General features: G+C 64.0%; 54 protein-coding genes (1 of these 54 cut by a window edge). 30 read left to right on the top strand and 24 right to left on the bottom strand.

The window, feature by feature from the left end; genetic code table 11:
- A protein-coding gene (locus ELS24_RS15475) for a LysR family transcriptional regulator (protein WP_050444707.1) crosses the window boundary here: on the top strand, window positions 1-492 show its 3' portion. Its footprint begins 420 nt before the window's first position; 492 of the gene's 912 nt are visible here — the last part of the coding sequence; its start codon lies off the left edge, out of view; it ends in the stop codon at window positions 490-492.
- Window positions 493-658: 166 nt separating this feature from the next.
- Window positions 659-2,281 (top strand): mucoidy inhibitor MuiA family protein, encoded by a 1,623-nt coding sequence (locus tag ELS24_RS15480; RefSeq protein WP_205736995.1) that lies wholly within the window; start codon window positions 659-661, stop codon window positions 2,279-2,281.
- Window positions 2,282-2,348: 67 nt separating this feature from the next.
- Here ELS24_RS15480 and ELS24_RS15485 read toward each other — a convergent pair whose 3' ends face one another.
- Entirely contained in the window at window positions 2,349-3,566 is a 1,218-nt protein-coding gene (locus ELS24_RS15485; protein WP_050444706.1) for an EAL domain-containing response regulator, read from the bottom strand.
- Between the two features lie 328 nt (window positions 3,567-3,894).
- On the opposite strand from ELS24_RS15485, the gene ELS24_RS15490 reads away from it, so the two are divergent.
- Window positions 3,895-5,028, top strand: a complete 1,134-nt coding sequence (locus ELS24_RS15490) for a 3-deoxy-7-phosphoheptulonate synthase (protein ID WP_127184648.1) — start codon at window positions 3,895-3,897, stop codon at window positions 5,026-5,028.
- A gap of 56 nt (window positions 5,029-5,084) precedes the next feature.
- Here the strand turns inward: ELS24_RS15490 and ELS24_RS15495 are convergent, their stop codons facing one another.
- Entirely contained in the window at window positions 5,085-6,323 is a 1,239-nt protein-coding gene (locus ELS24_RS15495) for an NAD(P)/FAD-dependent oxidoreductase (RefSeq protein WP_127184649.1), read from the bottom strand.
- Between the two features lie 107 nt (window positions 6,324-6,430).
- Here ELS24_RS15495 and ELS24_RS15500 point away from each other — a divergent pair, with 107 nt between their 5' ends.
- The 8 genes from ELS24_RS15500 to ELS24_RS15535 all read left to right on the top strand — a co-directional run bounded on the left by ELS24_RS15500 (window position 6,431) and on the right by ELS24_RS15535 (window position 15,051).
- On the top strand, window positions 6,431-7,030 hold the full coding sequence (locus tag ELS24_RS15500; protein WP_127184650.1) for a GNAT family N-acetyltransferase: 600 nt from the start codon (window positions 6,431-6,433) through the stop codon (window positions 7,028-7,030).
- A gap of 66 nt (window positions 7,031-7,096) precedes the next feature.
- Window positions 7,097-7,582, top strand: a complete 486-nt coding sequence (locus tag ELS24_RS15505; protein ID WP_050444703.1) for a hypothetical protein — start codon at window positions 7,097-7,099, stop codon at window positions 7,580-7,582.
- A 353-nt stretch (window positions 7,583-7,935) separates the two neighbouring features.
- Window positions 7,936-8,652, top strand: a complete 717-nt coding sequence (locus ELS24_RS15510; protein ID WP_050444702.1) for a response regulator transcription factor — start codon at window positions 7,936-7,938, stop codon at window positions 8,650-8,652.
- 36 nt (window positions 8,653-8,688) lie between these two features.
- Window positions 8,689-9,570, top strand: a complete 882-nt coding sequence (locus tag ELS24_RS15515; RefSeq protein ID WP_127184651.1) for an HpcH/HpaI aldolase/citrate lyase family protein — start codon at window positions 8,689-8,691, stop codon at window positions 9,568-9,570.
- 238 nt (window positions 9,571-9,808) lie between these two features.
- Window positions 9,809-11,440 carry an ATP-binding cassette domain-containing protein gene (locus ELS24_RS15520; protein ID WP_083447187.1) on the top strand — a complete coding sequence of 544 codons (1,632 nt, stop codon included), beginning with the start codon at window positions 9,809-9,811 and terminating at the stop codon, window positions 11,438-11,440.
- Window positions 11,441-11,550: 110 nt separating this feature from the next.
- The gene (asd, locus tag ELS24_RS15525; protein WP_127184652.1) at window positions 11,551-12,423 is read left to right on the top strand and encodes an archaetidylserine decarboxylase; all 873 of its coding nucleotides are present in this window, start codon (window positions 11,551-11,553) and stop codon (window positions 12,421-12,423) included.
- A 191-nt stretch (window positions 12,424-12,614) separates the two neighbouring features.
- Window positions 12,615-13,784 (top strand): alpha-hydroxy acid oxidase, encoded by a 1,170-nt coding sequence (locus ELS24_RS15530; RefSeq protein ID WP_127184653.1) that lies wholly within the window; start codon window positions 12,615-12,617, stop codon window positions 13,782-13,784.
- A 91-nt stretch (window positions 13,785-13,875) separates the two neighbouring features.
- Entirely contained in the window at window positions 13,876-15,051 is a 1,176-nt protein-coding gene (locus ELS24_RS15535; protein WP_050444697.1) for a metallophosphoesterase, read from the top strand.
- Window positions 15,052-15,070: 19 nt separating this feature from the next.
- On the opposite strand, the gene ELS24_RS15540 is transcribed toward ELS24_RS15535, so the two are convergent.
- Entirely contained in the window at window positions 15,071-15,538 is a 468-nt protein-coding gene (locus ELS24_RS15540) for an Lrp/AsnC family transcriptional regulator (protein WP_050444696.1), read from the bottom strand.
- A gap of 92 nt (window positions 15,539-15,630) precedes the next feature.
- Between ELS24_RS15540 and ELS24_RS15545 the strand changes: the two genes are divergently transcribed.
- Window positions 15,631-16,827, top strand: a complete 1,197-nt coding sequence (locus ELS24_RS15545; protein ID WP_050444695.1) for an MFS transporter — start codon at window positions 15,631-15,633, stop codon at window positions 16,825-16,827.
- A gap of 11 nt (window positions 16,828-16,838) precedes the next feature.
- Here the strand turns inward: ELS24_RS15545 and ELS24_RS15550 are convergent, their stop codons facing one another.
- Window positions 16,839-17,660, bottom strand: coding sequence for a MetQ/NlpA family ABC transporter substrate-binding protein (locus ELS24_RS15550; RefSeq protein ID WP_050444980.1), 822 nt, complete (start codon window positions 17,658-17,660; stop codon window positions 16,839-16,841).
- A gap of 186 nt (window positions 17,661-17,846) precedes the next feature.
- Here ELS24_RS15550 and rocF point away from each other — a divergent pair, with 186 nt between their 5' ends.
- Complete coding sequence (gene rocF, locus ELS24_RS15555) at window positions 17,847-18,812, top strand: arginase (protein WP_127184654.1); 966 nt, start codon at window positions 17,847-17,849, stop codon at window positions 18,810-18,812.
- A 46-nt stretch (window positions 18,813-18,858) separates the two neighbouring features.
- On the opposite strand, the gene ELS24_RS15560 is transcribed toward rocF, so the two are convergent.
- Entirely contained in the window at window positions 18,859-19,599 is a 741-nt protein-coding gene (locus ELS24_RS15560; protein ID WP_050444693.1) for an IclR family transcriptional regulator, read from the bottom strand.
- Window positions 19,600-19,827: 228 nt separating this feature from the next.
- Here ELS24_RS15560 and ELS24_RS15565 point away from each other — a divergent pair, with 228 nt between their 5' ends.
- The gene (locus ELS24_RS15565) at window positions 19,828-21,036 is read left to right on the top strand and encodes an ABC transporter substrate-binding protein (RefSeq protein ID WP_050444692.1); all 1,209 of its coding nucleotides are present in this window, start codon (window positions 19,828-19,830) and stop codon (window positions 21,034-21,036) included.
- A gap of 63 nt (window positions 21,037-21,099) precedes the next feature.
- Entirely contained in the window at window positions 21,100-22,161 is a 1,062-nt protein-coding gene (locus ELS24_RS15570) for an alcohol dehydrogenase (RefSeq protein ID WP_050444691.1), read from the top strand.
- Window positions 22,162-22,212: 51 nt separating this feature from the next.
- Here ELS24_RS15570 and ELS24_RS15575 read toward each other — a convergent pair whose 3' ends face one another.
- Complete coding sequence (locus tag ELS24_RS15575) at window positions 22,213-22,725, bottom strand: RES family NAD+ phosphorylase (RefSeq protein ID WP_050444690.1); 513 nt, start codon at window positions 22,723-22,725, stop codon at window positions 22,213-22,215.
- Entirely contained in the window at window positions 22,722-23,207 is a 486-nt protein-coding gene (gene parS / locus ELS24_RS15580) for a type II RES/Xre toxin-antitoxin system antitoxin (protein ID WP_127186357.1), read from the bottom strand. Before parS ends, ELS24_RS15575 begins: the two co-directional genes overlap by 4 nt.
- A gap of 155 nt (window positions 23,208-23,362) precedes the next feature.
- On the opposite strand from parS, the gene ELS24_RS15585 reads away from it, so the two are divergent.
- Window positions 23,363-23,740 (top strand): DUF423 domain-containing protein, encoded by a 378-nt coding sequence (locus ELS24_RS15585; RefSeq protein WP_050444688.1) that lies wholly within the window; start codon window positions 23,363-23,365, stop codon window positions 23,738-23,740.
- Between the two features lie 65 nt (window positions 23,741-23,805).
- A complete protein-coding gene (locus ELS24_RS15590; protein ID WP_050444687.1) occupies window positions 23,806-24,714 on the top strand; it encodes a DMT family transporter in 909 nt (302 codons plus the stop codon).
- 37 nt (window positions 24,715-24,751) lie between these two features.
- Here ELS24_RS15590 and ELS24_RS15595 read toward each other — a convergent pair whose 3' ends face one another.
- Both ELS24_RS15595 and ELS24_RS15600 read right to left on the bottom strand, forming a co-directional pair.
- Window positions 24,752-25,390 (bottom strand): glutathione S-transferase family protein, encoded by a 639-nt coding sequence (locus tag ELS24_RS15595; RefSeq protein ID WP_127184655.1) that lies wholly within the window; start codon window positions 25,388-25,390, stop codon window positions 24,752-24,754.
- Window positions 25,391-25,393: 3 nt separating this feature from the next.
- Window positions 25,394-26,566 (bottom strand): PQQ-dependent sugar dehydrogenase, encoded by a 1,173-nt coding sequence (locus ELS24_RS15600; RefSeq protein ID WP_127184656.1) that lies wholly within the window; start codon window positions 26,564-26,566, stop codon window positions 25,394-25,396.
- A 136-nt stretch (window positions 26,567-26,702) separates the two neighbouring features.
- Between ELS24_RS15600 and ELS24_RS15605 the strand changes: the two genes are divergently transcribed.
- A complete protein-coding gene (locus ELS24_RS15605) occupies window positions 26,703-27,314 on the top strand; it encodes a glutathione S-transferase family protein (protein WP_050444685.1) in 612 nt (203 codons plus the stop codon).
- Window positions 27,315-27,363: 49 nt separating this feature from the next.
- On the opposite strand, the gene ELS24_RS15610 is transcribed toward ELS24_RS15605, so the two are convergent.
- Window positions 27,364-28,308 carry a LysR family transcriptional regulator gene (locus tag ELS24_RS15610; RefSeq protein WP_127184657.1) on the bottom strand — a complete coding sequence of 315 codons (945 nt, stop codon included), beginning with the start codon at window positions 28,306-28,308 and terminating at the stop codon, window positions 27,364-27,366.
- Window positions 28,309-28,428: 120 nt separating this feature from the next.
- Here ELS24_RS15610 and ELS24_RS15615 point away from each other — a divergent pair, with 120 nt between their 5' ends.
- The 3 genes from ELS24_RS15615 to ELS24_RS15625 are packed head-to-tail and all read left to right on the top strand — an operon-like array spanning window position 28,429 to window position 31,642.
- Entirely contained in the window at window positions 28,429-29,409 is a 981-nt protein-coding gene (locus tag ELS24_RS15615) for a Bug family tripartite tricarboxylate transporter substrate binding protein (protein WP_127184658.1), read from the top strand.
- A 6-nt stretch (window positions 29,410-29,415) separates the two neighbouring features.
- On the top strand, window positions 29,416-30,897 hold the full coding sequence (locus tag ELS24_RS15620; protein ID WP_127184659.1) for an N-acyl-D-amino-acid deacylase family protein: 1,482 nt from the start codon (window positions 29,416-29,418) through the stop codon (window positions 30,895-30,897).
- 55 nt (window positions 30,898-30,952) lie between these two features.
- Window positions 30,953-31,642, top strand: a complete 690-nt coding sequence (locus ELS24_RS15625; protein WP_428839702.1) for an aspartate/glutamate racemase family protein — start codon at window positions 30,953-30,955, stop codon at window positions 31,640-31,642.
- 94 nt (window positions 31,643-31,736) lie between these two features.
- On the opposite strand, the gene ELS24_RS15630 is transcribed toward ELS24_RS15625, so the two are convergent.
- The 7 genes from ELS24_RS15630 to proC form a co-directional block, all read right to left on the bottom strand.
- Window positions 31,737-32,438 (bottom strand): ABC transporter ATP-binding protein, encoded by a 702-nt coding sequence (locus ELS24_RS15630; RefSeq protein ID WP_127186358.1) that lies wholly within the window; start codon window positions 32,436-32,438, stop codon window positions 31,737-31,739.
- Window positions 32,438-33,205, bottom strand: coding sequence for a high-affinity branched-chain amino acid ABC transporter ATP-binding protein LivG (gene livG / locus ELS24_RS15635; RefSeq protein ID WP_050444680.1), 768 nt, complete (start codon window positions 33,203-33,205; stop codon window positions 32,438-32,440). The genes ELS24_RS15630 and livG overlap by 1 nt, the downstream gene beginning before the upstream one ends.
- Entirely contained in the window at window positions 33,202-34,437 is a 1,236-nt protein-coding gene (locus ELS24_RS15640) for a high-affinity branched-chain amino acid ABC transporter permease LivM (protein WP_050444679.1), read from the bottom strand. Before ELS24_RS15640 ends, livG begins: the two co-directional genes overlap by 4 nt.
- Window positions 34,437-35,363, bottom strand: coding sequence for a high-affinity branched-chain amino acid ABC transporter permease LivH (livH, locus tag ELS24_RS15645; RefSeq protein ID WP_050444678.1), 927 nt, complete (start codon window positions 35,361-35,363; stop codon window positions 34,437-34,439). The genes ELS24_RS15640 and livH overlap by 1 nt, the downstream gene beginning before the upstream one ends.
- A gap of 189 nt (window positions 35,364-35,552) precedes the next feature.
- Window positions 35,553-36,668 (bottom strand): high-affinity branched-chain amino acid ABC transporter substrate-binding protein, encoded by a 1,116-nt coding sequence (locus tag ELS24_RS15650; protein ID WP_050444677.1) that lies wholly within the window; start codon window positions 36,666-36,668, stop codon window positions 35,553-35,555.
- 457 nt (window positions 36,669-37,125) lie between these two features.
- Entirely contained in the window at window positions 37,126-37,680 is a 555-nt protein-coding gene (locus ELS24_RS15655; RefSeq protein ID WP_127184661.1) for a queuosine precursor transporter, read from the bottom strand.
- Complete coding sequence (proC, locus tag ELS24_RS15660; RefSeq protein ID WP_050444675.1) at window positions 37,677-38,510, bottom strand: pyrroline-5-carboxylate reductase; 834 nt, start codon at window positions 38,508-38,510, stop codon at window positions 37,677-37,679. The genes ELS24_RS15655 and proC overlap by 4 nt, the downstream gene beginning before the upstream one ends.
- Window positions 38,511-38,703: 193 nt before the next feature.
- Between proC and ugpB the strand changes: the two genes are divergently transcribed.
- From ugpB to ELS24_RS15680, 4 genes are all read left to right on the top strand, one after another.
- Entirely contained in the window at window positions 38,704-40,017 is a 1,314-nt protein-coding gene (gene ugpB / locus ELS24_RS15665; RefSeq protein ID WP_050444674.1) for a sn-glycerol-3-phosphate ABC transporter substrate-binding protein UgpB, read from the top strand.
- Window positions 40,018-40,215: 198 nt separating this feature from the next.
- The gene (gene ugpA / locus ELS24_RS15670) at window positions 40,216-41,097 is read left to right on the top strand and encodes a sn-glycerol-3-phosphate ABC transporter permease UgpA (protein ID WP_050444673.1); all 882 of its coding nucleotides are present in this window, start codon (window positions 40,216-40,218) and stop codon (window positions 41,095-41,097) included.
- Between the two features lie 21 nt (window positions 41,098-41,118).
- Complete coding sequence (gene ugpE / locus ELS24_RS15675) at window positions 41,119-41,970, top strand: sn-glycerol-3-phosphate ABC transporter permease UgpE (protein ID WP_050444672.1); 852 nt, start codon at window positions 41,119-41,121, stop codon at window positions 41,968-41,970.
- Window positions 41,971-42,019: 49 nt separating this feature from the next.
- Window positions 42,020-43,108, top strand: a complete 1,089-nt coding sequence (locus ELS24_RS15680; RefSeq protein WP_050444671.1) for a sn-glycerol-3-phosphate import ATP-binding protein UgpC — start codon at window positions 42,020-42,022, stop codon at window positions 43,106-43,108.
- A 156-nt stretch (window positions 43,109-43,264) separates the two neighbouring features.
- On the opposite strand, the gene ELS24_RS15685 is transcribed toward ELS24_RS15680, so the two are convergent.
- Complete coding sequence (locus tag ELS24_RS15685; protein ID WP_050444670.1) at window positions 43,265-44,392, bottom strand: branched-chain amino acid ABC transporter substrate-binding protein; 1,128 nt, start codon at window positions 44,390-44,392, stop codon at window positions 43,265-43,267.
- Window positions 44,393-44,661: 269 nt separating this feature from the next.
- Between ELS24_RS15685 and ELS24_RS15690 the strand changes: the two genes are divergently transcribed.
- Window positions 44,662-45,258, top strand: coding sequence for an RBBP9/YdeN family alpha/beta hydrolase (locus tag ELS24_RS15690; protein WP_127186359.1), 597 nt, complete (start codon window positions 44,662-44,664; stop codon window positions 45,256-45,258).
- A gap of 157 nt (window positions 45,259-45,415) precedes the next feature.
- Here the strand turns inward: ELS24_RS15690 and ELS24_RS15695 are convergent, their stop codons facing one another.
- The 5 genes from ELS24_RS15695 to ELS24_RS15715 form a co-directional block, all read right to left on the bottom strand.
- Window positions 45,416-45,919, bottom strand: a complete 504-nt coding sequence (locus ELS24_RS15695; protein WP_050444669.1) for a Dps family protein — start codon at window positions 45,917-45,919, stop codon at window positions 45,416-45,418.
- A gap of 135 nt (window positions 45,920-46,054) precedes the next feature.
- Window positions 46,055-47,005 (bottom strand): LysR substrate-binding domain-containing protein, encoded by a 951-nt coding sequence (locus ELS24_RS15700; protein WP_127184662.1) that lies wholly within the window; start codon window positions 47,003-47,005, stop codon window positions 46,055-46,057.
- An 83-nt stretch (window positions 47,006-47,088) separates the two neighbouring features.
- Window positions 47,089-49,179: an ATP-dependent DNA helicase RecG gene (gene recG / locus ELS24_RS15705; RefSeq protein ID WP_050444667.1), complete on the bottom strand. Its 2,091-nt coding sequence runs from the start codon at window positions 49,177-49,179 to the stop codon at window positions 47,089-47,091.
- A 39-nt stretch (window positions 49,180-49,218) separates the two neighbouring features.
- On the bottom strand, window positions 49,219-49,605 hold the full coding sequence (locus ELS24_RS15710) for a Rid family detoxifying hydrolase (protein WP_050444666.1): 387 nt from the start codon (window positions 49,603-49,605) through the stop codon (window positions 49,219-49,221).
- Between the two features lie 108 nt (window positions 49,606-49,713).
- Window positions 49,714-50,628: a LysR family transcriptional regulator gene (locus ELS24_RS15715; RefSeq protein WP_050444665.1), complete on the bottom strand. Its 915-nt coding sequence runs from the start codon at window positions 50,626-50,628 to the stop codon at window positions 49,714-49,716.
- Between the two features lie 95 nt (window positions 50,629-50,723).
- Here ELS24_RS15715 and ELS24_RS15720 point away from each other — a divergent pair, with 95 nt between their 5' ends.
- The 4 genes from ELS24_RS15720 (at window position 50,724) to ELS24_RS15735 (ending at window position 54,938) form a co-directional block, all read left to right on the top strand.
- Window positions 50,724-52,082, top strand: coding sequence for an acyclic terpene utilization AtuA family protein (locus ELS24_RS15720; protein WP_127184663.1), 1,359 nt, complete (start codon window positions 50,724-50,726; stop codon window positions 52,080-52,082).
- Window positions 52,079-52,468: an AtuA-related protein gene (locus ELS24_RS15725; protein WP_050444663.1), complete on the top strand. Its 390-nt coding sequence runs from the start codon at window positions 52,079-52,081 to the stop codon at window positions 52,466-52,468. Before ELS24_RS15720 ends, ELS24_RS15725 begins: the two co-directional genes overlap by 4 nt.
- 42 nt (window positions 52,469-52,510) lie before the next feature.
- The gene (locus tag ELS24_RS15730) at window positions 52,511-53,476 is read left to right on the top strand and encodes a Bug family tripartite tricarboxylate transporter substrate binding protein (protein WP_050444662.1); all 966 of its coding nucleotides are present in this window, start codon (window positions 52,511-52,513) and stop codon (window positions 53,474-53,476) included.
- A gap of 113 nt (window positions 53,477-53,589) precedes the next feature.
- Window positions 53,590-54,938, top strand: a protein-coding gene (locus tag ELS24_RS15735) for an IS3 family transposase (protein WP_428839643.1) whose coding sequence is annotated in 2 segments (ribosomal slippage) — window positions 53,590-54,037 and window positions 54,037-54,938 — 1,350 coding nt in all. Because the reading frame shifts where the segments join, the coding sequence is not laid out codon by codon here.
- A gap of 77 nt (window positions 54,939-55,015) precedes the next feature.
- On the opposite strand, the gene ELS24_RS15740 is transcribed toward ELS24_RS15735, so the two are convergent.
- The gene (locus tag ELS24_RS15740) at window positions 55,016-55,792 is read right to left on the bottom strand and encodes a ferredoxin--NADP reductase (protein ID WP_050446870.1); all 777 of its coding nucleotides are present in this window, start codon (window positions 55,790-55,792) and stop codon (window positions 55,016-55,018) included.
- Window positions 55,793-55,912: the final 120 nt, after the last annotated feature.

Genomic DNA, 55,912 nt, shown 5'->3' on the forward strand with positions numbered 1-55,912 from the left:
GAGGTGGACGTCGCCTTTGTGCGGCCCCCTTATCTACTGGACCCGGAGTTCGAGTCCGAGCGCGTGCTGGACGAACCCATGTTGGTCGCCCTGCCCCCGGATCACGCGCTGAGCCGCCGCCGCAGCGTGCCGATTACCGCGTTGGCCGACGAAGATTTCGTGCTGTACCCACGGCCCATCGGCGCGGGTTTGTATGACGCCATCCAGTCGGCCTGCCAGCGTGCGGGCTTTGCGCCGCGAGTGATCCAGGAGGCGCCACAGATGGCATCCATCGTCAGCCTGGTTGCGGCGGGCGTCGGCATCTCGGTGGTCCCGGCCGCCATGCGGCACATGGGGGCCGAGGGCATCGAATACCGCCCCATCAAAGGTGACGCGCCGCACGCGTTGCTGGACATGGCCTACCGCCGTCACGACCGGTCCATCGCCGCCGGGAATGCTGTTGCGATGCTGCGCCAACTTGCCCATCCGGACCAACCCGCCGCCAAGGGATAGTGGCGTATTGCCCTGTCGCGTTTGTCATGTTCAGTAAAACCCGATCCGGCAGCGGAAGAGTACATTGCGCTACCGATGATCCGTCCCTGAGAGACGGATGATTGCTTCGGCCCTTCCCCCTTTCTTCTTGTTGATAGGTGACTCCGTGCGACGTACCCTTTTGGCCTTGGCCCTTGCAACCCTGCCCGGCTTGAGCGCCGCCGCCGCGCTAAGCTCGGCCATCGGCGCGGTAACGGTGTATCAGGACCGCGCGGTGGTGACCCGTTCCGCCAGCAGCGAGCTTGCGGCCGGCGAACATGAACTGGTTCTTGAAAACCTGCCGGCGTCACTGCAGGAGAATTCCCTTCAGGTGTCGGCCAAGAGTACGGGCCAGGCCGCCTTGCTGGACGTCAAGGTGAGTGACGCCTTCAGAGCCGACGCCAGCAATGAGCGCGTCCGCGCCCTGCAGGAACAGATACGCAAACTGGAAGGCCAATTGGCTGGCCTGGACGACGAGGCCGCCGTGCTGGAGAACCAGCGCGAGCTGGTGCTGATGATGCAGCGCGGCGCCACCGAGCCGTCCAAGGACAGCGCCCGTCTGACGCTGGACGAACTGAAGGCCATCCAGACGCTTAGCGCCGACAGTTTGGGCAAGACTTTGGCGGGGTTGCGCCAGGTTGCCGAACGCAAAGAGGCGTTGGAACGTGAACTGTCCGCGTTGCAAAGCCAGTTGAACGTCGTGCGAACCCAGTTAAGCCGCCGCAGCAAGACCGTCACGTTACGGGTTAATCTGGCGCGCGCCGGCAAGGTGGATCTGGCGGTGTCGTATGCGGTGGGCGGCGCGCGTTGGACGCCGGCCTACGATGCGCGCCTGCGTCCCGCCGACCGCAGCGTCGAGCTGGGTTATTTCGGCGTGGTGCGGCAGAACACAGGCGAAGACTGGAACAACGTGAAGCTGACCTTGTCCACCGCGCGCCCCGCCCTGGGTGGCGGCGCGCCCGCCTTGACGCCGTGGATCATTGACGTGGCCGCGCCCCCGCCGCCGCCACGCCCCGCCGCGGCGCCGGCCCCCATCGCCAGCGAAATGGCAAGAAAGCGCGCGCCGCTGCTGGGCAACCAGGCCTACGCGGACGCCGCCATGGCCGAAGCGATGCCGGAACCCGTCGACGTGCAGACCGCGCAAGTGCAAAACGAAGCCACCAGCGCGTCGTTCCAGATCAAGACCCCCACCACGTTGGCGTCCGACAACACCTCGCAGCGCGTGGCCATCACCACGACCAAGCTGCCCGCCACCTTGCAGTACCAGTCCACGCCCGCGCTGCGCGAAGCGGTGTTCTTGACCGCCCAGGCCAACAACAACACCGAGTTTCCGTTCCTGGCCGGCGCGCTCAATACGTTCCTGGACGACGCCTTCGTGGCAAGCAGTTCACTCAAGGCCGTAATGCCGGGCGAAAAGCTCGAGCTGGCGATGGGCGCCGACGACGGCATCTCGATCAAGCGCCAGTTGGTCAACCGCTTTACCGAAAGCACGGGGTTTTCCGGCAGCGGCAAGCGCGTGACCTACGAATACAAGATCACGGTGAAGAACAACAAAGCCACCAAGGAACAGGTGGTGTTCGAGGACAGGCTGCCGGTGTCTCGCAACGAGAAGATCGTGGTCAAGCTGCTGTCGCCCGCCGACCGCGACATCAAGCGCGAAGAAGACGGCAAGCTCGCCTGGGAATGGGAGCTGGAACCGGGCAAGTCCCGCGAAACCGTGCTGAAGTTCTCGGTGGACTATCCGGGCGATATTGAGGTGTCGGGTATTTAAGGGCCTATTGGCAGGCAGCGCGGCTATTGCCAGGCGATGTCCGCCTTGCCAAGCCGCCGCCGCCAGATCAGTGGCGGCGGCGGAAGTCGATAAATGCGTCGGGCTCCAAGGGAATGGATAGGCCATAGCCTTGCGCCACGTCGCAACCCAATTCGCGCAGCAGTTGCAGGTCGCGCTCTTGCTCGACCCCTTCGGCCACCACGCGACGGCCCAGCACGCGGCCCATTTCAATGGCAGCGGCCACCACCGCGCGCGACGCGGCTTCGCGATGCATGTGCACGATGAAATCGCGGTCGATCTTCAATTCGGTAAACGGCATGGCAGAGAACAGCCGCATCGACGCGATACCGGCCCCGAAATCATCCATCGCCAATTCAAAGCCGCGCACCCGCAACAGGTTTAGTACCGAGGACAGCGCCAGCCAATCGTTGACCGGCTCGTCCTCGGTCAGTTCCACCTTCACCAGCCGGGCCGGCAACCCCGCCCGCGCAACCCGCTTCTCCAATACGGCGGGCAGGTCGCGCGAGCAGAGCGTCGAAGACGAGGCGTTGATGGCGATGGGCACGGCGATATCCTCGGCGTGCAGCGTTTGCAGCACTTCCAGCACACGATCCGTCACCCGCAGGAACAACATCCGATCCATGCCCAAACGATGCGCGGCGGGCACGAAATCAGCGGCGGAAATGGATCCCAGTTCGGGATGATCCCAACGGGACAAGGCCTCGGCGGCCACCACCTGCCCGGTGGACAGGCTCATCTGCGGTTGCAGCACAACGCTCATGCCCACGCCCGTGATCAGGGCGCGGCCCAGTTCGGCTTCGATCACTTCGCGGCGGATCGATTGCAGTTGGGGCGTCGCCACGTCCTCCGCCGCCAGGCCCGTCTTGACCGCCTGATGCATGGACGTGCGCGACACCGGCTTGGACAGCGCCTGTGCCGAGGGGCAGCCTGCCTGCAGCGCCAGGCGCACATGCGACTGCAGCAGTTCTTCGCTAAGGCTGCTGATCCAGATGATGGGCGGCATGCTTTTCAGGCGGCCCACGTCCACCAGACGCCGCAATTCATTGGGCAGATGCGTGCCGTCGCCGTCGCTCATGACGATGTCGCTGATCACCAGGTCGTAGAACTGGCGGCCCAGCGCGCTGACGGCTTCCGTGCTGCTGCCCACGCCGGCCACGCGCCGATAGCCCAACGCCAGCAGCATGTTCTGCAGGTAGGCGCGTTCGACCGGGTGATCTTCGACCAGAAGAATCCGTCGCGCGGCGCCAACGTCTGTTTTGGGCATTACGGTTCCGTCCTGATGTATAGGGCGCTATTCATAGGGCGGGCCCTTGCGGGCAACCGCTGGTTTTCTGGGGGTTCATGCTACGGCATTCGCGCGCGATCTGTCGTCATGCAGAAAGGGCTAAGGCAATTTCCCCGCCGATAGGCGTAGCTTTGAGAACACCTGCCCGCTCTTGCCCCGATCCGTTGTCGATCCGCAACGCCAACGGCTCAGCCAGACGGACGCAACCGCATGGCGGCGGGCCCGCCCCGCCAGTGCGATAATGGCGACCATTCACTCATCTAGCACCTTTTGCGCAACCCCGCGCATTGATGGCACGGAGCCTCCTTTGACCCGCATTGACGACCCCCAGCACGACCGCGAGGTCGGCACGGCCGACTCCACCCAAGACAACACCCGCACCGACGACACCCGCATCAGCGCCGTGCGTCCGTTGATTTCGCCTGCGTTGCTGCAAGACGAGCTACCCGTATCCCCCGCCATCCAGACCCTGGTGGAAAAAAGCCGCGCCGAGATCGCCGACGTGCTGCATGGCCGTGACGACCGCCTGCTGATCGTCGTTGGCCCCTGCTCCATCCACGACCACGGCCAGGCCATGGACTACGCGCGCCAGTTGCGCGCCGCGGTTGACCAGCACAAGCAAGACCTGCTGATCGTCATGCGGGTCTACTTCGAAAAGCCGCGCACCACCGTGGGCTGGAAGGGCTACATCAACGACCCCCGCCTTGACGGCAGCTTCCGCATCAACGAAGGCCTGCGCCGTGCCCGCGAACTGTTGCTGGACATCAGCGGCCTGGGCCTGCCCATCGCCACCGAATTCCTGGACCTGCTCAGCCCGCAATACATCGCCGACCTGATCGCCTGGGGCGCCATCGGCGCGCGCACCACCGAAAGCCCCAGCCACCGCCAACTAAGCTCTGGCCTGAGCTGCCCGCTGGGTTTCAAGAACGGCACCGACGGCGGCGTGCAGATTGCCGCCGACGCCATGGTGGCCGCCAGCGCCAAGCACGCCTTCATGGGCATGACCAAGATGGGCATGGCCGCCATTTTTGAAACGCGCGGCAACCAGGACACGCACGTGATCCTGCGTGGTGGCAAGCAAGGCCCGAACTATGACGCGGCCAGCGTCGACGCCTGTTGCGCCGCCCTGCGCGCCGCCGGCCAGCGTGAGCAGGTCATGATCGACTGCTCGCACGCCAACTCCAACAAGTCGCACCTGCGCCAGATCGATGTGGCCGAAGACATCGCCGCGCAGCTTTCGCGGGGCGACGCCCGCATTACCGGCGTCATGATCGAAAGCCATCTGGAAGAAGGCCGCCAGGACCTGAAGCCCGGGCAGCCCTTGCGCCATGGCGTGTCGATTACCGACGCCTGCCTGGGCTGGACCCAGACGGAACCGGTGCTGGACACGCTGGCGCAAGCGGTGCGTCAGCGCCGCGCAGTTGCCGCCGGCCGCGCCTGAGTCGCCCTTGCCTGAGTCCGCCCCCGCTGTGCAAGCCGCTCAGCGATGCAGCAGGCTTAGCGGCGCAAGGCATACGGCGCCGGATCCATGTCCGGCGCCTGGCCCGTGATCAGGCTGGCCAGCAGCTTTCCGGTCACGGGGCCTAGCGTGAAGCCATGATGCGCGTGGCCAAACGCCATCCATAAGCCGGCGTGGCGTGGCGCGGGTCCGATCACCGGACGCATATCGGGCATGCAGGGGCGGCATCCCATCCAGGGGTCCTTTTCGACCGCCGCGCCTAACGGCAACAGTTGGCTGGCGAGCGCCCGCGTGCGCTGAATCTGAATTGGCGATGGCGGCGCATCGCGCGGCGCGAATTCCGCGCCGGTGGTCAGTCGCACACCCAACGTCATTGGGGTCACGACGAAACCGCTGTCGATGTCCGCCACCGGGTGCGTCAACGTGGCGCCGTCTTCCAGCGCGAAATGCTGGTGATAGCCGCGCTTGACCGCCATGGGAATGCGGTAACCCAAGGGCCGCAACACATCCGGTGACCAAGGCCCCATCGCCACGACCACGTCGCGGGCGTCGATGCGGCCGTCATCACTCTGCACCTGCCACGCTTGGACGCCGACCGACTTGAGGCTGCGCGCGTCGCCTCGCAGCAGTTGCCCGCCGCGCTGCTGGAACAGCGCCGCATACCCCCGCGTCACCGCGCCAGGATCCGACACGTTGACGGGGTCGAGCCAGTGCACGGCGCCCACCATGCGCTCGGACAGCGACGGCTCAAGCGCCGTCAGCGCCTGCCGATCCAGCACCCGGTAGTTCAGGCCATAGGGCGCCAGCGCCTCGGCTTCCGCCACCGCGCGCGCCAGCCCCGCCTCGGACCGCACGCCATCGATCCAACCGGTGCGGCGAAACAAGGACGAAATGTTCGCGTCTTCTTTCAGCGCGTCGTGCTCGGCCACGCTGCGTTCGATCAGCGGCAGCATCGCTTGGGCCGCGCGCGCCAGCCGCGTGGGTGAAGAATGCCACCAATAGCGCAGCAGCCAGGGCGCAACACGGGGCAAAAAGCGCACGTGATAGCTCACATCCGGCGTGTTGTTGCGTGCGTAGCGCCACAGGCTGCCCCAGTCTCGGGGAAAGGCATAGGGAATGACGCTGGCTCGTTCGATCAGGCCCGCGTTGCCATAGCTGGTTTCCTCGCCGGGGCCACGGCGGTCCAGCAGCACCACGGAACGTCCGCGCGCCAATAAATGCAGCGCCGTGCTGACGCCGACGATGCCCGCACCCAGAACCACAACGTCTGTTTTCATGCGCCGCATTCTGCGCCTGCCCCCCGTGTTCGGCAAGGGCGCGCCAGCGTAGAATCGCCGCTCCCGCGCCTTGCTTGCCCACCCTTGCCCGCCCTCTGGACGACGCCATGCCCATACCGCCCCTGCACCCCGTCACGCTCCATGGCGACATCGTGCGCCTGGAACCCTTGGCCGCGCACCATGCCGATGCGCTGGCGCTGGTGGGCTTACATCCCGAACTCTGGCGCTTGCAGCCGGCACCCATCGCAACGGTTGACGACATGCGGCGCTACGTGGCGCACGCGCTTGAAGACGCCAAGGCGGGCACCTGCCTGCCCTTTGTCATCGTGCAGCAAAGCACCGGGCAGATCATCGGCACCACGCGCTATATGGATATTGCGCTGGCGCACAAGCGGGTGGAAATTGGCGCCACCTGGCTGACACCCGCCAGCCAACGATCCGGCGCCAACACCGAAGCCAAATTTCTATTACTTCGGCACGCTTTTGAAACAATTGGTATCATACGCATCGTTTTCAAAACGGAACTGAGCAATACCCAGTCGCGTGCGGCTATTTCGCGCCTTGGCGCGGTCGAGGAAGGCGTGTTTCGCAAGCATCTGATTTCACAATCGGGACGCACGCGGGACATGATCTATTTCGCGATCCTCGACGAGGACTGGCCATCGGTCAAATCACGCTTGCTGGCGCGATTGGCGTGGCCGCGCTAGGGTTTGCGCCGGGTTCCTTGTTCCTCGCCGGACAGTGTTGTCCGGGACGCCATTTTCAAGTCAGGTATGGATAGCTCTCCCCTCATTCCCGCCGCTGCCGCCGCTGCACGCCATAGCATTTTCATCTACACCGAAGAACAGCGGGGCAACCAGTTGGTTGAGTCCCCCGTCATCGGCATGCTTTCCGATATTTCGGGCTCGGACAAACTCATCGTGGCGCAAGATCCGCACAGCGGCTTGAAGTTCATCTATCGGGTGGACCACGAAAGCAGCAACCTGGATGCCGCCGCCATCACCGAGCAGGAGCCGGCCACGTTCGACGGCAAGACCCAGGTCCAGATCAACGCCATGGCGTACCGTCTGGGCAGCGCCGAGAGTGCGATGAAATTGCTGCGCGGCAAAAAACAATGGATCCAGGACAAAGGCTCCGTGCTGTCGGTGTTGTTGCAGAACGCGGCCGCTCGCAAGACGCGTTTCGCCTCGGCGCGCATCGAACGCGATCGCATGCGCAAGGTGCCGGCGGGCGTGCCCGTCGAATATCTGCCTACATAAATCGGATGGAGCCAGACGCGTGGGCCTTATCCACAATTTCTGTGGATAAGGCCCACGCCGATGCGCGTCATGCGGCCCTTCCGAGGACGCGGTACGGCCTGCGCAATGTTTGATCAGGCACAAATTGCCGCCGGCCTGGATGGCATCCGGACGGCGTGCTGCACCGCCGCGACATCGATAGTGATATTCTCCGCAGGCATCAACGATACGAAACATTTCTCTCCGTTCCAACGTCTGGCCTGTGCCCGCGCAAGCGAAGGCTTATCTCAAAACCGAACCCGTAGCATGTCAGGAGCGAAAATCGTGGTTGCCCTTGAATCGCGTCGTGAGCAACCGCGGGCGGAGACTGCGTCGTGACGATCATCGTTGTCGATGATCACGGCGACTGGCGCGACACGATCGTCGAGTACATCCAGGACCTGGGCTTGGACAAAGCCATCCTGACGGCTGGCTCGCTGGCCGAACTGGATCAACTGATGCTGTCCGTGACGCCGGGCATCCTGGTGCTGGATGCCATGCTGCCAGATGGCGACGCGCTGACCCGTATCTCGCAGTTGCGCACCCGTTATCCATCGATGGGGATCGTGATGCTGACCGGCCGCCTGCTCAGCGAAGACAAAGTGTCGGGCCTGAGCCTTGGCGCCGACCATTACCTGACCAAGCCCGTCAATCTGGCCGAACTGGGCGCCACCCTGGTGTCGCTGTCCAGGCGGCTGCGCGTCGTGCCAGCAGAGGCCGACGATGCCGGTGGCCACACCTGGCGCTTCGACCCCGCGCGGCGCACGCTGGTGTCGCCCGGGCAGGTGTGCGTGGACATCACCGATACCGAAAGCCGGTTGATCGGCGCGCTGATCCAGGCGGCGCCGCTGCCCTTGTCGCGCGGCCGCCTGGTCGAGGCCCTGGGCGCCAGCGTGGACGCTTACGACACGCATCGGCTGGACGCGCACATGCATCGCCTGCGACGCAAACTGCGTGCGCAGGCTGCCGGTGATTTGGGCATCCGCACCGTGTATGGTGTTGGCTACGTATGCACCACGCCTGTCCAGGTCGTCAGCAGCGGCAAACCCTGATTTTCTTTCCCCGCCTCTCGTTCCCCCCTTTTTTCCATGCCTCCTGCCATCCGTCCTCGCCGCTCCGTTCTGTACATGCCAGGCGCCAACGCGCGCGCGTTGGACAAGGCCCGCGGGCTGGATGCCGACGCGCTGATCCTGGACCTGGAAGACGCGGTCGCTCCCGACGCCAAGGCGCAGGCTCGCGCGCAAGTCGCCGCGGCCTTGAAGCAAGGCGGCTACGGACACCGCGAGTGCATCGTGCGCATCAATGCGCTGGACACCCCCTGGGGCCAGGACGACGTTGCCGCCATTGCGCAAGCCGGCGCCGATGCCGTGTTGCTGCCCAAGGTGCAATCCGCCGCCCAACTGGACGCGCTGGCCCGCGCGCTGGACGACGCTGGCGCGCCGCCTGACCTGCCGTTGTGGGCCATGGCGGAAACGCCGCTGGGTTTCTTGCGCCTGGACGCCATTGCCGGCGGCCACCCGCGCCTTGCCGTCATCGTGGTGGGCACGTCCGACCTGGTCAAAGACCTGCACGCGCGCCATACGCCCGGCCGTGAAGAAACCCTGCTGGCACGCTCGCTGGCCGTCATGGCCGCGCGCGCCTACGGCCTGGCGGTGCTGGACGGCGTACACCTGGACTTGAACGACGACGCGGGCCATGCCGCCGCCTGCCAACAAGGGCGCGACCAGGGCTTTGACGGCAAGACGCTGATCCATCCCAAGCAGATCGCCGCCGCCAATGCCGCGTTTGCGCCCACCGACAGCGAACTGGCCCTGGCTCGCAAGCGTCTGGACGCCTGGCGCCAGGCACAGGCCGCCGGCCAGGGCGTGGCCGTGGTGGATGGCGCGCTGGTTGAAAACCTGCATGCGCAAGAGGCCGAACGCGTACTGGCCCTGGCCGCCGCCATCTCGGCCGGCACGAGCACTGAATAGGGGCTCGCCCCACCCGAAAAACCGCCTTCGCCTGCGCCAATGCGCGCGGCCCGGTACAATACCGCCCACGATTGGACGACGCCCCTTGCCTGGAGCGTGTCTCTTCACCTTTTCGCGCCGATGTCCGCCTGCTGTGTCATGGCTGAGCGCGCGAACCATCCGGTTCCCTTTTTTGCGCCGCGCCTTGTGGCGGGAGCCTCGCCGCGCGCCTGCCGCGCCACCCCCTGCCCCAAGATTCATGATCCGCTTCCAACAAGTTTCACTCATGCGTGGCGTCAAGCCCTTGCTCGACAAGGTCGACCTGCTCTTGAACCCCGGCGACAAGATCGGCCTGATCGGCGCCAATGGCGCCGGCAAGTCCAGCCTGTTCGGCCTATTGCGCGGCACGCTGCACGCCGACCAGGGCGACCTTGACTACCCGTCAAGCTGGCGCATGGCCTACGTGGCGCAGGAAACCCCCGCGCTGGACCGCCCCGCCATCGAATACGCGATTGACGGCGACGTCACCTTGCGCAAGCTGGAAGCGGAACTGGCGGCGTTGGAAGCCGAACCCGAAAGCGCCGAAAACGGCTTGCGCATGGGCGACATCTACGCCGCGCTGGCCGATGCCGACGCCTACACCGTGCATTCGCGCGCCGAACAATTGCTGACCGGCCTGGGCTTCACGCAAGAGCAGATGCATCTGCCGCTGACCAGCTTTTCCGGCGGCTGGCGCATGCGCCTGAACCTGGCGCAAGCGCTGATGTGCCCGTCCGACCTGCTGCTGCTGGACGAGCCCACCAACCACTTGGACCTGGACGCCATCATCTGGCTGGAAGACTGGCTCAAGCGCTATCCGGGCACGCTCATCGTCATCTCGCACGATCGCGATTTCCTGGACGGCGTGGTCAACGTCATCGTCCATATCGACGAACGCAAGCTCAAGCGCTACTCGGGCAACTACTCCTCGTTCGAACGCCAGCGCGCCGCCCAGTTGGAACTGGCGCAAGGCATGATGGAAAAGCAGATGCGACAGCGTTCGCACCTGCAATCGTTCATTGACCGCTTCAAGGCCCAGGCCAGCAAGGCGCGCCAGGCGCAAAGCCGCATCAAGGCGCTGGCCCGCATGGAAGAAGTGGCGCCGCTGCGCGCCGCCGCCGAGTTCTCGTTTGAATTCCGCGAACCGCTGCGCGCGCCCAACCCCTTGCTGACCATGGACAAGGTCAGCGCCGGTTACCGCGTGGAAGACGAAGACACGCAGGCCGTGTCCGACAAGATCATCGTGTCGGGCATCAATTTTTCGTTGCAAGCCGGCCAGCGCATCGGCCTCCTGGGCATCAACGGCGCGGGCAAGTCCACGTTCATCAAGACCATCGCGGGCGACCTGGCCACGCTGGGCGGCGACACGCAGTTCAACAAGGGCTTGTCCATCGGCTACTTTGCGCAGCACCAGGTGGAAATGCTGCGTCACGACGAATCACCGTTGTGGCACATGATGAAGCTTGCGCCCACCGTGCGCGAGCAAGAGCTGCGCAACTTCCTGGGCAGCTTCAACTTCAACGGCAACATGGCCACCAGTTCCATCGCGCCTTTCTCCGGCGGCGAAAAAGCGCGCCTGGCGCTGGCGCTGATTGTCTGGCAGCGCCCCAACCTGCTGTTGCTGGATGAACCCACCAACCACCTGGATCTGGAAACGCGCGAGGCGCTGACCACGGCGCTGGCGCAATTCGAAGGCACCTTGATGCTGGTCTCGCACGACCGCCACTTGCTGCGCGCCACCACCGACGAGTTCATCATCGTGGCCGACGGCGTCGTCAAACCGTTCGACGGCGACCTGGACGACTACAAAGACTGGCTCTACAAAACCAAATTGGCCGCCAAAGCCGCCTGACCGCGTTACAATCCCGCGAATTGCCGGCAGGCGCCCTCGGTGCGTCGCTTGCACGGCAACCTTCAACCCCGTCCCGCTGTACGCGGGACGAGTTTTTTCAGCGCTCGTAGATGACGATCAAAGACCAACTATTTCTCGCCAGCCAGTATCTTGCGCCGCATCACCTGGTGTCGCGCTTCTTCGGGTACGCCTCCGACTGCCGGGAACCCGCGGTCAAGAATTGGATGATTTCGCGCTTTGTCCGCAAGTACGGCGTGGACATGCGCGAAGCCGTGCAAGAAGACCCGTTGGCCTATGACTGCTTCAACGACTTTTTCACTCGCGCACTGAAAGACGACGCGCGCCCGCTCGACGACGAACCCGGTTCGGTGCTCTGTCCGGCCGACGGCGCCATCAGCCAATTGGGCGCCATCGAGCAAGGGCGCATCTTCCAGGCCAAGGGCCACAGCTACGGCCTGGTTGATCTGCTGGGCGGCGACGTGGAACGCGCCGCGCCGTTCCAGGGCGGCGAATTCGCCACCGTCTATCTGTCGCCCAAGGACTATCACCGCGTCCACATGCCGGTGGCCGGCACGCTGCGCGAAATGGTGCATGTGCCGGGCCGTTTGTTTTCGGTGAACCCCCTGACCGCCCGCAATGTGCCGCGCCTGTTCGCGCGCAACGAGCGCGTGGTCTGCATTTTCGACACCGAACTCGGACCGATGGCGGTGGTGCTGGTGGGCGCGATGATCGTCGCGTCGATTGAAACGGTCTGGGCGGGCCTGGTCACACCGTACAAGCGCCGCGTGAAATCGGTACGCTATGACGCCGCGGCGCGCGCGCCTATCCATCTGGAAAAAGGCGCGGAAATGGGCCGCTTCAAGCTGGGCTCGACAGCCATTGTGTTGTTTGGTCCGGACAAGATCCGCTGGGCGGATACGCCGTCTGTGCTGGGTCCCGTCCGCATGGGCGAACTGCTGGCCTTGCCTGTAGCTCAGCCTTGACCCGCGTCTGAGGGTGCTTGCACGACGCAAACATCATTATTCCAAAAAGCGAATAAGCATTTCGAAATCTATTCGCTTTCTTCGATAAAAAAGGGTTGTTAGATTACGGGCTTTTACCGGCCCGCCATGACTTCCAACGCCCTGCCCGCCCCCCGCCTGCCAGCACGCCGACCACCCGCGCCGCCGCCCCCGTGCCGCGCGCGCTTGCCCGCCTGCTTTGTCTGGATGACTTCGAAGCCGCCGCGCGCAAACGCTTGCCCCGGCCGATCTTCGGCTACGTGGCGGGCGCCGCGGAAGACAACCAGTCGCTGCACGACAACCGCCGCGCCTTCGCCCAATACGGCTTTACACCCCGCGTGCTGGTCGACGTGTCACGCCGCATGCAACGCACGGAAATTTTCGGGCAAAGCTACGCCTCGCCGTTCGGTATTGCGCCCATGGGCATCAGCGCCTTGTCGGCGTACCGGGGCGACGTGGTGCTGGCCCGCGCCGCGCGAGACGAAGGCATCCCTGCCATCCTCAGTGGCACATCCTTGATCCCGTTGGAAGACGTTATCCGCGAAGCGCCGGGCACCTGGTTCCAGGCCTATCTGCCGGGCGATCCCGCAAAAATCGACGCCCTGGTTGAGCGTGCTCGACGTGCCGGCTATGAAACCTTGGTGTTGACGGTGGACATCCCCGTGTCCGCCAATCGCGAAAACAATGTGCGCACCGGCTTTTCAACGCCGCTCAAGCCCAGCCTGCGCCTGGCTTGGGACGGCCTGACGCGGCCGCGCTGGCTGGCGGGCACCTTTCTGCGGACCTTGCTGGCCCAGGGCATGCCGCACTTTGAAAATTCGTTCGCCACGCGCGGCGCGCCCATCGTGTCCGCGTCCGTGCTGCGCGATTTCACCGCGCGCGACCACCTTGATTGGGAACACGTGGCGCGCATCCGCCGCCAATGGCCGGGCACCTTGATCATCAAGGGCATCCTGCATCCGCAAGACGCGGCGCTGGCGCGCCAGCATGGCGCCGATGGCGTCATTGTGTCCAACCACGGCGGGCGCCAACTGGATGGCGCTATCTCGCCGCTGCGTGCGCTGCCTGGCGTGGTCGACGCGGCGGGCAGCATGACGGTGATGATGGACAGCGGCGTGCGGCGCGGTGGCGACGTGCTGAAGGCGCTGGCGCTGGGCGCGCGCTTTGTGTTCGTAGGCCGGCCATTCAACTATGCGGCAGCGCTTGGCGGGCAGGCAGGCGTGGCCCACGCCATCAACCTGCTGCGCGCGGAAGTCGACCGCAACATGGCAATGCTGGGCATCAACAACGTGCGGGAAATGAACGCTGGCTTGCTATGGCGTGACGGGCCGGTCGGCCACTGACCGGCCTGTTGCTCAAGCGGACGCGGTCAGGCACGGTGGCGCGGCATAGAATGGCGGTTCCCCTGCCCGGCCTACGTGCCCACTACCCGCCGTGTCCCTACGCCAATCTTCGTTTTTCCTGCGCTTTTTGACACTGGGCGCGCTGGCCCACGTCTATGTCGGCGCGCGCTTGATCCCGGACGCGCAGTTGCCCGCCACCGGCGCGGCCACCGCCATCATTGCCCTGCTGCTGTCGTGCATCCTGATTCCAATGGGGATGCTGGCCCGTTCCTCGGTGAACCCGCCCTGGGGCGACCGTATCGCGTGGGTGGGCCTGATCGCGATGGGGCTGTTTTCGTCCCTGTTCGTCTTGACCGTGATCCGAGATGCCGCGCTGCTCGTGACGTGGCTGGTCACGCTGCTGGCCAGCGCCAACCTGCCTTGGCTGGACCTGCGGCGCTACAGCGCGTGGGCGGTTGCCGCGCTGGCATTGGCGGGCACGCTGGTCGGCTTCTACAACGCGCGCAGCCGGGCGCGGGTGGTGGACGTGGACGTGCCTGTTGCCGGCTTGCCGCAAGACCTGGACGGCTTCACCATCGTGCAGATCAGCGACGTCCACGTCGGCCCGACCATCAAGAAGCAATACGTACAGGCCATTGTCGATGCCGTGAATGAACTGCTGCCCGACGTCATCGCCATCACCGGCGACGTGGTCGACGGCAGCGTCGAACACCTGGCCGAGCAAGCCAGCCCGTTGGGGTCACTGCGCGCGCCTTACGGCGTGTACCTGGTGACGGGCAACCATGAATACTATTCAGGCGCCACGCCCTGGATCGCCGAATTCCGCAGGATGGGCCTGCGCGTGCTATTGAACGAGCATGCGGTCATCCACCCGTCGGGCTTGCCGATGGTGGTGGCGGGCGTCACGGATTTCGGCGCCGGCGCGTTTGATCCCCAGCACCGCAGCAACCCCAAGGCCGCGCTGGCGGGCGCGCCAGCTGACGCCTGCGCCAAGATCCTGTTGGCGCATCAACCACGCAGCGCAGCCGCGGCCGCGCCCCTGGGCTACCACCTGCAGTTATCGGGCCATACCCATGGCGGGCAGTTTTTTCCGTGGGGGTTCTTCGTGCGCTTTCAGCAACCCTTCACGGCGGGCCTGCATCGGCTGGGCAAGATGTGGGTCTATACGAGCCGGGGTACCGGGTATTGGGGGCCGCCCAAACGGCTGGGCGCGCCGTCTGAAATCACGCGTCTGCGCCTGCGCACGGCAGCATCTGGGCACCTCTGATCGCACCTTGATGCCGCGCTCAATCCACCTGCTGCGCGGTGTCTGGCAAGGGGCCCCGCTCCAGGTAGCTGGTCAGCGCGATGTCGCTGGTGGTGTTGGTGATGCCGTCAATCTGGTGGATGCGGGCCAGCAGCAGTTCCAGCGCCTGCGTGTCGCGCACCCGCACTTTCAGCAGCATGGCGCTTTTGCCGGTAATGGTGTGGATCTCTTCCACTTCGGTCAGCTCGGCCAGGCCCAGCACCTGTTGCGTGATGGTCCAGTTGGCGGTGTCCACATGCACGAACGCCAGCAAGGGCCGGCCGATGCGCGCGCCATCCAGTCGGGCGGCGATGCCTTTGATCAAGCCATCGCGCTTCAAGCGCTTGACCCGTTCATGCACCGCCGGGGCCGACAGGTTCAGTAATTTACCCAGTTCGGCGTAGCTGGGCGTGGCGTCGTCCGCCAGCAACGTTAATAGTTTTCGGTCGCGATCGTCTAGGTCTGGCATCGGAATCAAGTTCTGCCTTACGGCATTCGGACTTTGATGGAATAAGGAAATATCGGCGTAATCCCTTATTTTATTCCAATAAAATTCGCGGCATGCAGAACCGTAGCAAGCCTATTTCCCGCCCTGCCTCGTCCGTGCCCGCCTTGATGTTTGCCGTCAGCGTCGTCGGGTCCAACGGCTTGGCGCTCAGCCCCATCCTGACCGACGTGGCGCGCTCGTTTTCAACGTCGGCACTGACCATCAGCACCGCCATTTCGGCCTACGGCGCGGCCACTGCAGCAAGCGCCTTCTTCCTGGCCGGGCGCATCGACCGCATTGGCATCCGCCGTTCGCTCTTGGGCGCCATGCTGGTGCTGATCACGGCGCTGGTCCTGTCCGCCACCGCGCCACACTGGATCGTGCTGACCCTGGCGCAGGCCTTGGCGGGCGCCGCGGCGGGCGTCATCCTGCCCGCGGCTTACGGGTCAGCATCGTTGGTAGCCCCTGCCGGACAAGAGACGCGCACACTGGGGCGCGTGATTGCCGGATGGTCGGTGTCGCTGGTGGCGGGCGTGCCCTTGTCCGCGCTGATCTCGGACGCCATCGGCTGGCGCGCCACCTACGGCACGCTGGCCCTGTGCGCCACGATTGCGCTGCTGGGCCTGCGCAAGCTGCCCGAACGCCGCGCAACGCATCCCGCGCCGCTGCGCCTGTCCCGCTTGCTTGCGCCGCTTTCCTATCGCGACGTGCCCGTGCTGCTGCTGGCATGCCTGGCGTTCTCGGCCGCGTTCTACGGCGTCTACGCCTTCCTGGCCGACCACGTTCGCACGCTGTTGGCGCTAAGCGCCGGCAAGGTGGGCTTTATTGCCTTCGCCTATGGCGCGGGCTTCATGCTGGCGGGGTTTGCCGGCGCCCCCTTGATCGAACGCCTGGGGCCCCGCCGTGCCTTGCCACTGGCCCTGGCGACCATCGCCACGGTGTATCTGGTGTTGCTGCCCGCTGCCCACGCCTTGGCGGCGGTGCTGGCCATTGCCGTGCTGTGGGGCGCCGCGTCGCAGATCAGCCTGAACCTGCTGGTCTTGCTGTTGTCGCGCGCACGGCCCGACGAGCGTGGCGCGGTGCTGGGCTTGAACACCTGCACGACGTATCTGGGCGCCAGCGTGGGCACGGCGGTTGCCGGCACGCTCTACACGCATGCGGGTTTTGAAGCGCTGGGAGTGTGCGCGTCTGCTGTGGTGGGCCTGGCCGCGCTGGGCCTGCATTGGCGCTTGAATGGCCGCCGCGCCGAACGGCGCGAAGCGGCGGTGTAAAGCTTGCTGGCCTACCAGGGGAACGAGATCAGGTCGCCGTACAAACGCTTCAAGGTGGCTTTGACCTCGGGAGAATTCTGGTAAATGGCAATGAACTTCAGCAAGCGCGGATCTTGCGCCTTGTCGGGCGTGGTCACCCAGCGGATGGCGTAGCGGCGGATGCTGGCGGGGTCGGTATTGTCGAACGCCAGCCCGTCTTTCTCGTTCAGGCCGGCCTGCTTGGCAAACGTTGTGTACGTTACCGACGCCGTCACGTCATCAAACGTACGCGCGGACTGCGAGCCCTCGATCTGCACTAACTTCAATTGCTTGGGGTTGGCCACCACGTCTTCCAAGGTGGCCTGGTGCGCCACGCCGGGCTTGAGCTTGATCAGCCCGATTGATTCCAGCAGCAGCAAGGCGCGGCCCGTATTGACCGGGTCGTTGGGCAGGGCAATGGTGGCGCCCTCCGGCACGGTATCGCCCTTCTTCAGCTTCTTGGAAAACAACCCGATGGTGGTGGAATAGCCATAGGCGATGGGCGTCAGGTTTACGCCCCGGCGCTGGTTGAATAGCTGCAGAAACGGTTCGTGCTGGAAGAAATTGGCGTCGACCGAACCATCCGCCACGGCGATGTTGGGCAGCACCCAATCATTGAATTCCACCAACTGCACATTCAGGCCCTCTTTCTTGGCTTGGGCAATGGCTTGTTCGGTGGCTTCGTTGGCCACGCTGGCAATCACGCCAATGCGCAAGGGTTTGTCTTGCGCCGTGGCCGTGGCGCAGGCCGCCACGCTCAGGGCCAGCACGGCCGCGCCGCGCGTCAGGGTGGAAAACAACGAATGCAAGGGCATGAAAACCATCCAAAGGGAATGAAAGCCGATGCGCGCAAACGATAGGCGATCAGGGCAAACAGAGGGGCATCGGCGCGCAGCCGCTATTGTGCAGCAGCCGCGTCGTGTGTCCGGCAATAGCCATTGCCGCGCAATGGCGATGATAGACCCATCACGCAAGCGAACGGCCAGGGTACTATCCGCCCAATGACGAACCCCACCGGAGCCCGCCGCGTGCAGAACCCTGTTGCCTTGCCTACCCAAATCTCCCTGATCGGCGCGCCCACGGATATTGGCGCGGGCGCGCGCGGCGCGTCAATGGGCCCGGAAGCCTTGCGCGTGGCGGATCTGGGCCCCGTCATCGAAGCCCAAGGGTTCGACGTGGTCGACCGCGGCAACCTCTACGGCCCCGCCAACCCATGGCTGCCGCCCCACAACGGCTACCGGCATCTGGCCGAAGTGGCCGCCTGGAATCAAGCCGTGCACGACGCCGTCTACGCCGAACTGGCCCTGGGCCGTTTGCCCATTCTGCTGGGCGGCGACCACTGCCTGGGTATTGGCTCCATCAGCGCCGTGGCGCGCCATTGCCGCGAAGCCGGCAAGAAGCTGCGGGTGCTTTGGCTGGACGCGCATGCCGACTTCAACACCCATGCGCTGACCCCCACCGGCAACATCCACGGCATGCCCGTGGCCTGTCTTTGCGGCTACGGCCCTGCTGAAATCACCGGCATGTCTGGCCAGACGCCCGACATCGAGCCTGGCTGGGTGCGCCAGATTGGCATCCGTAGCGTGGATCAGGGTGAAAAGCAGTTGGTGCACCAGGCCGGCCTGGAAGTGTTCGACATGCGCTATCTGGATGAAATGGGCATGCGCGCCACGATGGACGCCGCGCTGGCGGGCCTGGACGCGAATACGCACCTGCATGTGAGCTTTGACGTCGACTTCCTGGACCCCGACATTGCGCCCGGCGTGGGCACCACCGTACCCGGTGGCCCCACCTACCGCGAAGCGCAGTTGTGCATGGAAATGATTGCCGACACCGGCTTGATGCGCTCGCTGGACGTGGTGGAACTGAACCCCGCGCTGGACGTGCGCAACAAGACGGCGGAGGTGGCCGTGGACCTGATCGAAAGCCTGTTCGGCAAATCCACACTGATGCGCCGAGGCAGTTGAGCGCAACGGCGTTTTCACCTTTGCGCGTTCGCCCCTTGAAGACTGACTACCCCTCGCGGGCGTGGCGGATGGCTTGCGCCGCGTTCCGCAGATGCGCCAGATTCTGTTCCCGTGCTTCCCACACGCGCGGCGTCGGCCCGGCCATGCATAGCGCATACCACTCCCCGCCCAAATCCAGCGCAACGGCCAGGCCCGTCAAGTCCGCCACGCTTTCGCCCACGTTCGCCGCCCACCCCTGCGCGGCCACGCGCGCCACCTCTTCCAGCAAGGCCTCACGCGTGCTCAGCGTGCGCTCGGTATAGCGCGCGTAGTCGGCGTGCGCCAGGACGCCATCCCGTTCCGCGGCCGGCAAGCGCGCCAGCACCGCCTTGGCCACCGCACTGGTGTGCAGGGGCCGCCGCTCGCCGGGTCGCGCCGCGTAGTGCACGGGTTGGGTCGACTCCACCACGTCAAGAAACACCACGGCGCCGTCCTGGATCTTGCCCAGCATGACGGTTTCATTGGCCGCGTCGCGCAAGGCCAGCAAATGCGGGCGAACCTGTTCCAGCCAGGGGTCGCCGGATTGGATCAGCGCGCTTAGCGCGTGCAGGCGCGCAGTGGGGTAATAGCCGCCGCGCCGCCGCACTTCATACAGATAGCCACGCGCGACCAACGTGCGCACCAGCGCCAGACAACTGGACATGGGAGCGCCCAAGCCCTGGGCCAGTTCGGTCAGCGGCATTGGCCGCCGGGCCTGCGCAAACAGTTCGATCAGGTCCAGCGTGCGGGCAACAAGTTTCACTTCCATGGTGGCGATCCCAGCGCGGGTTTACCTGAGCAAAAAGGACGAATCTGCTAGGTAATCCACTATGTTGACTTTCCATAGGCGGAAATCTAAATTCTTGCACAGGAATTTAATTTCACATACAAGAATTCCATTTCAGCCGGCTGGAGATCCGGCTGCCCCCTCAGCGGTGCCACGTCATCACCAAGAACTCAAACAATCGGCCCCTGACCGGGCCGGGGAGACAGACAGATGCGTATCAAACCCCTGTTGGCGGCCATGGCCGCCACGATGGCCGCCTGCGCGGCTCAAGCCCAATCTGACGTGGTGCGCCTGGGCGTATCCAATGACCGCTCGGGCATTTACTCGGACCTGGGCGGACAAGGTTCCGAGATGGCCGTACGCATGGCCGTCGAGGACTTCGGCGGCAAGGTCGCCGGCAAGACCGTGGAAGTAGTGGGCGCGGACAACCAGAACAAGGCGGACGTGGCCTCGGCGCTGGTGCGCCGCTGGTTCGACACCCAGGGCCTGGTTGCCGTGGTGGACGGCGGCGCCAGTTCGGCCGGGCTGGCCGCGCAGGGCGTGGCGCGTGAAAAAGGCGGCACCGCCTTGATCAGCGGCGGCTTTGCCGGCGACTTCAGCGGCAAGCAATGCAGCACGCTCAGCACGCAATGGGCGCCCGACACCTACGCCCTGTCGAACGCGGTCGTGAAAAGCGTGGTGGAAGCCGGCGGCAAGTCCTGGTACTTCATCACCACCGATTACGTGTTTGGAAAATCGCTGGAAAGCAATGCCACCCGTTTCGTGCAGGAAGCCGGCGGCAAGGTGCTGGGCAGCACGCGCCATCCGCTGGGCGCGCTGGACTTCGCCTCGTTCCTGCTGCAGGCGCAGGCCTCAAAGGCCAATGTGGTGGGCTTGGCGAGCGCGGGTGGCGACCTCGTCAACCTGATCAAGCAAGCGCAGGAATTCGGGCTGACCGGTGGCAACCAGCGCTTGCTGACCTTCCTGACCTTCATTAACGACGTGCAAGCCATGGGCCTGCCCGTGGCGCAGGGCCTGACCTTTCCCACCGGGTTCTACTGGGACGCCGACGAAGACACCCGCGCCTGGACCAAACGCTGGCAAGAGAAAATGGGCGTGACGCGCCCGCCATCCATCGTGCAGGCGCTGAGCTACGTGGCCACCACGCACTACCTGCAAGCGGCGCAGGCGGCCGGCACCTTCGAGGGCGAAGCGGTCAATAAGAAGATGCGTGAATTGCCCATCACCACCAAGCTCATCAAGAATGCCCGCATTCGCCCCGAAGACGGCCGCGTCATCATGGACCTGTATCTGGTTGAAGTGAAAAAGCCCGCTGAATCCAAGTACCCGGGCGACTTCTACCGCATCTTGTCCACGGTACCGGGCGACAAGGTATTCGTGTCCTTGGCCGACAGCGAATGCCCCTTGGTCAAAAAGTGAATATCTTCACGCCGCGCCCGGGTGTAGGCTGCTGGCTATAAAACCCCAAACGGAGACATCCCCATGAAGTGCTATTGCGTCGTCAACTTCCGCGAGCCCTTGCAGGAAATGGAGCAGCCCACGCCTACCCCCCAAGGGACGCAAGTGCTGTTGAAAGTGCGCGCGGCGGGCGTCTGCCACAGCGATATCCACTTGTGGGAAGGCGGCTACGACCTGGGCCAGGGCCGCACCCTGGCGCTGAAAGACCGCGGCGTGTCGCTGCCGCTGACGATGGGCCACGAAACGGTAGGCAGCGTGGCGTCGGCCGGGCCGGACGCGCAAGACTTGTCCAGCGACAAGAACTACCTGGTGTATCCGTGGATCGGCTGCGGCAAATGCCCGCCCTGCCTGGCCGGCATGGAAAACCATTGCAGCGCGCCGGCCTGCCTGGGCGTGCATCGCGCGGGCGGCTACGCCGACCACATCCTGGTGCCGCATCCCAAATACCTGATCGACATCGGCGACCTGGACCCCGCTCAGATCGCGCCTTACGCCTGCTCGGGTCTGACCACGTATTCCGCGTTGAAGAAGATTGGCGCGGACATCTACCGCGAACATCCCGTGGTGATCTTTGGCGCGGGCGGCCTGGGGTTGATGAGCCTGACGCTGATCAAGGCGTTGGGTGGCGCGGGCGCCATCGTGGTCGACATCGATCCCGCCAAGCGCGCAGCCGCATTGGAAGCCGGCGCGCTGGCCGCCATCGACGGCGCCGCGCCGGACGCCGCGCAACAGATCATCAAGGCGGCGGGCGGCAAGCCGGTTCAGGCCGCTATCGACCTGGTCGGCGCGCCCGCCACCACCTCGCTGGCGTTCGACTTCCTGACCAAGGGCGGCAAGCTCATCATCGTGGGCCTGTTCGGCGGGGCCTCATCGTGGCCGATCGCGTTGATCCCCATGAAGGCCATGTCCATCATTGGCAGCTACGTCGGCAACCTGGCGGAATTGCAGGAATTGATGGAACTGGTGCGCGCGGGCAAGGTGCCGCCCATGCCGGTGCACCGCCACGCGCTGGCCGAAGCCGACAGCGTATTGGCGGCGCTGCGGGCGGGCAAGGTGGTGGGACGCGCGGTACTAACTGCTGCTTGACGCCTAGGCAGGCTGCGAAAAGGGGAGCCTTGTCGGGCCCCCCTTTTTTGTTCATGCGGCTTTCAAACGCGGGTCATACACAAACCGTTCGCGTCGTACCACCACGATATGTTCTGCATCCGGATGCGCCGGATTGATCAGCAGATTGCAGTCGGGCACGCCGCGATAAGGCACGATGGCGCTGGGCAGTTCAAGCAACGCCGACACGCCGGATTCCACCCAGTTGTCGCCCACGGCCTGCGAGGCTTCGGCAAACGGCACCGCCTCCCAAAATGGGAAATCCCGCTGCAACTGGTTCACCGTCAGCACCTGGCGGGCATCATGGATGGCGCGCGGCACGGCCACCTCGATCAGATAGCGATTGGCCTGTTCCGAGGCCCGCACGGCAAAGTGCACCACGGTTTCCAGCACCGCCAGCGCCACGCTGGACGAGGTATACACCACCGCCGTGCCCGGGCTGTTGTAGCGCCCGCCCACCGCCGCCGCCCCCGCCCCGCTCAAGTCGTCCGCGCGGTACGTGCCGGCCGTGGTGCCGATGCGCCACAGGGAAATGAAATCGCTCATGCGTACACGCCGGCCGCCGCCCGGGCCAGGGTGTCTTCCACGATGCGGCTGCTGGCGTCCGACGTCAGCAAAGACAAGGGCTTGACGTTGCCCAGCGCGGGCACGGGCGTGTTCAACCACAGCACGGCCTCGTCATCGCTGCCCAGCACCTGACGCGCCACGCGGGCAACCCTGGCCACGCGCGCCAGCCGGTCGGATTCGCCCAACGGCAGCATCTGCCCTTCCCGAGTCCAGCGCGACAAGGACGCGGCCTTGACCTCGGTGATGGCCATGATTTCAGACTTGGGCACCTGCAGGAAATCGGCCGCGTCGTCCACCATCTGCGCGGGCAGGCCCCGGCGCACGTCGCGCGCCATGTCGCTCAGCGGGCTGTCCACCAGCTCCTGGAACAACTGCTTGGCGCGCGTCGCCGCGCGGCGTGGCGGACGGGTAGCGGCAGCGCCGCGCTTGTCTGCCGACTTTCCGGGTATGGCGATGGTCATCATGCGCTCCTGAGATTTTGTTCCAAACAGAATTTATAATATGCCATTTGGAAATTTCTCTGCAAGCCGCAACGCCAGGACTGTTCGCTCCGGCGTGCACCGAAATTGGGCATATCATAGGCGGCGTTACACACGATCACTTTCAAGGACTGGCAATGACGGACCGGCAGCTGACGATACTTGCAGCGTTGAATCTCATGGTGGCGGTGGGCGCGGGCGCTTTCGGCGCGCATGGGCTCAAGCGCATGCTGACGCCGGAACTGCTGTCCGTCTGGCAGACGGGCGTGCTGTATCACCTGATCCACGCGCTGGGCCTGTTCGTGATTGCGCTATTGGGCGCGCGCTTCGGTTCGCCCTTGCTGTCGGCCGCCGGCGTGGTGATGTTCGTCGGCATCGTGCTGTTTTCGGGCAGCTTGTACACGCTGTCGCTGACGGGCGTGCATTGGCTGGGCGCCGTCACTCCCTTGGGCGGAACCGCCTTCCTGGCCGCCTGGGCCATGGTTGCGCTGGCGGCCTACCGCGCCCAAGGCTGAGCTTCCCCTCATTCGCACGCCCCTTTCCCCACGGCGGCAGGAACCGCCGCCCTTGCAGGTTTCCGATGTCTTCCTCCACTGTATTACCCGCCGCCCGCGACCCCTCCGCCTTCGCAGGTATCGCCTGTGTGGTGGGCGGCATCTTTTTCCTGACGCTTAGCGACGCCAACGCCAAATGGTTGGGCGCACACTACAACCCGCTTCAAATCCTGTTCCTGCGCGCACTGATCGCGCTGCCTTTCGTGACGGCCCTGGCCTTGTGGCTGGGCGGGCGGCGCGTGATGCGCACCACGCATCCCGGTCTGCATCTGGTGCGTGGCGCCATCAACGTGGTGTCGGCCTGTTGCTTTTATCTGGGCCTGCGCGCGCTGCCCTTGGCCGAAGCCACGGCCATCGCCTTCGCGGCGCCGCTGTTCGTGACGGCGCTGTCGGTGCTGATCCTGAAAGAGCGCGTGGACGGCAAGCGCTGGATCGCGGTGCTGGCGGGCTTTGCCGGCGTGCTGATCGTGGTGCGCCCGGGCTCGGCGGCATTTCAGGCGGCCACGCTGTATCCGCTGACCACCGCCCTGCTCTACGCGGTCATGATGATCACCGCGCGCGGCATCAGCCGGGGCGAAGGCATGTTGACGACCACGTTCTACATCGTGCTGGGCCAATTGCTGTGCAGCGCAGTGGGCTTGCCCTGGGTGTGGCAAACGCCCACCGTCGAGCATCTGCCCTACTTCGGCGGCATCGCGCTTTTCAGCACGCTGGGGTTGGCCTTGATCACACAGGGTTTTCGGATCGGCCCCGCGTCGGTCGTGGCGCCGTTCGACTACACCGGCCTGATCTGGGCCACGATACTGGGCTGGATTTTCTGGCGCGAAGCGCCGGACGCCTACGCCTATCTGGGTGCGCTGTTTATCGCGGGCAGCGGCGTGTACATCGCGGTGCGCGAGGCCCGCGCGAAGAGCAAGCGCCGCGGCAAGGCCTAAGGCCACGCGGCCCGGGCTTTGCGCGCATCCGAAAACGTTATTCGGTCGGCGCGGGAAAATTGCGGGCCAAGACCCGCGCCACATTAGGTTCCTGCGCCGCCTGGCTGGCCACCGCCGCCAAGGCCGGGCATTCCGCCTGGAACCACGCCTGCCCCGGACGCCAATGCGTCATGACCGTCACATACAGGTCCAGCGCGGAAAATCGCCGGCCCAGCATATGGGGCGACCCGGCCTGCTGCTCGAGTTCCTTCCACAGTTCGGCGCGCCGGGTATGCACGCGCTCGCGCAGCAAGTCCGCCGCCGGCCCCTCGCCCGCCCATTGCGACGGAATATCCCCGTACGTGAACGTCGGGTACACCGCCCCGACCAGGCGCATCAGCACGTTCAGAAAGTACGCCCGTTCAGGCTTGTCGGCTGATGGCGCCAGGCCAGCTTGGGGCGCCACGTCGTGCAGGTGCAGGATCATCGCTGCGCTTTCCGTCATCACCTCGCCTTCCGGGGTGATCAGCGTCGGCACCTGCCCCAAGGGGTTCAGTTGCAGCAGGCGGTCGCGCTCGGGGCCGGGTTTCAGATAGGGCACGTCCGTCAGCGTGTGCGGCACGTTGGCCAGCACCAGCGCCATCTCGACAATGGCCGACCCGCACCCGGGCGATCCGATCAACTCGTAGCTCTTCATCGCTTACCCTCCAGAATCGGCCGGCGCCAGCCGCAGCAATTGGCCGGGTGAGGCATCGGTCAGCACATACACATAGCCGTCCGGCCCTTGCCGCACGTCGCGTATCCGGCTCTTGCGGTCCACCAGCAGCCATTCCTGGCCCACGACGCGGTTGCCGTCCAGCGTCAGGCGGATCAGGTTCTGATTACCCAAGGCGCCGATGAACACCGAGTTCTTCCAAGCTGGAAAGCGGTCGGCATCGTAGAACGCCATGCCGCTGATGGCGGGCGACTTGGCCCACCAGAACAGCGGCGGTTCCGTGCCCGGCGCGGTGTCGCCCTTGGCCTCGGGGATGCGCAGGCCCGAATAGTTGATGCCATGCGTAGCCAACGGCCAGCCATAGTTCTTGCCCGGCTGAACCAGGTTGATTTCGTCGCCGCCACGGGGGCCGTGTTCGTTTTCCCAAAGATCGCCGGACCACGGGTTGATCGCCATGCCCTGCGGGTTGCGATGACCATAGGACCAGATCTCGGGCCGCGCGCCGGCCTTGCCCACGAAGGGGTTGTCTTCAGGCACCGAGCCATCCAGCTTCAGGCGCACGACCTTGCCTTGCAGCTTGTCCAGATCCTGCGCGGTGGGGCGCTGGTTGTTCTCACCCAGCGCAATGAAAAGATGGCCTTTGCCATCGAACACCAGGCGCGAACCGAAATGCAGGCCGGATGACAGCTTCGGCATCTGCCGGAAAAGCACCTTGAAATCTTCCAGGCCACTGGCATCGTCGGACAGCCGGCCCCGGCCAACCGCCGTGCCGCTTTTGTCGCCATCGGATTCGGCATAAGACAGATACACGTACCGGTCTTTCGCAAAGTCGGGCGACAGCGCCACATCCAGCAAGCCGCCCTGCCCGCGCGCCGCCACCTTCGGCACCCCGGACAGCGGCTTGGACAAGCCGCCCGGCGTGCGCAACAGGCGTAGCGTGCCGGGCCGTTCCGTGATCAGCACCCCGCCGTCAGGCAAGAATGCCATGGCCCAGGGATGATCCAGCCCGCTCACCACTGGCGTCACGCGTGCCGCAACGGAAGGCGGCTCCTGGCTTGCATGTGCAGGTTTGGCGAACGCCATGACGCCCGCCATGAGTAACGTTGAGACCGAAAAAAGTGAGAGCGCGCGCGTGCTGGCGGCGGTGCGTGACTGCATGGACATCTCCGGCGGCAAAGGGCTGAATGCGAGTGCGGGGGGCGATGACAGGCTGGCGCGTGGCGCCCAGCGGGTGGCGTACCATAGCGCCCAGGGACGGGAACCTTCCGTTCTTCCTTTCCGGAGACCCCATCGCATGAAACTGTACTACATGCCCGGCGCGTGCTCGCTCGCTTCCCACATTGTTCTTGAGTGGGTCGGCCAGCCCTACGAAACGCACCAGCTCAGCCGCGAAGCGCTCAAGGCCCCAGAATTTCTGAAGGTGAATCCGCTAGGCGCCGTGCCCGCCCTGACCGATGGCGACTGGACCCTGACGCAGAACGTCGCCATCCTGGAATACATTGCCGAACAGTCGCCGCAAAGCAAGCTGCTGGGCGACGGCAGCGCGCGTTCGCGGGCGGACGTGCGCCGCTGGTTGGGCTTCATCAACTCCGACATCCACAAGACCTTCTCGATGATCTTCGGCGCGTCCCGCTTCCTGGGCGATGAAGGCGCGCAGAAGGAACTGGCCGGCTCGGCCTCCAAGCTGCTGACCAAGTTGTTCTCGCAACTGGATGCGCAACTGGCGGGCAAACCGTACCTGGCGGGCGACGCGCCCTCCATCGCCGATGCGTATCTGTACGTGGTGCTGCGCTGGGCACGCGCCAAGGAAGTGGACCTGGCTGGCCAGGACAATCTGGCGGCGTTCGAAAAGCGCATGGAAGCCGACAAGGGCGTCCAGGCCGCGCTGAAGGCCGAAGGGCTGTAAAGCAGGAAAAACCAAGCGGGGGGAAGCCCGCTGGCGGACCAGCCCAGGCTCAGCCCGCCTCTGCTTCCCCTTCCAAGATTTTTTTCACCGCCGCCAGAAACCTGCGCGCCAACAACGGCGGCGCGCTCAGGTTCGAATACGTGGCCCACACCTCGACACTGGCTTCGGGCTCGATGGGCCGCAACACCATATGCGCCGACTGCTCGGTCGATACACACCACGCGTCCACCAAGGCCGGACCCAAGCCCTGCTGCACAAACGAGCACGCCGTCACCGGTGAATGCACTTCGATCGCCGCCGCGCACAGCGGGCCGCCGCCAAAGAACGTGGTCAGCGACCGGCCCAGTGGAGTGTCGCGCGGATAGCCAATCCACGCGGCAGACGAGAAATCCTCGGGATGCACCACGTCGTGGCTGGCGAGCGGATGGCTTACTGGCAGCACACAGACCACCGGCACCCGCGCCAGCCGGATTGATGTCAGGTTGGGATGGTCGGGCGGCTGCATCGAGATGCCGATATCTGCCTGGCCCGACAAAAAGTACGCCGCCAACTCGTCGAACGTGACGCTGCGATAGTCCACCCGCGCCCCTGCGTTGCGGCCCCGAAACCGCTCAAGCGCCATGGGAATCAGCCGCTGCCCATAACTGGCGCTGGCCACGATCTTCAACATGCCCGCGCCCGATTGCCCCAGGCTGGCCGCCAGATCGTTCACCCGCTGGATGCCGCCATACACCTGCTCCACTTCCGCATACAGCCGGCGCGCTTCGGCCGTGGGCGACAAGCGGCTCTTGACCCGCTCAAACAAGCGGTAGCCCAGGCGGCTTTCCGTCAACGCCAGCACCCGGCTGACGGCCGGCTGCGACACATGCAGCATGCGCCCCGCGCTGCTGATGGACCCCGACATCATGATGGCCCGAAAGACCTCGATCTGACGCAGGTTCAACGGCCGCCCGGCGCTGGGGCCGACCTCGTCGGCGTAGCCTTCCACATCCATTTTTCTTCCCCTTGATCGATAACGGCGGATTATAGGATTGCCACATTTTTCGATGATGCAGTGCCGCAATGCGGGTGTAATCTGCGCTCCTCAAGACCACAAAACAAGGGGAATACCACCATGCATCGCACCTTTTTCCGCAGCCTGTCCGCGCTGGCCATCAGCGCCGCCCTGATCGGCACGGCCTCGGCCGCCGGCGCCTATCCCGACAAGCCCATCACCTTCGTGGTGCCGTCTGCCGCGGGCGGTTCGCCCGACGTGCTGTCGCGCCTGATCACCACGCAAATCGCCAAGGACACCGGCGCCACGATGGTGATTGAAAACCGTCCCGGCGCAGCGGGCAACATCGGCATCTCGCTGATCAAGCGCGCCGCCGCCGATGGCTACACCGTGGGCTACGGCAACATCAACACGCTGGCCGTGAACCGCTCGCTGTTCAAGCGCCTGCCTTACGACGTGGACCAGGACCTGACCCCGGTCGCGCACATGTTCGACCTGTACAACGCGCTGATCGTGCCGGCAGGATCGCCCGTGAAAAGCGTGCAGGACCTGATCGACCGCGCCAAGAAGGAACCCGGCCGCCTGTCCTACGGCGCCTCGGGCGTGGGCACCACCGGCCACATGGGCGGTGAACTTTTCAAGAGCATGGCCAAGGTGGACGTCATGTTCATCCCGTACAACGGCGGCCCCGCCGCCATCCAGGACCTGCTGGGCGGCCGCCTGGACTACCTGTTCGTCAACACCTCGGAAGCCGCGCCGCTGGTCGCCAGCGGCAAGGTGCGCGCCATTGGCGTCAGCAGCCTGAAGCGCCTGGCGCTGATGCCCGACGTGCCCACGCTGGATGAATCCGGCCTGAAGGGTTATCAAACCGTGGCCTGGGGCGGCGTCGTCGCCCCCAAGGGCACGCCGCCGGAAGTGGTGATGACGCTGAACGCCGCCATCCAGAAAGCGCTGCAAGCGCCTGAAGTGCGTACCGGCCTGGCCACGCTGGGCGCCGAACCCGCCACCGGCTCGCCGGAGGAATTCAAGCAATTGATTGATCGCGAAACCGCCAAGTGGAAGCAGATCATCGACACCGCTGGCATCGAAAAGCTGGACTAAGCACCCATGACCTTGCCCACCTTGCAGGCGGACTTCATCGTGGCGGGCGCCACGCTTATCGACGGCTCGGGCGGCCCCGCCCAAGTGGGCGACCTGGCCGTGCTGGGCGAGCGCATCGTGGCGGTGGGCAGCTTTGCCCACCCCGCGGGCGTGCCGGTGATCGACGGGCGTGGCCAGGTGCTGGCGCCCGGCTTCATTGATTCCCACACTCACGATGACGGCTACCTGCTGGCGCATCCCGACATGCTGCCCAAGGTGTCGCAGGGCATCACCACTGTCGTCACCGGCAACTGCGGCATCAGCCTCGCGCCACTTCAGCGCGACAACATTCCGCAGCCGCTGGACCTGCTCGGCCCCGCCGAGCTGTTCCGCTTCGACACATTCCAAGCGTGGATGGACGCGCTGCGCAACACGCCCGCCGCGGTCAACGTGATTCCGCTGGTGGGCCACACCACCTTGCGAGTGGCCGTGATGGACGACACCTCGCGCGCCGCTAACGACACCGAACGCGCCGCCATGCGTGGCCTGCTGCAAGAAGCGCTGGACGCGGGCGCCTTCGGCGTATCCACCGGCACCTTCTATCCGCCGGCCAGCGCCGCGCCCACCGATGAAATCATCGACGTTTGCCTGCCCTTGAAGGCAGCCAAGCAAGCGGGCCGCCCCGGCCTGTACGCCACCCACCTGCGCGACGAGGCCGACCACATCGTGCCCGCCATGGAAGAGGCGCTGCTGATCGGCCGCGAACTTGATTGCCGCGTGGTGTTCTCGCACCACAAGCTGGCCGGTGAACGCAATCACGGCCGCACGCGCGAAACGCTGGACCTGATCAACCGCGCCGCCGCCAGCCAGCCCGTCTGCCTGGACTGCCACCCGTATCCCGCCACGTCCACCATGCTGCGGCTGGACCGCGCGCGCCTGGCCAGCCGCACGATGATTACGTGGTCCAAGGGCTACCCCGAGGCCACCGGCCGCGATTTCGCCGAGGTCATGCAGGAACTGGGCCTGGACGACGAAGCCGCCGTGGCCCGTCTGGCGCCTGCCGGCGCCATCTACTTCCTGATGGACCCCGCCGACGTCCAGCGCATCTTCGCGCATCCGCTGACGATGGTCGGTTCCGACGGCCTGCCCTTCGACCCGCATCCGCACCCCCGCCAATGGGGCACCTTCACCAACGTGCTGCGCACGATGGTGCGCGAACAGCAACTGATGTCCCTGGAAGCCGCCATCCACAAAATGACCGGGCTGGCGGCTGACCAATATGGCATCGCCGGGCGCGGTCTGCTGCGCCAGGGTTATCATGCTGACCTGGTGCTGTTCGACCCCGCCACCGTGACGGATATGGCGACGTTTTCAGCTCCCATTCAGGCAAGCCAGGGCATCCATGCCGTGTGGGTCAATGGCAAGCAGGTCTGGGACGGAGAACAAACCAGCACGCAACGCCCGGGCCACGTATTGACGCCCGGTGAAGCATTAGTTCGGAGTGAGTAAAGTGAAGACGATTTCCCAGGGCTGCTACCTGGGTGTATTGGGCGGAATGGGGCCCATGGCCGGCGCGGCCTTTGCCCTACGCCTGGCGGCGCTGACGCCCGCCGCGATTGACCAGCAACACATCCCCACCTTGCTGCGCAACGACCCCCGCATTCCCGACCGCTCCAGCGCCTATATGGCCGGCGGTGAAAGTCCCCTGCCCCATATGATTCAAGGCGTGCGCTTTCTGGAGGAAGCCGGCGCGCAACTGATCGCCATCCCGTGCAACACCGCGCACCTTTGGTACGCCGACATCGCCGCCAGCACAGGCGTGCCGGTGCTGCACATCATCGAAGCGGTCATTGACGACCTGCGCCGCCTGGGCTTGCCGCGTGGCCGCATCGGCCTGATGGGCACGGCCGCCACGCTGAAACTGGGCTTGTACCAGCAGCACCTTCAGGCGCAAGGCTACGACTGCATCGTTCCCGACGACGACGAAGTCGAACGCTATTGCATGGGGTCCATACGCGCCGTCAAGGGCAACCGCCTGGAAGAGGCCTTCGCCCCCGCCGCCGAGTGCATCGCCCGCCTGAAAGCACGCGGCGCCGACGCCGTGGTGCTGGGCTGCACCGAACTGCCGCTGGCCGTGCCGCACGCGCTGCGCCCCAGCCTGGGCGTAACGCTCACGGACTCGATCGATGCGCTTGCCCGCGCAGCCATCGCGCATTACGAAGCGGACCTGGCCAGGCAGCGCATCGCCGCCTGAACGGCGACGCCACACACTCGCGCGAAGGCGAAAAAAAAGCGCATCTTTCGATGCGCCCGAATTTCCCTTCGCGGGGAAGCCGTCAACGTGATGCTTATCCGCCCAGGTAGGCCTTGCGGACTTGATCGTTGACCAGCAAATTGGCGCCCGTGTCTTGCAGCACGACGCGGCCGTTTTCCAGCACATAACCGCGATCAGCCACGCCCAGCGCCTTGTTCGCGTTCTGTTCCACCAGGAACACCGTCACGCCCTGCTCGCGGATCTCGCGGATGATGTCGAAAATCTGCGCGATCACCAGCGGCGCCAAGCCCAAGGTGGGTTCGTCCAGCAACAACAAACGCGGCCGCGTCATCAGCGCGCGGCCGATGGCCAGCATCTGCTGTTCACCACCCGACATCAGCCCCGCGCGTTGCCCCGCGCGCTCTTTCAAGCGCGGGAACAAGCCATAGACGTGGTCCATGCCCGCCTCGATTTCCGAGCGCTTCGAAAAGAACCCGCCCATCATCAGGTTTTCAGCCACCGTCAGGTCTTTGAATACCCGTCGGCCTTCAGGCGAAATGGCGATGCCACTGCGCATGATGTGGTGCGTGTCCTTCTGCGTGATGTCTTCGCCATCGAACGTGATCTTGCCTTCACGCGCGCGGGGGTTGCCGCACACCGTCATCAACAAGGTGGTCTTGCCGGCGCCGTTGGCCCCGATCAGCGTCACGATTTCGCCCTGGTTCACGTCCACCGACACGCCGTTCAAGGCCTGGATGGCGCCGTAGTAGGTGTGTATGTTTTCCAGCTTAAGCATCATTCCTCCCCCAGGTACGCTTTGATCACGCGCTCATCGTTGCGCACCTCATCGGGGGTGCCCGTCGTGATGGGCTTGCCGTGTTCCATGACGAGGATCCGGTCGGAAATGCCCATGATCAGGCTCATGTCGTGCTCGATCAGCAGCACGGCCACGCCGAATTCGCGCCGAAGCTGGTCGATAAGCGCTTGCAGATCGCGCTTTTCCTGCGGGTTCAGGCCGGCCGCCGGCTCGTCCAGCATCAACAGGCGCGGCTTGGTGATCATGCAGCGCGCGATTTCCAGGCGGCGCTGGTGCCCGTAGGCCAGGTTGCCCGCCTCGCGGTTGGCAAATTCACGCAGCCCCATGAAATCGAGCCATTGCGCCGCGCGCGCCAGCGCATCGGTCTCCGACTGCTGATAGCCCTTGAGCTTCAACAGGCCCGGCAACAGCCGCGATTCCACCTGAGTGTGCTGCGCCACCAGCAGGTTTTCCAGCACGGTCAACTGCTTGAACAGCCGCACGTTCTGGAACGTGCGGACCAGCCCGTGGCGCGCCACCTTGTGGCTGGGCAAACCGTTGATGGGCTTGCCGTCCATGATGATGTCGCCCGCGGTGGGCGCATAGAAGCCGCCCACGCAGTTGAACACGGTGGTCTTGCCGGCCCCGTTGGGGCCGATGATGGCGAACACCTCGTCGGATTTGACTTCGAACCCCACGCTGTCCACGGCCAAGAGGCCGCCGAACCGCATCGTGAGCCCGGATACTTTCAGCAATGCCTCGCTCATTTAGACAGCTCCACGTGGGGACGCTTCATGGGCAACAACCCCTGCGGACGCCACATCATCATCAACACCATCACCAAACCGAACATCAGCATTCGGTATTCGGCGAACTCGCGCGCCAACTCGGGCAAGACGGTCAGCAAAATGGCCGCCAGAATCACGCCCACCTGCGACCCCATGCCGCCCAGCACCACAATGGCCAGGATCAGCGCCGATTCAATGAAGGTGAACGACTCCGGGTTCACCATGCCTTGGCGCGCCGCGAAGAACGCGCCGCCGAAACCGGCGAAGGTGGCGCCCAGCGTGAACGCCGAGAGCTTGATGCGCGTGGGGTTCAGCCCCAGCGAACGGCAGGCGATTTCATCTTCGCGCAAGGCTTCCCAGGCGCGGCCAACCGGCATGCGGATCAGGCGCGTGGACACGGCAAGCGTGATCAGCGCCAGCAGCAAGGCCATCAGGTACAGATAGATCACCATATGCTGGTTTTCAAACGTCAGCCCGAAGAAGTCATGGAACGTCGTGCCGCCTTCCGTGCTGGCGCGGCGCGTCATTTCCAGGCCGAACACCGTCGGCTTCGGAATACCGGAAATGCCGTCCGGGCCACCCGTCAGCGTGTTCAGGTTGATGAGCAGCAGGCGGATCATTTCGCCAAAGCCCAGGGTCACGATCGCCAGGTAGTCGCCGCGCAAGCGCAGCACCGGAAAGCCCAGCACGAACCCAAACAAGGCCGCCATTGCCCCCGAAAACGGCAACGCTTCCCAGAAGCTCCAGCCACCCCAGTGGTACAGCAAGGCGTAGGTGTACGCGCCCACCGCGTAGAAGCCGACAAAGCCCAGGTCCAGCAGGCCGGCGAAACCCACCACGATGTTCAGGCCCAGGCCCAGCATCACGTAGATCAACACCAGCGTGGCGATGTCAACCGAGCTGCGTCCCGCGAAGAACGGCCACACCACCGCTATCGCCAGCAGCAACAGCATCAGCCCTTTGTGGGTCTTGGCGGGCGCCGCCGGCAAGGTCGGCAGCGACGTCTTCAGCTTGCGGAACGGCGCGGCGATCCAGGGCCGCAGCATCTGGAAGGCGAACACCACGGCCGCGGCAAGCGCCACCAGCCCCCAGTTCGATTCCATCGACGTGCGCGCGCCCTGACGAATCAGTTGCAGGCCAAACACCGGCGTAACGATCACCGCCGTCAGCACGGCGGCCATCGTGGCGTTTTTAAGATTGTTTTTCGACATCAGACTTTTTCCACCTCAGGTTTGCCCAGCAGCCCGGTGGGACGGAACAGCAGAATCAGGACCAGCAGCGAGAACGCCACGATGTCCTTGTACTGTGACGAGATATACGCGGCCGCGAAGGTTTCGGCCAGGCCCAGCAGCACGCCGCCCAGCATGGCGCCGGGGATGCTGCCGATGCCGCCCAGCACCGCCGCCGTAAAGGCCTTGATGCCGGCCAGGAAGCCGATGAACGGATTCAGCTTGCCGATGGTGATGGCGATCAGCACGCCGCCCACCGCCGCCAGGATCGCGCCCATCACGAACGTGAACGAGATCACGCGGTTGGTGTCAATGCCCAGCAGATTGGCCATGTGCATGTCTTGCGAGCAGGCGCGCGAGGCGCGGCCCATGCGGGAATACTTGATGAACAGCGTCAGGGCGATCATCAGCACCACCGTCACCACGATGATCATGATGCGCGAATACGGCACCGTCACGTCGAAGTCGGTTCCCATGTGGAACTGCACGGCGCCGGATATCAGCGATGGCACGGCCATGTCGCGCGCGCCCTGGCCCAGGGCCACCCAGTTCTGCAGGAAGATCGACATGCCGATCGCCGAGATCAGCGCCACCAGGCGGGGGCTGCCTCGTACCGGCCGATACGCAACGCGCTCGACCGAAAAGCCATATACGCCGGTCACGGCAATGGCCACGAGCAACATGGACGCAATGATGAATGGCATCGGCAAACCGCTGTTGGTGCCGATGGCCGTCAAGGTGACCAGGCCGACATAGGCGCCGATCATATAGATTTCGCCGTGGGCGAAGTTGATCATCCCGATGATGCCGTAGACCATTGTGTAGCCGATGGCGATCAACGCGTAGATCGCGCCCAGGGACAATCCGTTGAAGAATTGCTGGGTAAGTTGGGGTATGAGGTCTGACATTATCTAATGCTCCAAATGGTTCCGGCCCCGGTGGAGAGACCCGGAGCCGGAAACCTGGGCGTATTTTCTAAGGGCCTGTGATCACCGCCTGCCGGCCGCACAGCGCTTTTGGCGCTTCGCTACGCGGATTACGGCACAACGAAGACAACAGGCCCTACACGCCGGCACCGCGCCGGCGAGATCGCGAGTTTACAGCTGGGTCTTCTTACCAGACTTGTCCCACTTGTAGACGGCGAATTCGAAGTTCTTCAAATCGCCCTTGGCGTCGTATTCAACCTTGCCGATGCCGGTGTTGAACGCGGTCTTGTGCATGTAGTCCGCAACCTTGGCGGGGTCTTCACCCACGGCATTGATGCTGTCGGCCAGGATCTGCACGGCGGCATAAGCAGGCATCTGGAAGGCGCCGTCCGGATCGCGCTTGGCGTCCTTGAAGGCCTTCACGATGCCTTCGTTGCCAGGCAGCTTGGTGAAGTCAGCCGGCAGCGTCACCAGCAGGCCTTCGATGGCCGGGCCGGCGATGGCCACCAGGTCCTGGTTGGCGGTGCCTTCCGGACCCATGAACTGAACGTTCAGGCCCTGTTCGCGCGATTGGCGCAGCAGCAGGCCGAGTTCGGGGTGGTAGCCGCCGAAGTAGACCAGGTCCACGCCTTCGGACTTCAGCTTGGTGATGATGGCCGAGTAATCGCTATCGCCGACGTTGATGCCTTCAAACATCGACACATTGACGTTCTGCTTGGCCAGCGCGTCCTTGACCTGGGTGGCCACACCCGAGCCGTAGGTCTGCTTGTCGTGCAGGATGGCGACCTTCTTGGGCTTGAGCGTCTTGGCGATGTAGTTGGCGGCGTACGGGCCTTGCTGGTCGTCGCGGCCAATCGTGCGGAAGAAGAAATGCGGCTTGATGGTGTCGGTGACCAGCGGCGACGTGGCGCCCGGGGTGATGCCGACAATGCCCTCTTCTTCGTACACCTTCACGGCGGCCACGGTAACGCCCGAGCAAGCATGGGCCACGGCGAACTTGGCGCCGGAGTTGACCACGCGGTTGGCGGCCGGCACGGCCTGCTTGGGTTCGCAGCCGTCGTCGATCAGGATCGGCTCAAGCTTCTTGCCCTTCACGCCACCCTTGGCGTTGATGGTTTCGATAGCGGTCAAGGCGCCGGCCTGGATCTGGTCGCCATATTGGGTGTTGGGGCCGGTCATGGGCTGGGGAATGCCAATCTTGATGGTGTCGGCGGCGTGTGCGGCGCCCGCCAAGGCAAGTGCCCCAAGCGCCATGGCTACCGGGGTAAGGCGATTCAGAAACTTCATGCGGAGTTCTCCAGCGAGGTTTTGAGCGGCTCTGATTGAAACGGCTTGTCGGGTGGATACCCCGCCATCCGTATCTCGCGTCGCCGGCTTCTTGGGCAAAAACACGGTGTGGGCGGTATTCTGGGAGTTAGCCGACATACTGTCACTGCGTGTAATCCCCAATATTTCCCGGCAAACCTTTAATCGTGACGCATCAGCTTTGCAAGCCCATGAAAATACGGGAAATTTGCTGAATTTGCCTTCGGTTTCAACTGGCACGTTGGATGATTTTGTGCAATGGCCGATATATGAATAATCATTAATACGGCGTTCGAATATGCATTTAAATACAGTGCTTACGCCGGACTTACGATTATTGATTATTGCGTTAATGAATTCCGCATAACCCGCCGCCCAAGAAAAACGCGCATCGGGCGTTTGCTTCGCCGCGATGCGCGTGTTTTTTTGATGCCCGGCGTCAGGCGTTGACCGGCTTGGCCAGGTTCCACATCAGCGCCCGGAACGGCGCCAGCATGCTGATGTTGACCACCAGCTTGACGGCCAGATCGCCCAGCATCCACGTCGTCCATGGCAAGCCGGTCGCCGCGAAGGCCACGCTGAAGAACACCGCGGTGTCCAGCACGGCGCCCACCACGCCCGATACCAGCGGCGCGCGCCACCAACGCTGGTCGCGCAAACGGTCAAAGACCTGAATGTCCACCAGTTGCGCGCAGATATAGGCCAGGCCCGAGGCCAGCGCAATACGCGGCGACGCCACCCAGAGCGACACCACCAACGCCGCCGCAAAGCCGAACCAGACCACCCGGCGCGCGGCCGACGGGCCAAAGCGCCGGTTCAACACATCGGTAACCAGGAAGGCGACGGGGTACGACAGACCGCCCCACGTCAACCAATCGTTAAGCGGTACCTGCACCAGAATGTTCGAGCCCACCACCACCAGCAGCATGCTCAGCACGGCAATGCCGAACTGCGCACGGCTCATCGGCGGAAAGAGCCGGCTTGCCGTGGTCATTGCCCGAATTCCTCGGCCAGCTCGCGCGAACGGCGCGCCGCGGCGGCCATGGCGTCTTCCACGATGCCGGCAAACCCGGCGGCGTCAAACGCAGCCAGCGCGGCGGCCGTGGTGCCGCCCTTGGACGTGACCCGTTCGCGCAGCACTGACAAGGGGTCTGACGATTCGGCCGCAAGCCGGGTCGCGCCAGCCAGCGTGCCCAAGGCCAGTTGCTTGGCCTGCGCCTCGGTCAAGCCGACCTTCACGCCGCCCGCCACCAAGGCTTCCAGGAACAGGAATACATACGCCGGGCCACTGCCGGACAAGGCCGTCACGCCATCCAGCGCAGCGTCGTCCGCCACCCACACCACCTGCCCCACGCTTTCCAAGAGGCTTGCGGCCAAGGCGCGATCGGCTTCGCTGACGCCATCCAGCGCCGCCAGGCCCGTCACGCCCGCGCCCACCAGGGCGGGCGTATTGGGCATGCAACGCACCAGGCGCTTGAAAGGCGCGTCCGGGGATCCCAGCCAGCCCGCCAGGGTGTCCGCGCGGATTCCGGCCGCCACGCTGACCACCAAGGTGTCGTCTTGCAGCCACTGACGCGCGGATGCCACAACATCTTTCATGTTCTGCGGCTTGACCGCGAACACCCAAACGCGGCACCGGGCCAGGGCTTCGTCCGGGGCCACTGCCGTGGTCATGCCACGCGCCTGCCAAGCCGCGTGGCTATCCTTATTAATGTCAATGACATGGATGCTGCTGGCGGGGCATACTTTGCCGGCCAGTCCGGAGGCCAAAGCGGCCGCCATATTGCCGCCGCCAATGAACGCAATCGAAAGTTCGTTTTTCATAGGACGGCATTGTAGTCGGTCGGCTTCGCGGGGGAAAAAAAAGAAAATGTTCGTTCGCGCCTGAAACGCACAATTTGACAGGCGTTTGCGGTGATGTGAAAGTCACGGTTTTGTCACAAACAATTCATAAGGTGTCGTGTTTTCCGTGTCTGGACACCCCGGTCACAACACGCCCATCAGGAGCAACCTCATCATGCGATCCCACCGTATTGCTTTAACCTTCGCCGCCGTGATGGCCGCGTTCGCGGGCGCGTCCGCGCATGCCGCCACCGAGATTCAGTTCTGGCATTCGATGGAAGGCGCCCTGGGCGACCGCGTCAATGGTCTGGTCGAAGAGTTCAACAAGAAGAACCCCGACTACCAGGTCAAGGCGATCTACAAGGGCAACTACGGCGAATCCATGAATGCCGGCATCGCCGCGTTCCGCGCCGGCAACGCCCCGGACATCCTGCAAGTGTTCGAAGTGGGCACCGCCACCATGATGTACGCCAAGGGCGCCATCAAGCCGGTGCAGCAGATGTCGGAAGAAGCCGGCAACCCGATCGATCCGAAGGCATTCATCGGCGCCGTGGCCGGCTACTACTCGTCGGCCGACGGCAAGCTGGTGTCGATGCCCTTCAACAGCTCGACCGTGGTGTTCTATTACAACAAGGACGCCTTCAAGAAGGCTGGCCTGGACGCCGACAATCCCCCCAAGACCTGGGAAGAGCTGGCCGCCGCCGGTCAGAAGCTGAAGGCTGCTGGCCAGGAATGTGGCTACACCACGTCGTGGCCGTCGTGGACCCAGCTGGAAACGTTCTCGGCCTGGCATAACGTGCCCTACGCCACCAAGGACAACGGCTTCGGTGGCCTGGACGCCCGCATCGCCATCAACACCCCGCTGCATGTGCGCCACCTGGAAAACCTGGCCAAGCTGGGCAAGGAAGGCATCTTCATGTACGGCGGCCGCGGCGACGAGCCGAACTCGCTGTTCATCAGCGGCAAGTGCGCCATGATCACCGGCTCGTCCGGCCTGCGCGCCAACATCGCCAAGAACGCCAAGTTCGAATTCGGCACCTCGACCCTGCCTTACTACGCCGACGTGAAGGGCGCGCCGCAGAACACCATCATCGGCGGCGCATCGCTGTGGGTCTTCGCCAACAAGAAGCCGGAAGTCTACAAGGGCGTGACCGCCTTCTTCCAATTCCTGGCCTCGCCTGAAATCGCCGCGCGCTGGCACCAGCAGACGGGCTACGTGCCGGTCACCAAGGCGGCTTACGAGCTGACCAAGAAAGAAGGCTTCTACGACAAGAACCCGGGCACCGAAGTCGGCGTCAAGCAATTGAACGTGGAAACCACCGCGCAATCGCGTGGCCTGCGCCTGGGCTTCCTGCCGCAGATCCGTGAAATCGAAGACGCTGAAATCGAACGCATCGTGTCCGGCAAGGTTACGGCCAAGGACGGCACCGAGAACATCGTCAAGCGTGGCAACGAGTTGCTGGAAAAATTTGAGAAGAGTGTAAAGTAGCGCCCTTTCCGGGATTCGGTCGGGTGATTGCTTCACGGCATTTCTCAAGCGTGACAATGACTTAACGGCCAATCCGGATACGAGCGCAAGGCTTGAAGCCCTGGTGATAAAGGGGCTTCAAGCCTGTCGTATTTTTATGAAGCGGTTTCAAGCGGCGGTTACTCCAACCGCCGCTTTTCTGTACCTTGGGTACCCCCTATGGAAAAACGCGTTGTCTTTGGGCATAAGACCCTGCCCTATCTGCTGCTGCTGCCGCAGCTGATCATTACCGTGGTCTTCTTTTTCCTGCCCGCCGGACAAGCCATGTGGCAGTCCATGCGGCTTGAAGATGCCTTCGGCCTGTCGTCCGAGTTCGTCGGGCTCGACAACTTCATGGAACTGTTCTCGCAACAGGCTTACCTCGATTCCTTCCGCGTCACCGCCGTCTTTTCGATACTGGTGGCTGCGGTGGGTCTGGGCGTGTCCTTGCTGCTGGCCGTCATGGCCGACCGCGTGATTCGCGGCGCGGGACTCTACAAGACCCTTCTGATCTGGCCTTACGCTGTGGCGCCCGCTGTGGTCGGCGTGCTGTGGCTGTTCATGTTTTCGCCTTCCGTGGGCATTCTGGCCGTGGCGCTGCGCAACTCCGGCGTCGACTGGAACCCGCGCCTGGACGGCAACCAGGCCATGATGCTGGTGCTGGCGGCCGCCGTCTGGAAGCAGATCTCGTACAACTTCCTGTTCTTCCTGGCCGGCCTGCAATCGATTCCGCGTTCGCTCATCGAAGCCGCCGCCATCGATGGCGCCAGCCCGGCGCGCCGCTTCTGGACCATTGTGTTCCCGCTGCTGTCGCCCACCTCGTTCTTCCTGCTGGTCGTCAACATCATCTATGCCTTCTTCGACACCTTCGCCATTGTGGACACCACAACGCAAGGCGGTCCCGGCACGGCGACTTCCATCCTGGTCTACAAGGTGTATAGCGACGGTTTCCGTGGCCTGGATCTGGGTTCGTCCGCGGCCCAGTCGGTCATTCTGATGTTCATTGTGGTTGCCTTGACGGTCGTACAGTTCCGCTACGTCGACCGCAAAGTGCAGTATTGATTTTGTTCGAGGCTGATAACAATGGTTGAACGCCGTCCCTGGCTGGATATTCTGGCCCACGTCATTCTGCTTTGCGGCGTGGCGATGGTGGCATTTCCGCTCTACATCACTTTCGTCGCGTCTACCCAGACCGCTCAGGAAGTGGCGCAGGCGCCGATGTCGCTGATTCCCGGTCCCCACTTTGTCGACAACTACATGCAGGCGCTGTTTGGCGGTTCGTCCGGCGGTTCGTCGGGCGCGCCCGTCGGCCGCATGATGTACGTCAGCCTGATCATGGCGCTGTCGATTTCCATCGGCAAGATCGCGATCTCGCTGCTGTCGGCTTTCGCGGTGGTGTACTTCCGCTTCCCCGGCCGCATGTTCTTTTTCTGGATGATCTTCGTCACGCTCATGCTGCCCGTCGAAGTCCGGATCGCGCCCACCTACAAGGTCGTAGCCGACCTGGGCATGCTGAATAGCTACGCCGGCCTGACCTTGCCGCTGATCGCTTCGGCCACCGCCACCTTCCTGTTCCGCCAGTTCTTCCTGACGGTGCCGGACGAGCTCATCGAGGCCGCGCGCATCGACGGCGCGGGCCCGGTGCGCTTCTTCTTCGACGTGCTGCTGCCTTTGTCCAAGACCAGCATCGCGGCCCTGTTCGTGATCCAGTTCATCTATGGCTGGAACCAATACCTGTGGCCCCTGCTCATCACCACGCAGGAAGACATGTACCCCGTCGTCATCGGCATCAAGCGGATGATCAGCGGCGGCGACAGCGTGACCGAATGGAACATCACCATGGCCACCGCCATGCTGGCCATGATTCCCCCGGCGCTCGTCGTCATCCTGATGCAGAAATGGTTCGTCAAGGGTCTGGTCGACACTGAAAAGTGACGCTTGCCCATCCTCGCCCACCCGAACACGACTCCGAACCCGAATAAACATGGCTACTCTCAGCTTCCGTAACGTCAAGAAAACCTACGCCGGCAACGTCCCGGTCATCCATGGCATCGACATGGAGGTGAAAGACGGTGAATTCATCGTCATCGTCGGCCCGTCCGGCTGCGGCAAGTCCACGCTGATGCGCATGGTCGCCGGCCTGGAATCCGTGACCAGCGGCGACATCGTCATCGACGACAAGGTCGTCAACAACCTGGAACCCGCCGAACGCGACATCGCGATGGTGTTCCAGAACTACGCGCTCTACCCGCACATGACCGTGTTTGAAAACATGGCCTATGGCTTGAAGATCCGCAAGTTCTCCAAGGACGAGATCAAGAAGCGCGTGGACATCGCCGCGCAGATCCTGGAACTGGGCCACCTGCTGGACCGCCGCCCGCGCGCGCTGTCCGGCGGCCAGCGCCAGCGTGTGGCCATGGGCCGCGCCATCGTGCGTGAACCCAAGGTGTTCCTGTTCGACGAACCGCTGTCGAACCTGGACGCCAAGCTGCGCGTGGCGATGCGCCTTGAAATCATGAAGCTGCATCGCCGCCTGGGCACCACCAGCCTGTACGTGACGCACGACCAGGTTGAAGCCATGACGCTGGCGCATCGCATGATCGTGATGTACCAAGGCGTGCCCGAGCAGATCGGCACCCCCATGGAAGTCTTTGAAAAGCCCGCCTCGACCTTCGTGGCCGGCTTTATCGGCTCGCCCCCGATGAACCTGATGGAAGTGCAGGTGGCCGGCGACGGCACTGTGCAGACCACCGACGGCATGGCGCTGGAAATCTCGCCGCTGCAAGTGCCGTCCCAGGTGCGCGGCCGCAAGATCATCATGGGCATGCGCCCCGAGCACATGCTGCTGAACACGCAAGGCGTGCCGGCCGAAGTTGAAATGGTCGAAACGCTGGGTTCGGAACAACTGGTGCATTGCCGCTGCGGCAAGACCACGCTGGTGGTGCGCTGCACGACGCGCCAGTTGTCTGAAGCGTCGGCCAAGGTGGGCGATCGCGTCAATGTCGGCCCGGACGGCCGCCATCCGCTGCATTGGTTCGACGTCGAAACGGGTCGCCGCGTGCAGGGTCTGTAAACCCTCTAAGCCATCAGCCGCCACGGCGATCGCCTGGCGCGGCTGCCAGGCAAAAGAATCGGGCCGCAAGCCATGTCATTGGCTTGCGGCCCGATTCACATGCAGCGCCGGCGGCGCGCTAGTGCGCCACCGGGTCACTGCATCACTGTCACGGCATTACTTGTAGACGGTCTTGGAGCCGTCCTTGTGCCAGGTGAACACGTCGAACTTGAAGTTCGTCAGGTCGCCCTGCTTGTTCCACGACACCTTGCCGATCGGCGTGTCGAAAGAATTGGCATGCAGGTACTTGGCAACCTTGGTCGGGTCATCGCTGCCCGCGCCCTTGATGCCGTCCGCAATGACCTGGGTGGCCGCGTAGGCCGTCATCTGGAAGGCGCCGCTGGGGTTGCGCTTCTTGGCTTCAAAGGCCTTGACGATGTCGGCGTTGGCGGCGTTCTGGGTAAAGTCGGCCGGCAGCGTCAGCAACATGCCTTCCACGGCGTCGCCGGCAATGGCGTTGATGTCGGGGTTGCCCGTGCCTTCCGGACCCATCCACTTCGCCTTCACGCCCTGCTCAGCCGCCTGGCGCAGCAACAAGCCCATTTCGGGGTGGTAGCCGCCGTAGTAGACGAAGTCCACGCCTTGCGCCTTCAGCTTGGTGATCACGGCCGAGTAGTCGCTGTCGCCGGCGTTCACGCCTTCGAAGATCGCGACGGGCACGCCGCCCTTTTCCAGGTCATTCTTGACTGCGGTGGCAATGCCTTGGCCATACGACTGCTTGTCGTGCAGCACGGCAGCCTTCTTCGGCTTGATCTTTTCCAGGATGAACTGCGCGGCAGCGGGGCCTTGCTGGTCGTCGCGGCCGATCGTGCGGAAGATGAACTCGTAGTTCTTGCCGTCCGTGACGGCCGGCGCCGTGGCCGACGGGGTCACCATCACCACGCCTTCGTTGTTGTAGATGTCCGCGGCGGCGATGGTGGCGCCCGAGCACACATGGCCCACCACAAAACCGATCTTGCTGTTGACGACACGGTTGGCCGCAACCGGGCCTTGCTTGGGTTCGCAGCCGTCGTCGATCACCACCGCTTCAAGCTTCTTGCCGTTGACGCCGCCCGCGGCATTGATGCGTTCAATGGCGGTATCCACGCCTTCGCGGACCATGTCGCCATACTGGGTAACCGCGCCCGTGGTGGGGCCGACCACGCCGATCTTGATGGTTTGCGCATGCGCGCCCGCGGCAAACGTCAGGCCGGCGGCAACGCCGAGTGCCGCAACGACCGGGGTCAGACGAAAGGTTAGCTTCATGAGTGGACTCCTCTGATTGCTTGTAATCGTTGGTTTTCGCAGCGGGCGGACGCCGGAAGTACGTATGATCACGCCCCACTGCGGTGCTTTTGCTCGGCAAGCATACACCGAAAGAACCGGGCTTTTGGAGTCCATCCGCCCCGACTTCCGGCACATCGGCGCGCGGCAGGTGCCGCAACGCCGAACGCCTCGCGTTATATCCCTTGAGACATATGCAATCGACGATTTATTCGTTTGAGTTACTAAAGGCGCGCGTCATCATGGCCGCCATGAGACTCCAACCGATCATCGTCCCCGGATGGAAAAACTCCGGACCAGACCACTGGCAATCGCGCTGGGCAAGCGTGCTGCCTCATGCGGTGCGCGTCGAACAACGCGACTGGGAAAACCCGGAACCCGCCCAATGGGTATCCACCTTGGCGGGCGAGGTCGACCGGGCGCGCTGCCCGGTGCTGATCGTGGCGCATAGCCTGGGCTGCCTGATCACCGCGAGCCTACCCGTCCCCCTGCGCGCCAAGGTCGCCGGCGCGCTGCTGGTGGCGCCTGCCGACGTCGAACGCCCCGACGCACCGGCTTGCCTGCACGGCTTTGCGCCCATCTCCCGCCAGTCGCTACCGTTTCAAAGCGTGGTGGTGGCCAGCGACGACGACCCTTATTGCGCCCTGGAACGCGCCCGCGCGTTCGCCGAAGATTGGGGCAGCCGCTTCGTGTTGCTTTCCGGCGCCGGGCACATCAATGCCGAAAGTGGTTTGGGCGATTGGCAAGAAGGCTTGAAAATATTCGGCGCCTTGCGACGCCGTGCTGCATGGCGTATCCCCGCCCCGGCCAAACGCATCCCGCCGGTTCCTGCTTGCGGGATGTTCTAGATAACTGCGCTGATCGCCAGTGCGCATCGCAAATAAACAATGGCCGCCCTGAAGCAGCCATTGTTTCAAATCATGACGTTCGGTTATCTCCGTCTAAAGGAAAACCCCGAAGTCGCAATACGAATGGCAGGGCCAACCAGGCTCCTGCTCGCTTACGTCATTGCAACAAGCTACGCAGCATCCACGCATTCTTTTCGTGCACATCGAGGCGCTGCGTCAACAGGTCAGCCGTGGGCTGGTCGTTAGCGGCGTCGGCCTTCTCAAAGGCGGAACGGGCGGTCTTGGCGACGGATTCGTTTCCACTGACCAGCAGGCGCACCATCTCCAGCGCTTCCGGCACGGACTCCGGTTCGGCAATGGACGACAGCTTGGCGTATTCACGATACGTGCCCGGGGCGTAGTGGCCCAGCGCGCGGATGCGTTCGGCGATGCTGTCCAGCGCGGTCCATTCTTCCGTGTACTGCGTCATGAACATCTGGTGCAGCGTGTTGAACATGGGCCCCGTGACGTTCCAGTGGAAGTTGTGCGTCATCAGGTACAGCGTGTACGAATCGGCAAGCAGCTTGGACAATTCGCCGGCGACAGCGGCGCGGTCCTTGTCCGAAATGCCGATGTTGATGCGCGGGGCGCTGCTCGGGGTCTTCTTGGGGGACTTGGCCATTGCTAGCTCCTATTAGGAAAAGTACGAAGGAAGGATACCACTGCAAACATGAGGAATTAACGTGAATCCCGCACAAAACCGCGGTGGCAAGACACGGCGTTGATAAGGCGCAAAAGAGTCGCGCGGGTTGCGTTGCTAGTCCTGTACCGCCGCCACCTCATCGGCCAGCATCTTCACGCCCGGCAGTTCGCATTCGTAGACCGCCTGGGCCAGGGCTTCAATGGCGGCCAGGCGCGGAAAGCTGCGGCGCCACGCCAGGACGACGCGGCGTTCGGGCACGTGCCCGTCAAACGGCAGGTAGCGCAGCAGGCTGTTGCTGGGCGGGTGTTCGGGCACGGCGGTGATAGGCAGAACGGTTACGCCTATGCCGGCAGCGACCATGTGCCGGATGGTTTCCAGCGAAGACCCTTCAAAGGTGCGCTGGATGCCGTCGCTGGCCGCCGAAAACCGTGACAGTTCAGGACAGACTTCCAACACCTGATCACGAAAGCAATGGCCGCTGCCCAACAGCAGCATGGTCTGCTGCTTCAGGTCCTGAGCGTCAATGGATTTTCGTTGGGCGAGTTCGTGGTCATTGGGCACGGCGACGATGAAGGGTTCATCGAACAGCGGCTGCATGACCAGGCCCGCTTCGGGCAGGGGCAGCGCCATGATGGCGCAGTCGATTTCGCCCTGGCGCAGCAGTTCCACCAGCCGCACGGTGAAGTTCTCTTGCAGCAGCAGCGGCATTTGCGGGGTGCGGCCGATCTGCACCGGAACCAGCTTGGGCAGCAGATAGGGCCCGATGGTGTGGATGACGCCCACGCGCAAAGGGCCGGCCAGCGGGTCATGGCCTTGTCGCGCAATTTCTTTGATGCTGGCGCTTTCTTCCAACACTTTCTGCGCCTGGGCAACGATGCGTTGGCCGATGGGGGTAACGCCCACCTCGGCGCCGCCGCGTTCGAACAGCGTCACGCCCAGTTCGTCTTCCAGCTTGCGTATCGCGACCGACAGCGTGGGCTGGCTGACAAAACAGGCTTCGGCGGCGCGCCCGAAGTGGCGTTCGCGCGCGACGGCGACGATGTATTTCAATTCGGTGAGAGTCATGGTGGACTACGCCCCCGGGGGTTGCGCGCGGGCTTTGGGGCCTGCGCTGTAGTGATTCAGATTAAGAGCGGGCCGCATCGGCATCAGGTCCGCAGGAAGTCTTCTCGGCCACGCATCCAGCGCGCCAGATGCGCCTCGACCGCGGCGGGGTGTTCAGCCCGCAACCACACCGCCGCATCGCGCGCGTCTTCCGCAATGGCGGCATCGGTTTCCAGGTCGGCAAAACGCAACAGCGCCATGCCTGATTGCCGTGTGCCCAGAAATTCACCAGGGCCGCGCTGTTCCAGGTCGCGTCGGGCAATCTCGAAGCCGTCCGACGTTTCAAACATGGCGCGCAGGCGTTCGCGCGCCACTTGCGACAGCGGCGTCTGGTAAAGCAGCACACAGACCGATTCGGCGGTGCCGCGCCCTACCCGTCCGCGCAACTGATGCAGTTGCGCCAGACCGAAACGCTCGGCGTGTTCGATGACCATCAGGGATGCATTGGGCACGTCCACGCCCACCTCGATGACGGTGGTGGCGACCAGCAGGTCAACCTCGCCTTCGCGGAACGCCTGCATGACGGCGGCTTTCTCCGCTTGAGGCAGGCGGCCATGGACCAGGCCGATGCGCAGGTCAGGCAGGTCAACCCGCATGCCTTCGTAGGTGTCCACCGCCGTTTGCAGTTCCAGCGCTTCGCTTTCTTCAACCAGCGGACAGACCCAATACACCTGCTGTCCGCCACGAGCCGCCTGGGCGACATGGGCGATGACCTCTTCACGCCGGGCGTCCGAGACCAGCTTGGTCAGCACGGGGGTGCGGCCGGGCGGCAGTTCGTCGATGACAGAAACGTCCAGGTCCGCGAAGAAGGTCATGGCCAAGGTGCGGGGAATGGGCGTGGCGCTCATGTTCAGTTGGTGCGGGACGATGCGTCCACGCACGGTTTCGCCCTTTTTGGTCAGGGCCAGGCGCTGGCCGACGCCAAAGCGGTGCTGTTCATCCACGATGGACAGCCCCAGGCGATGAAACTCAACGTGGTCCTGGATCAGCGCCTGCGTGCCCACCACCAGTTGCACGCTGCCATCGGCGGCAGCAGCCGCGGCTTCACGGCGGGCCTTGGCCGTAAGGCTGCCGCTTAGCCAGGCGACGTTCACGCCCAAGGGCTGCAACCATGACACGAGCTTGCGGAAGTGTTGTTCGGCCAGGATTTCGGTGGGCGCCATCAAGGCCACTTGCGCGCCGCCCGCAATGGCCTGGGCCGCGGCAATGGCGGCGACCACGGTTTTGCCGCTGCCCACGTCGCCCTGCAGCAGGCGGTGCATGGGATAGGGCTTGGCCAGGTCGGCGGAAATTTCCTGCACCACGCGCTCTTGGGCGGCGGTCAGTTTGAACGGCAGATTGGCGTACAGCTTGTCCACCAGGCCGCCCGGCTCGTTACGCACCGGCAGCGATTCCGCTTCCTTGATACGGCGGGCGGCCCGTGCAGCGGCCAGCGACAGTTGTTGAGCCAGCAGTTCATCGAACTTGATGCGACGCCAGGCGGGATGCACGCGGTCCAGCAGCGCTTGTTCGGACTCGCCCTGCGCGGGGGTGTGCAAGGCGCGAATAGCGGGTTCAAAAGGCGGCAAGTCGTAGCGTTGCAGGGCTTCTGGCGGGAGGGTGTCAGACAGGTCGGCACGGTCCAGCGCCTGAGCGATGGCGCGGCGCAACGTCAATTGCGGCAGGCCATCGGTAGTGGGGTAGACGGGGGTCAGCGCGGTAGGCAATGGCGCATCGGCATTGGTCATGCGCGGGTGCACCATTTGACGGCCGAACAGATTGCTGCGGACTTCGCCGCGCGCCCGCAGACGCTTGCCCACGCTGATCTGCTTTTGCTGGCTGGGATAGAAATTCAACCAGCGCAGCTGGATTTCGCCAGTGTCATCAGCCAGCGTGGCAGTCAGTTGGCGACGGGGCCGGTACTGTACTTCGGACTTGGTGATCTCGCCTTCAACCTGCCCGGGGTAGCCGGGCCGCAAGGCGCTGATCGGAATGACGCGGGTTTCGTCCTCGTAGCGCAGCGGCAGATGCAGCACGAAGTCCTCGGGCAGCACCAAACCCAGGTTACGGAGCTTGCGCTCTGTATCTGTCATGGGTTTGCCGGCGCCATTTTTATCGGCGCCGGGTCGCTTGGAAGCCACGGCCGCGGCCGGCATGGTGGAACGAACCCCTGAAATGCTGCGAGCGGGTACGCCTTACAGAACCATGATGGCTTCGACTTCGAACTGCGCACCCTTGGGCAGGCTGGCCACGCCGATGGTCGAGCGCGCCGGGAACGGCTGCGGAATGAGTTCGGCCATGATGGAGTTGGCGGCGGTGAATTTGCCCAGATCGGTCAGGAACAAGGTCAGCTTGACCACGTTGTCCAGCGTGCCACCGGCCTCGGTGATCACGGCTTGCATGTTGGCGAAGGCCTGACGCACTTGTGCATCGAAATTTTCGGAGACCAGATCGCCCGTGCCCGGCTCCAGGCCGATCTGGCCCGACAGGTAGACAGTCTTGGTGCCGGTAACGGCAACCGCTTGCGAGTAAGGGCCAACGGCAGCGGGTGCGGCGTCGGTATGGATGATTTGCTTGCTCATGGGCGGAATCCTTCAGGTGACGGATAGAAGCTACAACTATTGAAGTTTATCCAGCAATAGACGTTTGCGAAAGTGGCCGGATGACGCAGGGAGGATCGAATCCCTGTTTCATGACTCTGCCTGATGACCGGCGCCGCCGATATCACCCCGGTGGGCGATCAACAGGTCAGCCAGCGCCTGCGCGGCCACCGACAAGCTGCGGCCTTTGCGCTGCACCAGATAAAGCGGCCGGGTCAGCGCGCGTCCGGCCAAAGGCACCACGCGCAAGTCGTTGCTGGCGAAATGAAAAAGCGTCATGGCGGGCACAACCGACACCCCCAACCCGGCGCGCACCAGCCCGGTCACGGTGGCCAGATGCTCCACCTCAAACACCGGCAAAGGCGCATCGGCGCCGAAAGCCTCGTCCAGATGCTTGCGCACACTGCTGCCGCGCGCTAGCTGGATGACGGGGTAGCGGGTGATGTCCCGCAGGCGCACCTTGGCCTGCTTCGCCAAAGGATGATCTGCGCGGCACACCAGGAAATAACGGTCGGCGTGCAGGAATTCGCTGTCCAGATCCGTCATGTCCGGGCGGCGCGAGGCCACGGCGAAGTCCACTTGTCCGCTTTGCACCATGTCCAGGCACGGGTCCAGCAAGGCGTCGCGCAGATCCACCACAATGCCGGGATGCGCCTGGCCGAAGCGAGCCAGCAAGCCAGGCAACCAGCCCGCCGCCAACGAAGGCAGCGCGGCCAGCGCCACACGTCCACGGCGGCGGGCAGCGTGGTCGCGCATGTCTTCCATGACCAGGTCCATGTCCGCCAGCAGGCGGCGCGCGGACGCATCCAATACCCTGCCCTCGGCCGTCAGCTCGACGTGCCGGGTGTTGCGATCAAACAGCTTTAGTCCCGCGCTGTCTTCCAGTTGACGGATCAGTGCGCTGAACGCGGGCTGGGTCAGATGGCAGCGCTGGGCCGCCCGCGTGAAATGGCGTTCGTCGGCAAGCGCGACAAAAGCGCGCAGTTGCCGGGCGGATAGATTCATGGCTTTTCTCTATCAATTAATCCGATCTTTCTATTTTACGGATGATCCGCGTATGCCTATAGTGGCCTGAAACCGCAAGGCCGACTGGACCTCTCATGCCTCAATCTCCCCTGCTTATCGGCTGCGCCTCTGGCTTTTCTGGCGACCGAAGCGACGGCGCCGCCGCCGTGGTGCGCACGTTGGCCGCCCAGGGCGGCGGCACGCTTATCTTCGAAACGCTTGCCGAACGCACGCTGGCGCTGGCGCAATTGGCGCGCAACGACGACCCCAATCGCGGCTATGAACCGCTGCTGGACGAGCTGGTGTCGCCGGTGCTGGCGGACTGCCTGCGTCACGGCATCAACATCGTCAGCAACTTTGGCGCGGCCAACCCGCTAGCCGCCGCCCGGCGCATTGCCGCCATCGCGCGTGAACAAGGCTTGCCCGTGCCACGCATTGCCGTCATTCATGGCGATGCCCTGAACACACCCGAACAACGCGCCCTGCTGCAAGAACGCCTGGGCGACGCGCTGACCGGACACGATGTGGTCAGCGCCACCGCCTATCTGGGCGCCACGGAAATCGCGCAGGCCTTGGCGGCCGGCGCGCAGGTGGTGGTGGCGGGCCGCGTGGCCGACCCTTCGCTCACGTTGGGTCCGGCAATGGCTCATTTTGGCTGGGACGCGGAAGACTGGCACCGCCTGGGCCGCGCCACCATGGCCGGCCACATGCTGGAATGCGGCTTGCAGGTGACCGGGGGCTATTTCTGCGTACCGGGATTGAAAGAGGTGCCTGACGTGCATGCGGCGGGTTTTCCCATTACGCAGATTGATGCCGACGGCGAATTCATCATCAGCAAGGCCGATGCCACCGGCGGCGCGGTGGACGCCCGCACGGTGAAGGAACAGCTTCTGTATGAAGTCCACGACCCCGCGCGTTATCTCACGCCCGATGTGGTGGCTGACTTGAGCCAGGCGCGCGTCGTGGAACTGGGTGGCAACCGCGTTGCGGTACACGGCATCACCGGCCACGCGCGGCCGTCCGAATTGAAGGTCAACGTCTGCTATCGCGGCGGCTGGCTGGCCGAAGCCGAGATCTCTTACGCCGGCGTACAAGCCGAAGCGCGTGCCCGCCTAGCCGCGGACATCGTGCAGAAGCGGCTGGGATCCGAATTCACTTTGCGCGCCGATCTGATCGGCGCCATCAGCATCCTGGGCGACGACGCCGGCGAATTGCGCCGCGCGCTGCCCGATTCCCATGCGCGCGACGTACGCCTGCGCCTGGCGGGCGAACACGCCGACCGTGCCCAGGCCGAGCGCATCCTGCGCGAAGTGACAGCGCTTTACACCTGCGGCCCCGCGGGCGGCGGCGGCGTACGCACGGCGCTGCGCCCCCGGCTGAACATGGTGTCATGCACCATCCCCCGCGACGCTGTACACAGCGGCTGGAGTTTCCTGGAGGCCATCGCGCCATGACCCACTCGTCAAACCCGCAGGCCGTGCCGCTATACCGCCTGGCCCACAGCCGTTCCGGCGACAAAGGCAATATTTCCAACTTGAGCCTGATTGCCTGGGACCCCGAATGCTACGAGGTACTGGTGGCGCAAGTGACCGAGGCGCGCGTGGCCGACTGGTTCGCGTACCGCCATCCCGCGCGCGTCACGCGTTATTTGATCCCCACTCTACATGCCATGAACTTTGTGCTGGACGGCGTGCTGGACGGCGGCGTGAATGACGCGCTGAACCTCGACACGCACGGCAAAAGCCTGTCTTTCAGATTGCTGGACCTGACGGTGGAGGTCAGTGCTGAACTGGCGCGCCGGCTGCCAGATGTACCCGGCGACCGTCCCGCGGCCGCCTGATTTTTTTCACCCCCTATAAAAAAACACCACAGGAGACACAACATGCGTATTTCGTCCAAGGGCCGCCTGGCCCTGTTGCTGGCCGCGGCCCTGCCCTTGACCGCCCTGGCTCAATCGTTCCCCACCAAGCCCATTACCTTCATCGTGCCGTTTGCAGCCGGCAGCGCTACCGACCAGATCGGCCGCGCTATCGGCCAGGGCGTCACCGAGCAAACCGGCCAGGCCGTGGTCATTGAAAACAAGCCGGGCGCCAGCGCGATGATCGGCGCCGCCGCCGGTGCGCGGGCCACACCGGATGGCTATACGGTGTTGATCACCACCAACACTACCCACGCCGCCAATGAGCACCTGTACAAATCGCTGACTTATCACCCGGTGAAGGACTTCGCGCCGATCACCTTGCTGGGCAAAGGCGGCCAGATCATGGTGGTGAACCCCAGCTCGCCGGCCAAGACCGTGGGGGAATTCCTGGCGCAAGCCAAGAAACAGCCGGGCAAGCTGAGCTTTGGCAGCGGCAGTTCCAGCAGCCGCATCGCGGGTGAACTCTTGCAGCAGATGGCCGGTGTGCAACTGCTGCACGTGCCGTACAAGAGCAATCCGCTGGCAGTCACTGATCTGCTGGGCGGCCAGATCGACATGATGATTACCGACACGGCCACCGGCCTGCCGCAAGTCAAATCCGGCAAGCTGCGCGCCCTGGGCGTGACGGGCACGGCGCGCTCGCCGTTGGCCCCGGACGTGCCGACGATTGCCGAAGCAGGAGTACCCGGCTATGAAATGGGCTACTGGTTCGCGGCCTACGCGCCGGCCGGCACACCGCCTGACGTGGTCAAGCGCCTGAACGAACTGCTGGTCAACGCCACCAAGGCCAAGCCGGCCCAGCAGTTCTATGCCCAGACCGGCACCGACGCCGCCAGCTCCACGCCGGACGAATTGGCCAAGTTCCAGCAAGCCGAATCAAAGAAGTGGGGCGAAATCATCAAGAAGGCGGGCATCAAGCCCGAATGATGGCGGCGCATTTTGACCGCCATGGCCCATGACTTGCCACACAGCAAAAAACCCATCGCATTGAACTGACCCCCGAAAGTTGGACTTTGATCCATCCTTCGGGGGTTTTTTGCATGGCAAAGTACGACGAGCAGTTCAAGCTGGACGCTGTCCGGCGGTATCTGTCTGAACAGCATAGTTATGCGGAAGTGGCGCGGGAGGTCGGCGTGGACTATGCGTTGCTGCGGCGATGGGTGGCTGTCTACCAACTGCATGGACGGGCTGGTTTAGTCAGGCCGCGCAAGCGGTATTCGGCGCAATTCAAATTTGAGGTGTTGAAGCGCATCGAGCAGGACGGCTTGTCGGACAGGCAGGCTGTGGCGGTTTACAACTTGGGCGATTCCGGGGCCATCGGCAAATGGCGTCGTGGGTATGATGAGGGCGGAATGGGCGCATTGGCGCCCAGACGTCGAGATAGCCCCGCCATGCCACACAAGTATCCACCCGAGCCAACAGCCAAGGACATGACAGAGAAGCAGTTGCGCGAAGAGAACGCGTACCTGCGAGCGGAGCTCGATTACCTAAAAAAACTCGATGCCTTGATCCAAGCGGAACGGACCGAAGCGCTGGTGAAAAAGCGCAAATGGTCCAAGGGTTGAGGCATCGTCATCCGCTGGCGCTATTGCTGAGAGCAGCCAAGCTGTCGCGCAGCACGTTCTATTACCACCTGAAGGCGCTTGGCGCCGTGGACCCGTACGCCGAGCTCAAGCAGCGCATCGACGCGGTCTATGCGCAGCACAAGGGCCGCTATGGTTACCGCCGGATCACGGCGGTGCTGCGCCAGGCAGGTGAGCTGGTGAATCACAAGACGGTGCAGAAGCTGATGCAGGCGCTGGGCTTGAAGTCGCTCGTGCGCGCCAAGAAGTACCGGTCATATCGAGGTCAGTCGCATCATGTGGCGGCCAACGTGTTGGCGCGTCGCTTCGAGGCCGAGCGTCCGAACGAGAAGTGGGTCACCGACGTGACCGAGTTCAACGTGCGTGGCGAGAAGCTGTACCTGTCGCCGGTGATGGACCTGTACAACGGCGAGATCGTGGCCTACGAGACCGCTCTGCGGCCGGTGTTCAAGCTCGTGGGCAGCATGCTGAAGAAGGCGCTGGCGCGGCTGCGGCCGACGGAGCGCCCCGTGCTGCACTCCGACCAGGGCTGGCAATACCAGCAGCCCATCTACCGGCGCATGCTGGCCGCCCGGTCCGTCACGCAGAGCATGTCACGCAAGGGCAACTGCCTGGACAATGCCGCCATGGAAAGCTTCTTCGGCACGCTCAAAGCAGAGTTCTTCCACCTCAACCGCTTCGAGAGCATCGAGCAGTTGCAGGCCGGCATCCGGCAGTACATCCATTACTACAATCACAATCGCATCAAGCTCAAGCTAAAAGGCCTGAGCCCGGTGCAATACCGAGCTCAGGCCTTCGGGCTTTAGTTGACCGTCCAACTTCTGGGGGTCAGTTCACATGCGATGGGTTTTTTGCTTCAAGATGTTGGCGGCGTATTTATCGATTATTTATCAACAAACGCGCGCTCAACCACGTAGTCGCCCGGCTGACCTACGCCCGGTGACACGGTGAAGCCGCGCTTGTCGAGCATGGCGCTGATGTCGGCCAGCATATGCGGGCTGCCGCAAATCATGGCGCGGTCGGTTTCCGGGTTGATTTGCGGAATGCCGATGTCGTCGCACAGCTTGCCGTTTTCCATCAGTTCGGTGATGCGGCCCTGGTTGCGGAACGGCTCACGCGTAACGGTGGGGTAGTACACAAGCTTGTCGCGAACGACGTCACCGAAGAACTCATTGTTCGGCAGTTCTTTCTCGATGAAGTCGGCGTAGGCCAATTCGCTGACCCAACGCACGCCATGCACCAGAATGACCTTGTCGAAACGTTCGTAGATGTCCGGGTCTTTGATGATGCTCATGAAGGGCGCCAGGCCCGTGCCCGTACCGAACAGGAACAGATGCTTGCCGGGCTTCAGGTCATCAACGACCAAGGTGCCAACCGGCTTGCGGCTGACCAGAATGGTGTCGCCCTCTTTCAGGTGCTGCAGCCGCGACGTCAACGGGCCGTTCTGCACCTTGATGCTGAGGAATTCGAGGTTTTCTTCGTAGTTGGCGCTGGCGATGCTGTAGGCCCGCAAGAGCGGTTTGCCTTCGACTTCCAGGCCGATCATGACGAAGTGGCCGTTGTGGAACCGCAAGGCCGCGTCACGAGTCGTGGTGAAGGAGAACAGGGTGTCGTTCCAGTGGTGCACGCTAAGTACGCGCTCTGTGTTGAAAGCAGCCATGTCAAATTCGCTTATTAGGGTTGTCCCTATTCTACAGGTCTTGTTGGGAACTTGTCTCATTATTCCGTAATACGCTTATGCCGTATTGATAGGGATCAAGGCTGGAACGGCCACCGCTTA

Origin of the sequence: Achromobacter spanius, assembly GCF_003994415.1 — a bacterium.
GTDB classification, from domain to species: domain Bacteria; phylum Pseudomonadota; class Gammaproteobacteria; order Burkholderiales; family Burkholderiaceae_B; genus Achromobacter; species Achromobacter spanius_C.

What these genes read in the sequence shown, in the direction of transcription:
- ELS24_RS15485 (WP_050444706.1), bottom strand. Translation starts at nt 3,566, where the DNA reads ATGCCCAAAACAGACGTTGGCGCCGCGCGACGGATTCTTCTGGTCGAA.
- ELS24_RS15495 (WP_127184649.1), bottom strand. Translation starts at nt 6,323, where the DNA reads ATGAAAACAGACGTTGTGGTTCTGGGTGCGGGCATCGTCGGCGTCAGC.
- ELS24_RS15500 (WP_127184650.1), top strand. Translation starts at nt 6,431, where the DNA reads ATGCCCATACCGCCCCTGCACCCCGTCACGCTCCATGGCGACATCGTG.
- ELS24_RS15505 (WP_050444703.1), top strand. Translation starts at nt 7,097, where the DNA reads ATGGATAGCTCTCCCCTCATTCCCGCCGCTGCCGCCGCTGCACGCCAT.
- ELS24_RS15515 (WP_127184651.1), top strand. Translation starts at nt 8,689, where the DNA reads ATGCCTCCTGCCATCCGTCCTCGCCGCTCCGTTCTGTACATGCCAGGC.
- ELS24_RS15520 (WP_083447187.1), top strand. Translation starts at nt 9,809, where the DNA reads ATGATCCGCTTCCAACAAGTTTCACTCATGCGTGGCGTCAAGCCCTTG.
- asd (WP_127184652.1), top strand. Translation starts at nt 11,551, where the DNA reads ATGACGATCAAAGACCAACTATTTCTCGCCAGCCAGTATCTTGCGCCG.
- ELS24_RS15540 (WP_050444696.1), bottom strand. Translation starts at nt 15,538, where the DNA reads ATGCCAGACCTAGACGATCGCGACCGAAAACTATTAACGTTGCTGGCG.
- ELS24_RS15545 (WP_050444695.1), top strand. Translation starts at nt 15,631, where the DNA reads ATGCAGAACCGTAGCAAGCCTATTTCCCGCCCTGCCTCGTCCGTGCCC.
- ELS24_RS15550 (WP_050444980.1), bottom strand. Translation starts at nt 17,660, where the DNA reads ATGCCCTTGCATTCGTTGTTTTCCACCCTGACGCGCGGCGCGGCCGTG.
- rocF (WP_127184654.1), top strand. Translation starts at nt 17,847, where the DNA reads ATGACGAACCCCACCGGAGCCCGCCGCGTGCAGAACCCTGTTGCCTTG.
- ELS24_RS15560 (WP_050444693.1), bottom strand. Translation starts at nt 19,599, where the DNA reads ATGGAAGTGAAACTTGTTGCCCGCACGCTGGACCTGATCGAACTGTTT.
- ELS24_RS15565 (WP_050444692.1), top strand. Translation starts at nt 19,828, where the DNA reads ATGCGTATCAAACCCCTGTTGGCGGCCATGGCCGCCACGATGGCCGCC.
- ELS24_RS15570 (WP_050444691.1), top strand. Translation starts at nt 21,100, where the DNA reads ATGAAGTGCTATTGCGTCGTCAACTTCCGCGAGCCCTTGCAGGAAATG.
- ELS24_RS15575 (WP_050444690.1), bottom strand. Translation starts at nt 22,725, where the DNA reads ATGAGCGATTTCATTTCCCTGTGGCGCATCGGCACCACGGCCGGCACG.
- parS (WP_127186357.1), bottom strand. Translation starts at nt 23,207, where the DNA reads ATGACCATCGCCATACCCGGAAAGTCGGCAGACAAGCGCGGCGCTGCC.
- ELS24_RS15585 (WP_050444688.1), top strand. Translation starts at nt 23,363, where the DNA reads ATGACGGACCGGCAGCTGACGATACTTGCAGCGTTGAATCTCATGGTG.
- ELS24_RS15590 (WP_050444687.1), top strand. Translation starts at nt 23,806, where the DNA reads ATGTCTTCCTCCACTGTATTACCCGCCGCCCGCGACCCCTCCGCCTTC.
- ELS24_RS15595 (WP_127184655.1), bottom strand. Translation starts at nt 25,390, where the DNA reads ATGAAGAGCTACGAGTTGATCGGATCGCCCGGGTGCGGGTCGGCCATT.
- ELS24_RS15600 (WP_127184656.1), bottom strand. Translation starts at nt 26,566, where the DNA reads ATGCAGTCACGCACCGCCGCCAGCACGCGCGCGCTCTCACTTTTTTCG.
- ELS24_RS15605 (WP_050444685.1), top strand. Translation starts at nt 26,703, where the DNA reads ATGAAACTGTACTACATGCCCGGCGCGTGCTCGCTCGCTTCCCACATT.
- ELS24_RS15610 (WP_127184657.1), bottom strand. Translation starts at nt 28,308, where the DNA reads ATGGATGTGGAAGGCTACGCCGACGAGGTCGGCCCCAGCGCCGGGCGG.
- ELS24_RS15615 (WP_127184658.1), top strand. Translation starts at nt 28,429, where the DNA reads ATGCATCGCACCTTTTTCCGCAGCCTGTCCGCGCTGGCCATCAGCGCC.
- ELS24_RS15620 (WP_127184659.1), top strand. Translation starts at nt 29,416, where the DNA reads ATGACCTTGCCCACCTTGCAGGCGGACTTCATCGTGGCGGGCGCCACG.
- ELS24_RS15625 (WP_428839702.1), top strand. Translation starts at nt 30,953, where the DNA reads ATGGCCGGCGCGGCCTTTGCCCTACGCCTGGCGGCGCTGACGCCCGCC.
- ELS24_RS15630 (WP_127186358.1), bottom strand. Translation starts at nt 32,438, where the DNA reads ATGCTTAAGCTGGAAAACATACACACCTACTACGGCGCCATCCAGGCC.
- livG (WP_050444680.1), bottom strand. Translation starts at nt 33,205, where the DNA reads ATGAGCGAGGCATTGCTGAAAGTATCCGGGCTCACGATGCGGTTCGGC.
- ELS24_RS15640 (WP_050444679.1), bottom strand. Translation starts at nt 34,437, where the DNA reads ATGTCGAAAAACAATCTTAAAAACGCCACGATGGCCGCCGTGCTGACG.
- livH (WP_050444678.1), bottom strand. Translation starts at nt 35,363, where the DNA reads ATGTCAGACCTCATACCCCAACTTACCCAGCAATTCTTCAACGGATTG.
- ELS24_RS15650 (WP_050444677.1), bottom strand. Translation starts at nt 36,668, where the DNA reads ATGAAGTTTCTGAATCGCCTTACCCCGGTAGCCATGGCGCTTGGGGCA.
- ELS24_RS15655 (WP_127184661.1), bottom strand. Translation starts at nt 37,680, where the DNA reads ATGACCACGGCAAGCCGGCTCTTTCCGCCGATGAGCCGTGCGCAGTTC.
- proC (WP_050444675.1), bottom strand. Translation starts at nt 38,510, where the DNA reads ATGAAAAACGAACTTTCGATTGCGTTCATTGGCGGCGGCAATATGGCG.
- ugpB (WP_050444674.1), top strand. Translation starts at nt 38,704, where the DNA reads ATGCGATCCCACCGTATTGCTTTAACCTTCGCCGCCGTGATGGCCGCG.
- ugpA (WP_050444673.1), top strand. Translation starts at nt 40,216, where the DNA reads ATGGAAAAACGCGTTGTCTTTGGGCATAAGACCCTGCCCTATCTGCTG.
- ugpE (WP_050444672.1), top strand. Translation starts at nt 41,119, where the DNA reads ATGGTTGAACGCCGTCCCTGGCTGGATATTCTGGCCCACGTCATTCTG.
- ELS24_RS15680 (WP_050444671.1), top strand. Translation starts at nt 42,020, where the DNA reads ATGGCTACTCTCAGCTTCCGTAACGTCAAGAAAACCTACGCCGGCAAC.
- ELS24_RS15685 (WP_050444670.1), bottom strand. Translation starts at nt 44,392, where the DNA reads ATGAAGCTAACCTTTCGTCTGACCCCGGTCGTTGCGGCACTCGGCGTT.
- ELS24_RS15690 (WP_127186359.1), top strand. Translation starts at nt 44,662, where the DNA reads ATGAGACTCCAACCGATCATCGTCCCCGGATGGAAAAACTCCGGACCA.
- ELS24_RS15695 (WP_050444669.1), bottom strand. Translation starts at nt 45,919, where the DNA reads ATGGCCAAGTCCCCCAAGAAGACCCCGAGCAGCGCCCCGCGCATCAAC.
- ELS24_RS15700 (WP_127184662.1), bottom strand. Translation starts at nt 47,005, where the DNA reads ATGACTCTCACCGAATTGAAATACATCGTCGCCGTCGCGCGCGAACGC.
- recG (WP_050444667.1), bottom strand. Translation starts at nt 49,179, where the DNA reads ATGCCGGCCGCGGCCGTGGCTTCCAAGCGACCCGGCGCCGATAAAAAT.
- ELS24_RS15710 (WP_050444666.1), bottom strand. Translation starts at nt 49,605, where the DNA reads ATGAGCAAGCAAATCATCCATACCGACGCCGCACCCGCTGCCGTTGGC.
- ELS24_RS15715 (WP_050444665.1), bottom strand. Translation starts at nt 50,628, where the DNA reads ATGAATCTATCCGCCCGGCAACTGCGCGCTTTTGTCGCGCTTGCCGAC.
- ELS24_RS15720 (WP_127184663.1), top strand. Translation starts at nt 50,724, where the DNA reads ATGCCTCAATCTCCCCTGCTTATCGGCTGCGCCTCTGGCTTTTCTGGC.
- ELS24_RS15725 (WP_050444663.1), top strand. Translation starts at nt 52,079, where the DNA reads ATGACCCACTCGTCAAACCCGCAGGCCGTGCCGCTATACCGCCTGGCC.
- ELS24_RS15730 (WP_050444662.1), top strand. Translation starts at nt 52,511, where the DNA reads ATGCGTATTTCGTCCAAGGGCCGCCTGGCCCTGTTGCTGGCCGCGGCC.
- ELS24_RS15740 (WP_050446870.1), bottom strand. Translation starts at nt 55,792, where the DNA reads ATGGCTGCTTTCAACACAGAGCGCGTACTTAGCGTGCACCACTGGAAC.